The organism is Micromonospora sp. NPDC049171, assembly GCF_040648275.1.
Taxonomy (GTDB): Bacteria; Actinomycetota; Actinomycetes; order Mycobacteriales; family Micromonosporaceae; genus Micromonospora.
The window spans coordinates 55,200-110,347 of record NZ_JBEZDJ010000011.1 but is presented as its reverse complement, the minus strand read 5'-3'; the positions used below and the strand labels follow the sequence as shown (position 1 = coordinate 110,347).

Sequence of the window (55,148 nt, the reverse complement as noted above, 5' to 3'; positions counted from 1 at the left end):
CAAGGAGGCGACCGCCACCATCACCATCGCCGAGGACCCGATGCAGTCGTCGGTCTCCGCCACCATCCAGGCGGCCAGCATCGACACCACCCAGACCGACCGGGACGCGCACCTGCGCAGCCCCGAGTTCCTGGACGTGGAGAAGTTTCCGACGCTCGAGTTCCGCAGCACCGGGGTCAAGTCCCGTCGTGGCAGCGAGTTCGTGCTCACCGGTGAGCTGAGCATCAGGGGCGTCACCCGTCCGGTCGAGCTGGAGGTGGAGTTCGAGGGTGTCGGCCGCAGCCCGTTCGGTCAGGACATCTTCGGTTTCTCCGCGAGCACCGAGATCGACCGGGAGGAGTTCGGCCTGACCTGGAACGTCACCCTGGAGACCGGTGGCGTGCTGGTCAGCCGCAAGATCAAGATCGAGATCGAGGGCGAGGCCGTCCGTCAGGCCTGATCTACCCCGGATCACCGGTACGCCGGGCCCGCGCCGCACGTCGGCGCGGGCCCGGCGTCGTCTCCACCGCCAATGTCGTGGTCGTGGTAATTGTCACGACTTGTTGGCACCGCCCCCGGGTCCAGGCGTCGACGACGGGGTACAGATGGCGCCACGAGTGCCTCCGCTCCGGCCTCTGGCCCCGGTCAGGTGGGCGCTCTTACCGTGAAGGGTTCACAATGCGCTTGCCGGGACGGCAGAATCCCGACCGCGCCGGTTGTCGGGAGGACACATGGGCAGGGACGTCGCGCAGGGCGCCTTCACCCGGGATGATCGCATCCGCTACCGGCAGAAGGTGCGACGGTGCCTGGATGTCTTCGCCCTCATGTTGGACGACTTCGGGTTCGACGCCGACCGGCCGATGACCGGCCTGGAGATCGAGCTCAACCTGGTCGACTCGGCGGCCGAGCCGGCGATGCGCAACGAGGAGATCCTCGCCGACATCGCCGACCCGCTGTTCCAGACCGAGCTGGGGCAGTTCAACCTGGAACTCAACGCCGAACCCCGACTGATCGAGGGCACCGGCTTCGCCGACTACGAGCACGACCTGCGCGGCAGCCTCTCCAGAGCCGACGAGCGCGCGGCCAGGTCCGACGCGAAGATCGTCCTGGTCGGCATCCTGCCTACCCTCACCGAGGGGCACCTGGTGGAGGACAACCTCTCCACCAACGAGCGCTATCGGGTGCTCAACGACCAGATCGTGGGCGCCCGCGGCGAGGACATCGAGCTGGACATCCGCGGCGTCGAGCAGCTCCGGACGCACACCGACTCGATCGCCCCCGAGGCGGCCTGCACCAGCCTCCAGTTCCACCTCCAGGTGGCACCGGACAGCTTCGCCGACTACTGGAACGCCTCCCAGGCCATCGCCGGCGTGCAGGTGGCGATCGGGGCGAACAGCCCCTTCCTGTACGGGCGTCAACTGTGGGCCGAGACGCGGATCGCCCTGTTCCAGCAGGCCACCGACACCCGCCCGGACGAGCTCAAGGCCCAGGGCGTACGGCCCCGGGTGTGGTTCGGTGAGCGGTGGATCACCTCGATCTTCGATCTCTTCGAGGAAAATGTTCGGTACTTTCCGCCGCTGCTGCCGATCTGCGGGGACGAGGACCCGGTGGAGGTGCTGCACGCCGGCGGTGTGCCGCAGCTCGGGGAGTTGAGGCTGCACAACGGCACTGTCTACCGGTGGAACCGCCCGGTCTACGACATCATGAACGGCCGACCGCACCTGCGGGTGGAGAACCGGGTGCTGCCGGCCGGCCCGACGGTGGTGGACATGCTCGCCAACGCGGCCTTCTACTTCGGGCTGGCGCGGGGTCTGGCCGAGGCGGACCGTCCGATCTGGAGCCAACTCACCTTCAGCTCCGCCGAGGAGAACTTCCAGGCCGCCGCCCGACGGGGCCTCGATGCCGTGCTGCACTGGCCCGGGCTCGGCGACGTGCCCGTCACCAAGCTGGTGCTGGAGCGGTTGCTGCCCACCGCCGCGGCCGGCCTGGACGGGTTCGGCGTCGCGCCGGCCCAGCGGGACCGGCTGCTCGGCATCATCGAGCAACGCTGCCGTACCGGCCGCAACGGCGCCGTCTGGCAGACCGAGGCGGTGTGGGCGGCCCAGCGTCGCCTCGACATGAACCGGTCGGCCGCACTGCACCACATGGTCCAGCGCTACGCGGAACTCCAGCGCGCCAACGAACCCGTCCACACCTGGCCAGTCCCCTAACCCACCCCACCCCACCCCACCCCACCCCCACCCCCCTCAGATCGCGTTGATCATGAGGTTATTGCCGCGACACGCCGTGCCGGATGGCAATAACCCCATGATCAACGAGGCGGGCCGGGGTGGGGTGGGGGTGGGGGTGGGGGGTGGGGGGTGGGGTGGGGGGTGGGGGTTAGTCGGGGGTGGGGCGGGTGGATTGGCGGGTTGCGCGGGTGCGGCGGGCGCTTGGTGTCGGATCCTCTGCGGGGGCGGAGATGGAGGGTTCGGTGCGCGGCGCGGGCACCCTTGGTGCGGGCACCCGCGGCGCTGCATCCGGACCTGGCGTGGCACCCGCACCTGGCGTGGCACCCGCACCTGGCGTGGCACCCGCACCTGGCGTGGCATCCGCACCTGGTGCGGCGCCTGCCATGGTTGTCCCGGGTGGGGCGTCGGTCCTGCCGCGTCGACCCGTGGTGGCGATGGGCGAGCGGGAAGTCGACGGCTCGGCGTTCGGAGCCGGATCGGTCCGAGGGGTCGGCCCGTCGACGGTGGCCCGGGTCGAGTCGACCTGAGCAGCCGGGCGCGCGTCCGCCCTCGGGACCGAGGCAGCCGCACCCCGACTCCGCTCGGCGCGATCGACGAGGACAGCCGCCAGCACGGAGCCGCCGATGCCGGCGAGCACCGCGTACGGGGCGATCAGCTGGGTGGACAGCTGCGCGGGGCCCAGCGTCGACCAGTGCGGCAGGGTGGTCAGGTAGGCGAGCGCGACAAGCACCGGACCGGCAGCGCCGGAGGCCGCGGCCCCGATCCGGTGCCCGGCCGACCGGGCGCTGTGCCGGGCGGCCAGCACGCCGATCAGCAGCGCGGGCACGAGTGCCAACAGCGCACCGGGCCAGTAGAGCTGGCCGGCGATCCAGTACCGCGGCTGGTCCGGATCGAGCTGCCAGGTGCCGAGCTGAGCACCGGTCAGCCCTCGTCCGACGCGTACCCCGTCGATCACCGAGACCACCGCGAGCAGCCACAGCCAGGCGGCGGTCGCGGTCACGTTGACCGCGGCGGCCCGGGACCGGAGCGCCCAGACCGCGACGAGCACACCGATCAGGATGCCCAGCGTCGCCTGCACGGCGGCGGTCCGTTGCGGTTCGCCGGTGTCGGCACCGGTCGCGACCCGCGCGGGAACGGCGATCAGCAGTACGGTGACCAGCCCGCCGACCCCGGCGCCGAGCGCCAGGACCACCCGCCGCAGCAGGCCGCCTCGGTCGTCGGACGGCTGCGGCGGTCGCCTTGCGGTCGTCTCCGGGTCAGCTCGGTCGTCGGACGGCACCTCGGCTGGCTGCGGCGATCGCCTCTCGGGCGTCTCTGGGCCGGTGGTGTCGGTGGCGGGGCCGGAAACCTCGGTCACCGGCTGCTCGGGCGTCGTGGATGCGCCGCGCTGGTGTAGCCGCTGCGCGCAGACCGCGCCGAGGACCGTCGAGCTGGCGGCGAGCCAGGTGGCCCAGGCGAGGCCGTCGGCCCAGGCCGTGTCCGTGGCCCCGAGATCGGTGGGCGTCCAGGTGATGACGCCGAGCCCGTAGCCGAAGCCCAGTTGTGCGGCGCCCGCGCCGGCAGCGATTCCGATCGCGGTCGCGATCGACACTCCCCAGCCCTGTCTGGCCATGCCGGGCAGCGTAACGTCCCGTCGTCGGCGCGGCGAGTCGCAACGACCCGCCGGTATGGACTGACCGTCGGTGCGGCGGATTGGGCGGCGGGCGGTACGGTCGCCGGTGATGAGGCGGTGGGCGGTATGACGGACACGAACACGGGCTCGCAGGATGCCGCGGGCGGCGGCACGAGCCGGGCCAGCGTGCTGCTGGGTGGTGGGTTGGCCGTTGTGCTGCTCGCCGCGATCGGCGCGACCGGCGGTTGGCTGCTGGCCGGCGACGGTGACCCACCTCCCGGGGATCCGCTGGCCGCCGCGACCACGACCGCTCCGCCGACCAGCCGGGCCACCGCGCCCCGGCCGAGCACCGGCCGGGCCACGCCGTCGGCCGTCCGCACCTCCGCCACGGCGACCAGGGGGCCCGGGCTGACCGTGCCACCGGTGGTCGGCACCGACTTCGAGCAGGCCCGGGACGTGCTGCGCGAGCAGCGGCTGGGCTGGCGGCTGGTGTTCGGCGGTGGGTCCGGTCGTACGGTCGAGAGCACCTCACCGACCGTGGGCGCCGAGGTCGCCCGGGGTACGACCGTGCAACTCCAGGTGGCTGGGCCGGCGCCAGCGGCCGAGGTGCCGGACGTGGTCGGGAAGGACTGCGCCAAAGCCGTCGACGATTTGGTCGACGAGGGCCTCTACCCGCGTTACATCAGCGGCCGCAACGGAAAGGTCGCCCGGCAGGAGCCGGTGGAGGATGGCCCGGCCCGGTGGAACGACGAGGTCAGCATCTGGTGCGGGTCGGGCGCCCCCGAACAACCGACGGCGAAGCCCACTTCCTGATCTCGGGCCGGCAAGCCGATCGGCTGCCCGGCGGGATCGGTGCGCCCCGCTTGTGTGCGGGCGGCGCGGCTCGGCACGCTGATCCCCACCGATGGCCGGTTGGGAGACTAGGTTGACGGTCGAGGGGCCATGACGCCCGTCCGGTTCGGGAAAGGACGTGCGATGAGCGACGACCGCCAGGAGCCGCCCGCCGGCGACCACGACGACGACCGGACCCGTCCCCTGCCACCGGCCACCGACCGGGCGGAGTCACCGCAACCGACCCGACCCGCCAGCGCACCGGACGAGACGGCGCCGATCGACCGGGCCGTCCCGGCTCATCCCGCCGCCTCGCCCGACCAGACCATGCCGATCGACCGTCCCACCGGTACCCAACCGGGCACGCCGGCCGCGCCGGTTACTCCGGGCACGCCTGCGGACCAGACGACCCGGATACCGGTGGAGCAGTCGACTTCGCCGTCGTGGTCCGGGCGGGCCGAGGTGCGGCCGTCCCGGCCGGAATCCGGCGGTGAGTGGTACGTCGAGGAGCAGGGCGGCCGGCGCTGGTGGCTACCGATCCTGTGGGGTGTGCTCGCGCTGCTGCTCGTCGGGCTGCTCGGGGGAGCGCTCTGGTTGGTGCTCGCCCAGCGCGATGACGACCGGGACGACCCGGGTAGCACCCCGTCCGCCCCGTCAGCCAGTGCCACAAGTGCCACAAGTGCCGCACCGACCAGCGCATCCCCCAGCTCGGCGGCACCGACAAGCGAGACACCGAGCAGCCCGCCGACCACCAGCGCGCCGGACGAGGTGCCGGTGCCGCCGCTCGCCGGGCTGCCGCAGGCCACCGCCGAGGGGTTGCTGGGCCGGCTCGGCATCTCCTACCAGGTTGAGTACCGCCCGTCGGAGCTGCCACCGGGGACCGTGGTGGGCACCGAGCCGGGAACGGGCACGTCGGTGTCGACCGACGACGAGGTGTTGTTGATCGTCTCCCAGGCCCGGCCCTCGACCGGGGTGAGCCCGACCGCCCCGAGTCCGACGGTCACGAGCACACCCTGACCGATGGTCAGCACCTCCGCCGGCGGTGCCGACCAGGCCGAGGACGGCCTGATTGGTGGTCACCACCTCCGTCGGCGGGTGCCGACCAGGCCGAGGCCGGCCATGGAGATGGCGAGACCGAAGATCCCGGACCAGAACAGGGAGCGGCGGACGTTCGGCGTGGTGTCCCGGGCCGGAGCTGCCTCGGTGAGTTCCTGACGGCCGTCGGACTGGCCGCCGGCGCCACCGCCGACCACCGGCCCGGTCGGGCCGGTGCCCGCGGCATGTTCGCCCGGGCCACCGGCGCCGATCCAGTCGGGTTCCTCGTGCGCCGCGGGACCGTCGTCCGTCGGCGGGTCGGCGTCGACCACGGTGATCTCAGGTGCGGGCACCGGTGTGGTCAGCCGGGTGGACGACATCGCCGGGTCGCGGACGAGGACCAGGATCGTGGCCACCGCCCCGAGGAGAGCGAGCAGGCCGAATGCGTAGGCGATGAGGGAGCGGTGGTGCCGCCGCAGGGCGGGCTGATTGACCATGACCATCCCAGGGTCAGGGTCCTGGACGCGCGGGCGGAACAGTGCCGGGGTGGGCGTACCAATTCTATGGTGACGGCACGCCCACCGGCGGCGGATCGGGTCGGTCAGCCAACCCGGATCGGGGTACGGGTGACCGGTCGCCGGGCGCGCACGGTGTGCGGGCGCGGCTCGGGGGCTGCCTGTAGCTGTTGCAGCCCTGCCCGCTGGACGAAGATCGACCGTCGGATGACCGCGTCGCCCGCGGCGTTCAACTCATAGCCGTCGAGCCAGAGCCAGCCGTCATAGGTGGGCCAGTCCAACACTCGGATCACCCGGAACTTGATGGGCCGGAGGAACTGGACACTCGCCGCGCGAGTCACGAGCAGTACGTCACCGGTGCGGGGAAGCACATGGGCTCCTGGGGAGGATGGCCGGCGGCTGTGCCGGCGGTGCCTGAACGGGGGACGTCTCGGCCGGTGACGGGGTCGTGCCTCGTGAACCGGTGGTGCGGATGGCGGTGGCCGGGCCGTACCTCGCTGGTGGCGTGCCGCCACCCGACCACCACCCGGATGCTTCCGGGGACCGCGCCCGCCGCCGCAGCTTGCCGGCTTGCAGCAGCGGGGTCTTTACCCCCGGAGCAGGTCTCGGTGTCGTCGGCCGGACCCGCGTCGCGCCCGGTGCCCCCGGCTCGGTGGGGTCACCACTGCGAGGGAGTGGACGGAGACGCTGAGTAACCCGTGCCATACGGACAGAGTGCATGAGGGACGTGCCACATGCAAGTTGCACGTCGACTTTTGCCGATACGTGAGCGAGTCCCGCGAAAGGCCTATTGAAGCCTTCCGCGTACGGACGGCACACTGGGAGCCGGTTTCGCCCGTCGCGACCGGCCGAGGACCGCACCACCCCTCGTCGCGAACGCTCGCCGGACGACGGTCGCGCCACCGGCGGGTGTCATCCGTGGCGCGTCGACCGGAGGTAGCCCGAGTGGGGTCGAGCAGCCAGCGGCGGGGATCAACGATTCGCGGTTCGCGCGATGAGTGAGCGGCGCAGTCCCACCATCAGGCGGCGAAGGCTCGGTGCCGAGCTGCGCCGCCAGCGTGAGTCCGCCGGGATCACCATCGAGGTGGTCGCCGAGCAGTTGGAGTGCTCGGCGTCGAAGATCTCCCGGATCGAGACCGGGCACACCACCGCCACCCCGCGCGACGTCCGGGACATGCTGCGGATCTACGGGGTGGTCGGCGCCGAGAGCGACGAGCTGGTGCAGATCGCCCGGGAGGCCCGACAAAAAGGTTGGTGGCATCCGTACAGCACGGTGCTCGTCGGCGCGTACGTCGGGCTGGAGGCAGCGGCGAGTTCGATCCGGGCGTACGAACAGCAGGTCGTGCCGGGTCTCCTGGAGACCGAGGAGTACGCGTCGGCGATGATCCGCGCGGCCCGGCCGGACTTCACCGCCGATCAGGTGCACCAGAGGGTGCGTGTCCGTTTGGGCCGTCAGTCGTTGTTGACCCAGGACGATCCGGTCGATCTGTGGGTGGTACTCGATGAGGCGGTGGTACGTCGGCCGGTGGGCGGGGACGAGGTGATGCGTGGCCAACTCAAGCGGTTGGTCGAGGTTGCCGAGTTGCCGAACGTGACGCTGCAGATCCTGCCCTTCGAGGTGGGCGCGCACGCCGGCATGGACGGCACCTTCACGATCCTCAGCTTCCCTGAGCCCGGTGATCCGGATGTTGTGTACGCGGAGAACGCCACGGGTGGGCTTTTCCTCGAGAAGAGCGACGAACTGCAGAAGTACAGCTTCATCTTCGATCACATCCGCGCTGCGGCCATACGTCCAGAGGAGTCTGTCGCACACATCGCAAAACTGGCAGAGGAGCCGTTGTGGAAATGGCGACCAAAGGGTTCCCCGTGGACCTGACGCAGGCAGCATGGTTCAAGAGCTCGAAGAGCGGGCCGAACTGTGACAACTGCGTGGAGGTGGCGTACGTGACGGGGGCGGTCGGAGTGCGGGACTCGAAGGACAAGGCGGGCCCAGCCCTGGTCTTCGCACCGAGTGACTGGCACGCCTTCGTCGGCGGCACCCGAGGCGGTGCGTTCGGCGCGGTCTGACCGAGTGGTCAACTGAGGTCCCCGTCCGGATCCGGACGGGGACCTTGCCGTGTGCGGGGAGGGTCGGGCGGGGGTGGCTGGGTGAGGTTCCGCCGGGATTCCCGTCGCCACAGCCGGCCCGTCTCGTTGAACCGAGCGGTACGGCGCGGGTCGACGACCCGTCGCCCCGACCGGCAACCGAGCGAGGTAGGCGAGACGGATGACGACGATCGGGTCAGACAATCTCACCAACGGTCCGGGCAAACCGGAGCGGTTCGGTGGAAAGTACCGCGGAGCGCGTCGGGACAGCGTACTGACCGAAGTAATTTCGACAGACCAGGAGATGAGCGGGCGGGACGGGTCGGCCTCCGACTCGGCCGATATTCCGCTCTCGCTGCCCTCGCTGGACCCGAACCCGCTGGTGGAGCCGTCGTTTCCGCCCACCGGCTGGCCGATGGAGCCCAGCGGCTCGTTGGCCGACCACCCGCTGCTGCGCGGCCTGCTGTTGGAGTTGCCGCCGAGGGGCAGCGTGCCGCCGCCCGGCTGGCTGGACCGCTGGTTCGAGGCGACCAGGGCGATCCTGGAACTGCTATACGTGCAGGGGGCTGGCCGCCCGCGCTGATCGCGGAACGTTGGGCTGGGCCCGCTCGGCGAACCGGCTGTGCCGCAGGGCGTGCCGGACCCCGATGGCGATCACCGCGAGCGCGCCCACGGTGATCGCCGGCCCGGTGACACCCGGGTCGGCGCCGAGATCGGTGCCGATCGCCCCGATCACCGCCGGCACCGTGGCCAGGGCGGTCACCTGTAGCGGCAGGCCGATGAGCGGGTGGGCCGCGGCGGCGCGCAGCCCGTGTGGCGCCGGCGTGCCGGGGGCGCTGACGAACGCCCCCGCCCCGGCCCGCAGCCGCCGGATCCGCCGGAGGGAGCAGACCGTCGCCACGAGCGCCGGACCGGCGGCCAGCGTGAGCCCGGCGGCGGCACGGTCGACCGGCGCGGTGCCGGCACTGAGCAGGCCGGCGCCGAGCACGGCCGCGGTGAGCGCCACGCCGGTCAGAGCCAACACCAGCAACCATCCGGTACGCCGGCGCAGCAGGCAGGTGGTGCGCAGCCGGGGGAGCCCGTCGGCCACGACACCGGCGGCCAGCCAGACGGCGGCGACCGGAAGCAGGATGGTGAGTTGACTCTCCATGTTCGAGAGTCTTCCCCGAATCACGCAGGTGCGAATCCGGGCCGGTCCCCTGTTCGCCCCGGACCCCAGGCCCGTAGGGGTCATCGCACCGAGATATGGGCGTTTCGGCATGTCCAACTACCTGGTCGCTGACTTACCCTCAGCTAGATCGGCAATTGTCGATTGATGTTGGGACCGGTGGTCACGTTCCACCACCGGTCAGAGGGAGGTAGGAAATGGGTCTTCCACGAAGGTCCGTACTGGTCGGGGTGGCAACGGCGACCGTGCTGGCCGTCGGCACGCCGGCCCTGGCCGCCGAACCCGCGGGTGAGGTCAGGGCCGCCGGCGGAGTCACCGCCGTGCCGGACAGCTACATCGTCGTTCTCAAGGACAGCGCCGTGGCCCGCGACCGGGTCGGTGACACCGCGAAGCGGCTCTCCGGCCGCCACGGCGGCACGGTGGCCCGCACCTACGGCGCGGCGCTGCGCGGCTTCGAGGTCAAGGTCAGCGCGAGCGCGGCGGCGCGGATCGCGGCCGACCCGGCGGTGGCGTACGTCGAGCAGAACCACACCGTCTCCATCTCCGGCACGCAGGCCAACCCGCCCTCCTGGGGCCTGGACCGGATCGACCAGCGCAACCTGCCGCTGGACAGCTCCTACACCTACCCGAACACGGCAAGCAACGTGCACGCGTACATCATCGACACCGGCATCCGGTTCTCCCACAACGACTTCGGTGGCCGGGCAACCTCCGGCTACGACGCGGTGGACGGCGGGGCGGCCGACGACTGCAACGGGCACGGCACGCACGTCGCCGGCACCGTCGGCGGATCCTCGTACGGGGTCGCCAAGGCGGTCCAGCTCGTCGGTGTCCGGGTGCTGAACTGCTCCGGCAGCGGCACCAACGCCGGTGTGATCGCCGGCGTCGACTGGGTCACCGCGAACGCGATCAAGCCGGCGGTGGCGAACATGAGCCTCGGTGGCGGCGCGAACAGCTCGCTGGACAACGCCGTGCGCAACTCGATCGCCTCCGGTGTCACGTACGGCCTGGCGGCCGGCAACGACAACGGCGCGAACGCGTGCAACACCTCACCGGCGCGTACCACGGAGGCCATCACGGTGGGCTCGACGACCAGCTCGGACGCCCGCTCGTCGTTCTCCAACGTCGGCACCTGCCTGGACATCTTCGCGCCCGGCTCGTCGATCACCTCGGCCTGGTACAACAGCAACACCGCGACCAACACGATCAGCGGCACCTCGATGGCCACGCCGCACGTGGTCGGAGCGGCGGCCCTGGTGGCCAGCGCCAACCCGAGCTGGACCCCGGCTCAGGTCCGCAACCAGTTGGTGGCCAGCGCGACACCCAACGTGGTGAGCAACCCCGGCTCGGGCTCACCGAACCTGCTTCTCTACGTGGGCACCGGCACTACCCCGCCGCCGCCGACCGGCTGCACCGGCACCAACGGCACCGACGTGTCGATCCCGGACGCCGGGGCGGCGGTGACCAGCTCGATCACCATCTCCGGCTGCGGTCGCAACGCCTCGTCGGCCTCCACGGTGGCGGTCAACATCGTGCACACCTACCGTGGTGACCTGGTCATCGACCTGCTCGCCCCGGACGGCAGCGCGTACCGGCTGAAGAACAGCAGCACCTCGGACAGCGCGGACAACGTGAACGCCACCTACACGACCAACGTGTCCGGTGAGGCCGCCGACGGCATCTGGCGGCTCCAGGTACGGGACACCTACTCGGCCGACACCGGCTACATCAACACCTGGACCCTGACCGTCTGACCCTCCCTCCCCACGACCGAGGCCCCACCCGGAAAATCGGGTGGGGCCTCGTGTCGTACGCGATCAGGGGTCAGACCGAGAAGGTGGCCGGCCGCTCGGTCGCCGGCGCCGGCGGCCGGGCCTTCCACAGGCCGACCTTCTGGGCGGCGAGCCGGCTCAGGTAGGCCGGGTTGAGGATGACGTAGCGGCGCCAGAGCCGCTTCGGCTCCAGACCGAGACGCCAGAACCACTCCAGACCGGCGCGCTGCATCCAGCGCGGAGGCTGGCGCAGCAGCCCGGCGTGGTAGTCGAAGGCCGCACCGACCGCCATCAACGGCATGTCCAGCAGCGGCCGCATGGCGTACGCGAAGACCTCCTGGCGTGGGCAGCCCAACCCGACCAGGACCAACCGGGCGCCGCTGGACCGGATGCGGTCGGCGATCTCGGTGTCCTCACCCGGCTGGACGGCCCGAAACTTGGACGGCTCCACCCCGGCGATCTTCAGTGCGGGGAACATCCGCTCCAGCGCCGGGATCAACCGGGCGAGGGTCTCCTCGGTCGAGCCGTAAAGGTAGACCGGCAAGCCCTCGTCGGCGAAGCGCGACAACACGTGCAGGGTCAGCGTCGGCCCGTAGACCCGGTCGGCGAGCCCGGCGTGGTGCAGCAGGTTGAGCGCCCACCGCACCGGCTGCCCGTCCGGCGTGACCACGTCGAACGAGTTGAGCCGGGCGTTGTGCGCCGGATCCAGCACCCCGGTCATCACGCCGTGCACGGCCAGCGCGGTCAGCGCGAGCGGACGCCGCTCGTGCGCCGCGGTCACCACCGCGTCGGTCGCCGTCGCGTAGTCGGTGACGTCGACCAGGACGCCGAGCACATTGCGCTTGGTCCGCGCGGTCATGCCTTGAATACCCACTTGCCCACGTTGGCCTCGTAGATCTCCCGCAGGATCATCGGCACGTCGTACGTGATCTTCCAGTCCGGGTACTGCGCCTCGAACCGGGCCATGCTGCTGACATACCACTGGTGGTCGCCGGTGCGGTTCTGCTCGACGTAGTTGATCCGCGCCTCGCGGCCGGCGATCTCCTCGGCGATCCGGAACGCCTCGATGTGGGAGGTGTTGGAGTGCCGGCCGCCACCGAGGTTGTAGACCTCGGCGGAGCGGGGGGCCCGGAAGAACGCCTCGAACGCGGTGAGCACGTCGCGTGAGTGGATCGCGTCCCGGACCATCTTGCCCTTGTAGCCGAACAGGTTGTATGTCCGGCCCTCCATCACGCAGCGCATCAGGTACGCCAGGAACCCGTGCAGCTCGGCGGCCGAGTGCGCCGGACCGGTGAGCGTGCCGCCGCGGAAGCAGGCGGTCTTCATGTCGAAGTAGCGCCCGTACTCCTGGACCATGACGTCCGCCGCAACCTTGGAGGCGCCGAAGACCGAGTGCAGCGAGTGGTCGATCGACATCTCTTCGGTGATGCCCTCGTACCAGCGGTGGTCCTCGGGCAGCTCGTATCGTGTCTCCAGCTCGATCAGCGGCAGGCTGTTGGGCCGGTCGCCGTAGACCTTGTTGGTCGAGCAGTGGATGAACGGCGCGTCGATCGCGTGCCGGCGGGTGTTCTCCAGGATGTTGAGCGTGCCGCCGGCGTTCACGTCGAAGTCCGTGTACGGCTCCTTGGCCGCCCAGTCGTGGCTCGGCTGAGCGGCGCTGTGGATCACCACGGCGATGTCCGAGGCGTACTTCTTGAAGACCTGCTCCAAGCCGTCGCGGTCCCGGATGTCCACCGCGAAATGCGTGTACGCGCTGCCCAGGTCACGAGCGAGCCGCTCCAGGCTCCAGGATGTGGAGCCGTCTTCGCCGAAGAAGTACCGGCGCATGTCGTTGTCGATGCCGACGACGTCCAGACCGAGGCCGGCGAAGTGCCGGACCGCCTCGGAGCCGATCAGGCCACCCGACCCTGTCACCAACGCGACACTCACACGCCACTCCCGGTCCATCGGAGGCAGAATCCATCGCAGCATAGCGTGACGTCTGGCCCGTCCCGATATGACGGAAGGGCCCCGCGGTAAGCGGAGCCCTCGTCGGTGGTGGGGATGGGGGGAGTTGAACCCCCACGCCCTTTCGGGCACACGGACCTGAACCGTGCGCGTCTGCCATTCCGCCACATCCCCGTGGCACAACCCGGAACACTGTAGCCGCCCCGGCCCCGCTGTCTCCAGCGGCCCCGGGAATACTACGCTGTCCAAGGCGCTCGCCACGAGCGATTACCGTTCGTGGCGGACGAAAGATTAGCACGGCAATCCCGGCCCTTCCGAACGGGCCGAGAGCAGGTGGCCGAGCGGCGTGTGAGCTGCGCGCGCGCCGGCCGGATACCATCATGTCCTCGGGACCCGAGGAGGAGCCGGTGAGCGTGCTGCAACGCTTCGAGAAGCGTCTGGAAGGCCTGGTAGAAGGGGCCTTCGCCAAGGTCTTCAAAGGGGTGGTCCACCCCGTGGAGATCCTCAACGCCATGCAGCGGGAGGCCGAGGCGCACAAGGCGATCCTGGCCGGTGGGCGCACGTTGGTGCCCAACCGCTACGTGATCGATCTCTCGCCGTTCGACCACAGTCGGCTGGCGCCGTACGCCGCTGCGCTGGCCCAGGAGTTGGCCCAGTCGCAGGCGGAGTTCATCGGCGAGCAGGCCTGGACGGTCTATGGCGACGTGATCGTCGAGATCGAGCGAGGCGAGGGCCTGGACACGGGCATGTTCCGTGTCACAGCCGAGGTCTACACCGGCGGCGAGGTCGCCCCGGTGTCGGCACCCGGCTACGACGCCGGGCCGCCCGCCTACCCCGCGTACGACCAGGGTGGTGGCTACGGCCCTCCGCCCGGGCACGGTGGCGGTCGCAACGTGCGGCTGGTCTCCGGCGACGGTCGCACCTACCCCCTTCAGATGGGGTCGACGGTGATCGGTCGCGGCGACCAGGCCAACCTGCGTCTGCCCGACGTCGGCATCTCCCGGCGACACGCCCGGTTGGATTTCGACGGGGGCCAGGTCGTGCTGACCGATCTGGGGTCGACCAACGGCACCATGGTCAACGGGCAGCGGGTTTCCGCTGTCGCACTCAACCCCGGTGACATGGTCCAGCTCGGCACGACGACGCTGACCTTCCGCGTGGACGGCTGATCCGCCTTGCCGGAACTGGTCATCACAGTTGCCCGGTTCGGGTTCCTGATCCTGCTGTGGATCTTCGTGTTCACGGTGGTCGGCGTGATCCGCCGGGATCTCTTCGCGGGCGCCCGCTCCGGGCGTCTGGTCGCCGCGCCGCGCGCGGTGGGCGCCTCGACGGGGCAGGCGACGAAACCCGCGAAGGTCAAACGGGGTAGGGCGGCACACCAGCTCGTGGTGACAGCCGGTCAACTGGCCGGCACCCGGATCACTCTCGGTGAAGCGCAGATCACCATTGGTCGAGCTGAGGACTCCACCCTGGTCATCACCGACGACTACGCCTCGGCGCGACACGCCCGGCTCGTGCCGCGCGAAGGGCAGTGGTACGTCGAGGACCTCGGCTCGACTAACGGCACGTACCTCGATCGCGCTAAGGTCACCGGACCAACCCCCGTCCCCCTCGGCGTGCCGATCCGGATCGGCCGCACTTCCCTCGAATTACGGCCATGACTCTGACCCTGCGCTATGCGGCCCACAGCGACCGCGGTCTGATCCGAGACGGCAATCAAGACTCCGTCTACGCCGGGCCGCGGCTACTCGCCGTTGCCGACGGCATGGGCGGCATGGCCGCCGGTGACGTCGCCAGCAACATCGTCATCGGTGCCATGGCGCCGCTCGACGAGGACGTCCCCGGGGACGCTCTCGTCGACGCGTTGCGTTCGGCCGTGGGCACCGCCAACCAACAACTCCGCGACACGGTGGATGCCAACCCGCAGTTGGAGGGGATGGGCACCACGCTGACGGCGACCCTCTTCACCGGCAGCAAGCTGGGGATGGTCCACATCGGCGACTCGCGGGCCTACCTGCTGCGCAACGGTGACTTCGCGCAGATCACCAAGGACGACACCTACGTCCAGATGCTCGTCGACGAAGGCCGGATCAGCGCCGAGGAGGCGAGCAGTCACCCACAGCGGTCGCTGCTCACCCGAGCTCTCGACGGCCGGGACATCGACCCGGAATACTCGGTGCGCCAGGTGCTGCCCGGCGACAGGTACCTGATCTGCAGCGACGGCCTCTCGGGTGTGGTCAGCGCCGAGACCATCGGCGACACCCTCCGGGAATACACCGACCCGCAGCAGTGCGTCGAGCGGCTGGTGCAGCTCGCGCTGCGCGGCGGTGGCCCGGACAACATCACGGTGATCATCGCCGACGCCACGGATCAGGACATCGTCGAGGCGAGCCCGATCGTCGGTGGTGCCGCCGCTCGGGACCGGGGCATGGCGACCTCCGCGGACGACTCGACTCCGGCTGCCCGGGCCTCGGCGCTGGCCGCGCCGCGCCCGGCCGTGCCCGAGGAGCCAGCGGCCTCGGACGACGAACCGGACCGTCCGAAGCGCCGCCCGGTACGCACCGCCGCCATGGCGCTGGCCCTGCTGGTGATCGTGGGCGGAGGGGCCTTCGGAGGCTGGACGTACACCCAGCGGCAGTACTACGTGGGAGCCACCGAGGAGGGCCAGGTCGCCGTCTTCCGTGGCGTCCAGGGTCAGATCGCCGGGATGGACCTCTCCACCGTGCACCGCCGCAGCGGCACCCGCCTGGACGACCTCACGGTCGCCGCGCAGGACACCGTCCGGGTGGGCATCCGGGCCAAGAGCGAGCCGGACGCCGAGCGTCAGCTCGCCGAGCTGACCAGCGACACCCCGAGCAACCCCAACCTGAAGCCGCTCTGCCCGCTGGATCCGTCCGCCGCGGCGGGTGGCACGCCGACGCCGGCCGGTCCGGCGTCGAGCCCGAACGGCAGCCCAAGCCCGAATGGCAGCCCGAGCCCGAACGGCAGCCCGAGCCCGAACGGCAGCCCGAGCACCATCGCGTCCCCGACATCCAACGGGGTTGTCAGCGCGAGCCCGACCGTCGGCGCCACCGCCATCGGCTCGTCCACCACACCCGACGTCACGCCCTCCGACTCGGCCACGCCGGCGCTCGACCCGGCCGCCTGCCGATCTCCTGAGTGAGCGTCGGCTGAGATCCCGAGGATTCCACCTGTGACCGTAGCGGCCACACCGGCAACCTCGCCCGCCACCGCGGGCGAGCAGTCCGGCGTACGCCTGGCGCGGTCGCGCCGCAACGCCGAGCTGTCCCTCCTGCTGCTCGCCATGGCGTTGGTGGCCGCGTACGGGGCGACGGTCGAGGCGAACCTGCTGGACACCGTGACCCCGGACTTCTGGATGCCCGCCGCCGCGCTCGGCGCGGTCTTCCTCGGTCTGCATCTGGTCATCCGATTCCTCGCCCCGTTCGCCGACCCGGCGCTGTTGCCGGCGGTGGCCCTGCTCAACGGGCTCGGGGTGGGCTTCCTCCGCCGGATCGACCTGGGCGACGCGCCCGTGGCCGACCGGGAGAGCCTGGCCATCTTCGCCGGCATCGGCGGGCGGCAGTTGGCCTGGACGCTCGCCGCGGTGATCCTCGCCGCCGCCCTGCTCGCCATCATGCGCGACCACCGTTCGGTCTCCCGGTACGCGTACACCCTGGGGTTGGCCGGCATCGTGCTGGTGATGCTCCCGGCGGTGTTGCCCCGGAGCATCTCCGAGATCAACGGTGCGAAGCTGTGGATCCGGGTGGGTGGTTTCTCCATCCAGCCGGGTGAGTTCGCCAAGCTGGCGCTGCTTGTCTTCTTCGCCTACTACCTGGTCCGCAAGCGCGAGGTGCTCTCGCTGGCGAGTCGACGGTTCCTCGGCATCGACTTCCCGCGCGGGCGCGACCTCGGCCCGGTGGTCGGAGTCTGGCTGGTCAGCCTCATGGTCCTCGTCTTCGAGAAGGACCTGGGCACGTCGCTGCTCTACTTCGGCATGTTCGTGGTGACTCTCTACATCGCCACCGAACGAGTCAGTTGGCTGCTGATCGGTCTCGTCCTCTTCTTCGGCGGGGCCTACCTCGCCTACGTCCTCGGTTCGACGGTCGGCGGCCCGTTCGCCAACTTCTACGTCCGGGCGGAGATCTGGCTGGACCCGTTCGCCGACCCGACCAACAAGGGCTACCAACTCGTGCAGGGGCTGCTCGCCCTGGGCACGGGTGGGCTCTTCGGCGCCGGGCCGGGCGGCGGCCAACCGGACAGCCTGCCCGAGGTGCAGAACGACTTCATCTTCGCCGGCCTCGGTGAGGAGCTCGGCCTCTTCGGTCTCTCCGCCCTGCTCGTCGTCTACCTGTTGATCGTGGAGCGTGGGCTGCGGGCCGCGCTCGCGGTCCGGGACTCGTTCGGCAAGCTCCTCGCTGGCGGTCTCGCGTTCACCCTCGGCCTCCAGGTCTTCGTGATCGTCGGTGGGATCAGCAAGCTCATTCCGCTGACCGGTCAGACCACCCCGTTCCTGTCCGCCGGTGGCTCGTCGTTGATGGCCAACTGGTTGCTCGTCGCGGTGCTGCTGCGGGTCTCCGACGGAGCCCGTCGGCCGGTCGGCGGGAGCGCCAGCAAGGCCGCCCGGCCCACCGGTGGCGCACCGGAGCAGCTGCACGGTGCTCCCACGGAGGTGATCAAGCCGTGAACGCACCACTGCGCCGGGTCGGCGTCGTCGTCATGGTCCTGTTCGGCCTGCTCTTCGCCAACCTCAACTGGGTGCAGTTCCAGAAGGCCGACGAGTACCGCACCAGCGACTACAACGGTCGGGTCCAGGTCGCCGACTACAAGCGCAAGCGCGGCAACATCGAGGCCGGCGGCACCGCGGTGGCGACCAGCAAGGAGACCACCGGCAGGCTGAAGTTCCAGCGCGCCTACCCGGGCGGCGCGGAGTACGCTCACGTGCTCGGCTACAAGCCGGTCAGCCTGGCCGACACGGGCATCGAGCGGGCGGAGAACGACTTCCTGGCCGGCACCAGCGACCAGCTGATCGGCGACCGGATCAAGGACATGTTCACCGGCGACGAGAGCGGTGGCGGCAACGTGCTGCTCAGCCTCTCCAAGCAGGCCCAGGACGTGGCGTACAACCAGCTGCGCACCAACCAGGTGGGGGCGAAGCGGGGCGCGGCCATCGCCATCGACCCGCGTACCGGGGCGGTGCAGGCGCTTGTCTCCATGCCCAGCTTCGACCCGAACCCGCTGGCCAGTCACACCGACAAGGATGCGGCCGCGGCGTACAACAAGCTGGAACAGGACCCGGCGGGCCCCCTGAAGAACCGGGCGCTCTCCGAGACACTGCCGCCGGGCTCCACGTTCAAGATTGTGGTTGCCGCGGCGGCACTGGAGAACGGCGTCGGCAAGACCACCCAGATCCCGGCCGGTCCCAGTTGGACGCCGCCCACCTCCGGCACCCCGATCCGCAACGCCGACCCGTCGATCTGCCCGGAGTCGAAGGTCACCCTGCTGGAGGCGGTCACCGAGTCGTGCAACACCGGCTTCGCGCAACTCGGCGTGCGGCTGGGCGCCGACACTCTCAAGGAGAAGGCCCGGCAGTTCGGCTTCGAGCAGGAGGATCTGACCGTCGGTCACCTCGGCGAGGACGGTCTGCCCACGGCGGCCAGCCGGACCGGGGACATGCTGAACCCGGACGGCAGCGTCGACCAGGCCGCACTGGCCCAGTCCTCGATCGGCCAGAACAACGTCCGGATGACCCCGCTCGAAGGTGCCATGATCGCCGGTGCGATCGCCAACAACGGCAGCCAGATGCGGCCCTACCTGGTCCAGCAGTTGCTCGCCCCGGACCGGATCACCAGCTACTTCACCGCCAAGCCACGGGAGCTGCGTCAGCCGGTCGAGCCGCAGGTCGCCGCCGACCTGCGCGAGATGATGGTCAGCGTCGTCCAGAACGGCACCGGCAAGAAGGCCGCGGTCAGCGGCTACACGGTCGGCGGCAAGACGGGCACCGCCCAGTCCGCACCGGACCGGCCCGACCACGGCTGGTTCATCGGCTTCGCACTGGACAAGAACGGCACCCCGATCTCCGCGGTCTGCGTGATGCTCGAACAGGCCGGGCCCGGTGGCAGCGGCGAGGCAGCCCGGATCGCCGGCCAGATCATGCGCGCCGCCATCCGCGACCCCGGGGGGCGCTGACATGCTCAGCCCCGGCGTCCAGCTCGGCAACCGCTACCGTCTCGACGAGCGGATCGCCAGCGGCGGCATGGGCGACGTCTGGCGCGGCACCGACCAGGTGCTCGGCCGGACGGTCGCGGTCAAGAGCCTGCTTCCCGCGCTGCTCGACGACCCGGACTTCGCCGAGCGGTTCCGCGGTGAGGCCCGCACCATGGCCACCATCAACCATCCCGGCGTGGTGGACGTCTACGACTTCGGCAACGACCAGCAGATCGCGTTCCTGGTCATGGAGTACGTCGAGGGCGACGCCCTGTCGTCCACGCTGAGTCGGGTCGGGCGGCTCACCCCGGCCCGGACGATGGCCCTCGTCGCGCAGGCCGCCGACGCGTTGCACGCCGCGCACGAGAAGGGCATCGTGCACCGCGACGTGAAGCCGGGCAACCTGCTGGTCCGGCCGAACGGCACGCTGGTGCTCACCGACTTCGGCATCGCCCGCTCGGACCTGGTCGGCCAGCTCACCGCCGCCGGTTCGGTGCTCGGCACCGCCTCGTACATCTCCCCGGAGCAGGCCACCGGTGGTGTGGCCACCCCGGCGTCCGACGTGTACGCGCTCGGCGTGGTCGCCTACCAGTGCCTGGCCGGGCGGCGTCCGTTCGAGGGCGACAACCCGCTCGACATCGCGATGCGGCACGTCCGGGAGACGCCTCGGCCACTGCCGTCCGACATTCCCCCGCAGGTGCGCGCGGTGGTCGAACGGGCGTTGGCGAAGGACCCGGCCGCCCGCTGGCCGAGCGCCGCCGCCCTCGCCGGGGTCGCCCGTCAGCTCAAGGCCGCGCTCTCCCAGCAGGCCAGGGCCGGCGGCAACGCCGGGCCGGTCTCCGCGGCACCGTCCTCACCGGCCGCGCCTGGTCGGGCCCAGGTGCCGCAGGCGCACCAGATGCGGCCGCCGGGTGCCCGCCCGCCGGCCGCCGCCGGGCCGAGGCCGACAGCTGTCGCGCCGGCTCAGCAGCCACGGCCCACCGCCGTCGCGCCGGCTCAGCAGCCGCGACCCACCGCTGTCGCGCCGGTCGCCCGGCCGCCGGCCGCACAAAACGGTTACCCGCGCGGTGCCGCGGCGGTGCCGACCGCACCCCGGCAGCAACAACAGCCGGCGTACGCCCGGCAGCCTGGCCCATCGGCGCCGTCACCCGAGCCTCGGCGGTCCCGGCCGGGGATGGTGCTTCTTGCCATCTTGCTTGCCGTGCTGGTCCTGCTCTGCTCCGGCGTGATTTCCTACAAGCTGAACAAGCAGTCGCAGGCCGGTGAACCAGCCGGGACGAGTGCGCGCACCGTGACGTCCGGCGTGCTGCGACTCGACGGGCGCGACGATGTGACCCAGACGTCGTACCGTCGGGAGATACGACTCCAGCCGGGCGACGGCGGGACGACGACGAGCGAAGGACGACAGACGCGATGACAGCGCAGGCCCGCCTGCTCGGTGGCAGGTACCAGGTCGGCGAGCTGCTCGGCTACGGCGGCATGGCCGAGGTGCACCGCGGTCGCGATCTCCGGCTCGGTCGGGACGTCGCGATCAAGATGCTCCGCACCGACCTGGCTCGGGACGCGACGTTCCAGATGCGGTTCCGTCGGGAGGCGCAGAACGCCGCCTCGCTCAACCACCCGGCGATCGTGGCGGTCTACGACACCGGTGAGGAGACCGCGCCGACCGGCGAGACGCTGCCGTTCATCGTGATGGAGTTCGTCAACGGACGGACCTTGAAGGAGGTCCTCGGCGCTGAGGGTCGGCTACAGCCGCGCCGGGCGTTGGAGATCTGCGCCGACATGTGTGCCGCGCTGGAGTTCAGCCACCGGCACGGCATCATCCACCGGGACATCAAGCCCGGCAACGTGATGCTCACCCAGACCGGCCAGGTCAAGGTGATGGACTTCGGCATCGCCCGTGCGCTGGCCAGCGGCGCGACCACCATGACGCAGACCAGCGCGGTGATCGGCACGGCACAGTACCTGTCCCCGGAGCAGGCGCGCGGCGAGGCCGTCGACGCCCGCTCCGATGTGTACGCGGCCGGCTGTGTGCTCTTCGAGCTGGTCTGCGGGCACCCGCCGTTCGTCGGGGACAGCCCGGTCAGCGTGGCGTACCAGCACGTCCGGGAGACGCCGCCGACGCCGAGTGACATCAACCCGGATGTCACCCCGGCCGTCGACGCGATCGTGTTGAAGGCGTTGTCGAAGAACCCGCTCAACCGCTACCAGAGCGCCGGCGAGATGCGCGCCGACCTGCTCCGCGCCGCCGCCGGCCGGCCCGTGTTGGCTACCCCGGTGTTGCGCGAGGCGGAGACTGTGGCGATGGCACCGGCCGGCGGCCGGGGCGGCTACCCGGTTGCCGGCGGTGGGCCCCAGACCGGGCAGATCCCGGCCCGGGTGGGTGATCCGCGCCAGCGCAAGGCGTCCTCCTGGGTGATCGCGACGTTCAGCGCGGTCGGCGTGCTGGCGGTGATCGCCCTGGTCGCAGCCCTGCTCTGGAACATGCAACAGGACAAGGCCAACAAGCTGGTGCCCAACCTCAGCGGCAAGAGCCAGACCGTCGCCTTCACCGAGATCCAGGGCGCCAACCTCCAGCCGAAGCTGGGTGACCCGATCCTGGCCAACGACTGCACGAAGGGCACCGTCGCCAAGCAGGATCCGCCGCCGAACACTCGGCTGGAACAGGGCAGCCCGGTGACCATTCAGCTCTGCGACGGCAAGCCGGCCGTGAAGATCCCCCCCGGCCTGGTCAACTCCCAGTACGAGCTCGTCAAGTCTCAGCTTGAGGGCCAGGGGTTGAAGGTCCAGGACAAGCAGGTGGACAACCCCGCGGCGAAGGGCACCGTGCTCAAGCTGACCCCGCCGTCGGGGACCACCGTCGCGCAGGACAGCACGGTGACCGTCGAGGTCTCCAAGGGCAACGTCGGCAAGGTCCCCAACGTGGTCAACTCCACCCGCGACGAGGCCGCCCAGGAGCTGCGCGAGGCGGGTTACAAGGTCGAGTTCCGCGACGGTGACGAGGTGGCGGCGGACCAGGCCGGTCGGGTCCAGAGGCAGAATCCGACCGCGGGCACCGCACTAGCCAAGGACAAGACCGTGACCATCGAGATCGGCGTCCCGGTGAAGGTGGTCGACCCATCACCCAGCGGCACGCCCAGCGGCACGCCGTCGGGCACACCGACCACGCCCGGCAGCGGGGGCGGCGTCGGTCTGCCGTTCCCGCCCCCGCCGAGCCGGCTTCCCGAGGACTAGTGCGCGTTTTGGTATGAGTGACGCCGACGCATCAGGTGTCGGCCCGGTACGTCGACGTCCTCGACGCCTCAGACGCGTGGCCATCCTGGCGACCGCCGTGCTGCTGCTCGCCAGCCTTCCGTGGCTGTGGACGACGATTGCCGCCCGCGGCCACCTGTACGCCGAGGCCGACGCCCCGGCCGCCGAGGTGGTGATCGTCCTCGGTACCGCGGTGGCGGCCGATCGGCAACGGCCGGGCGACCGGCTCACCGGCCGGCTGGAGACCGCCGCCGAGTTGGTGACCAGCGGGCGGGCCAAGGTCGTGCTCGTGTCCGGCGACGGGGGCGGCGCGTCGGGTGACGAGCCCGCGGTGATGACGTCGTACCTCACCGAACTCGGCGTCGACGCGCGTCGCGTGGTGGCCGACCCGTTCGGCCTGGACACGTACGACAGTTGTGCCCGAGCGCGCGAGGTGTACGGGGTCCAGCGGGCTCTGATCGTGACCCAGTCCTACCACCTGTCCCGGGCGGTGACGCTGTGCCGGCATCTCGGCCTCGACGTCGACGGGGTCACCGCACGGTGCGGCTGCGGTCCGGTCCTGCTCGCCGAGAAGTCGATCCGGGACTATTTCGCCAGCGGTAAGGCGGCGTGGGACGCGGCCAGTGATCGTGCCCCGGCGGTCCGCTCACCCGCGGATCCGGCGGTTCAGGACGCGCTGCGCGGCTGACCCGGCCAGCGGGACGTCCTCACCGGGTCAGCCGCCTCAGGTGGTGGCGAAGGCCGCCCGGCGGCGGGCGTCGACCTCGGCGGCCAGCGCGGGGGCGCGCTCCAACGCCTCCTGGTGACCGCAACCTGCCAGCCAGTTGGCCAGCATCAGGTGGCCGCCCTCGGTGAGCACCGACTCCGGGTGGAACTGGACGCCCTCGATGGGAAGCGTCCGGTGCCGCATCGCCATCACCACACCGGAGCCGGTCCAGCCGGTGACCTCCAGCTCCTCGGGGAGCGTGTCGGGCAGCACGGCGAGTGAGTGGTAGCGGGTGGCGGTGAACGGGTCGGGCAGGCCGGCGAGTACGCCGACCGAGTCGTGGCGTACCTCGGAGGTCTTGCCGTGCAGCAACTCGGGTGCGCGCGTCACTGTCGCACCGAACGCCTCGCCGATCGCCTGGTGGCCGAGGCAGACACCGAAGATCGGCAGCTCGCCCGCGTACCGTCGGATGACGTCCAGGCAGATGCCGGCGCGGTCGGGGCTGCCCGGCCCCGGGGAGAGCAGGATGCCGGCCGCGCCCACCCTGCCGACCGCCTCGACGTCGATCTCGTCGTTGCGGCGGACCTCGCAGTCCACGCCGAGCTGGCCGAGATATTGCACGAGGTTGAAGACGAACGAGTCGTAGTTGTCGATCACCAGGATGCGCATTGTCACCTGCTCGGGGAGGGCGGCGCGGGGTTGTTCTGATTGGTGTCGTACGGCAGATCGTGCTCGTCGCCGGCCGGGGTGTCGCCGGTCACCGGGCCGCCGTCGCCCGATTCGGCGGGAACACCCGACTCGACCTGCACGTCGTCGAAGGGCAGCAAGGGCTCGGCCCACGGGAAGGCGACATACCAGAGTAGGGCCACCGTGGCGGCCACCAGCAGCACCGAGCCGACCAGCTTTCCGGCCACCCCGAACGGCAGCTTGCGCCAGATGAACGCGTACATCGGGTCAGTCTCCCAGCTCAGCGGGGCGGCCCGCCGACTTGGGTTGGGTGCGGTCCAGCTCGGCGTGGATGATCAGCCGCTGGTAGTTGTCCCACTTGGGGTTGCAGGTGGTCAGGGTGAGCATCCGCTTGGTCGGCTTCTTGTTCGGCTCGCCGGGCACCGGCGCCACCACCTCGACCTGGGTGGGCCGGACGATCCGCGACTGCGACACCCGGTAGACGTACCAGTCGGTCTTGCTCTCGACCACGACGGCGTCGCCCTCGACCAGCTCGTCGAGCCGCCAGAAGGTGGCCCGGTTGCGGTGCCCGGCGACGGAGAAGTTGCCCACCTGGCCGGGCATCGCGCTGGTGGGGTAGTGGCCCGGGGCGTAGCGGATGTCCTCCTGGGTGACGCCCTCGACCACCACCAGATTCTTGTCGATCTTGGGGAGGTAGAGGCCGGCGAGCGGCTTGCCGCGTACCGGTGGCGACGGTTTGACGCTCGGGCCGGTCGACGGGACGACAGTCGGGTCGTCGGCCGGGCCTCCCCACTGCTGCTCCAGCTCATTGGTGAGGTCGTTCTGGTGGGCGTCGACGATCGCCGACTTGCCCCACACCTCGTAACCGGCGAAGAGCAGCACCACCAGACCGAAGGTGATCAGGATTTCGCCGGTGACGCGGACTCCGGTGCGGATTCGTGAGCCGAGCGACGGGCGGGTCAGCTCGGAGTAGACGCTCTTGTAGCCCTCGCCGGTCTGGTGCGGCCGGAGCTGGACCACCCGCTCGCCGCGCCGGGGTCGGGGCGGCTCGGCGGGGTTGTCGCCGCCGGTCGGCTCCTGCGGGCCTGACGTACGTGGGACGGCACCCATCAGCGTGGTCGAGTCCATGGTTGGCGGCCGGGTGGTGGGTGTGGCGGGCACGACGGGAATCAACGCGGTGGCGGCGGGGTCGGCGACGCGGTCCGGCCCGGTGGGCGGGACCTGGCCCGGCCCGGCCGCGGAGAAGGCCTCCTGGCCGGCCGGGGAGCCGGTCGCTCGGGCGGGCCGGGCGGCGATCTGGGGGATGAACGCGGTCGGCGCGTCGGCAACCGGTGGCGTCGGGGGGCCGGACGGGGCAGGTTGACTCGGCGTGCCGGAGGTCGTCGACCGGGTCGGCGTGGCACTCGGCGCGCCCGGGAGGGTCGGCGTGGCACCCGGCGCGCCAGCGGTGGCCGACGGTCGGGCGGGTACCGCCGGTCGGGTGGGTGCGACCGGTCGGGCGGGTGCTGCGGGTCGGGTGGGTGCTGCTGGTCGGGTGGGTGCGGCCCCGGGCGCCGCCGCGCTGGGCGGGCCGGTGGGCGTGGGGGGTCGGGTCGGAGCGTCGCTCGGGACAGCGGGTCGCGTCGGGCCCGGGTTGGTCGCGGCCGGTCGGCCGGGGGCGGGCGGAACGTCGGACCCGGGGTGCCGGGTCACGGTGCCCGGCCACGGCGGGGGCGCGTCGACACTCGGTCGGCCGGTGCCGGGGGTCGGGTCGGCCGGGCGGGGAGGCTCAGGTGGGGTCGACGGGCGCGCCGCACCGGGTCGGACGGGCAACACCGGCTCAGGCCAGTTGCCGGTCGGGGTCGGTCGGCCAGGCGTCGGTTCGGGCCGGTCGACCTTGGGCAGGAAGGCGGTCGGATCGTCGGTCTGGTCCCGGTGTCGCCCGTCGCGATGCTCGTCCGGCCCGCTCATTTAGGCACCGTAGCCGAGCGCAGGGAGGTCGAGTCCTCGAATGCGGGGACCCGCACCGTGGAGACCGTCTCCTTGTAGCCGAGCTGGTAGTCGTCGACCGCGTCCTTGAACCACTGGACTCCCTGGGAGCTGGCGAGGGCCTGCTGGAGGGCAGCGGGGTCGCCGATCGCTACGATCTTGAACGGTGGGGAGTACACCCGGCCGTGCAACAGCAGGGTGTTACCGACGCAGCGTACCGCGCTGGTCGCGAGCACGCGGACGTTCATGATTGACATGGCCTCCGCCCCGCCGGCCCAGAGCGCGTTGACCACCGCCTGCACGTCCGCCTGGTGCACCACCAGGTCGTCGTTGCTGGCGTCCGACTTGGTCTGGTCGAGCTGTGGCGCGTCGTTCAGCTCGACCGTGACCCCGGGCCCGCCGAGGGCGGTGAACCCGGCGCCCTGGAGGCTGCCCTGGGCCCGATTCTGCTGCTCCTTGATCGGGGCGTCCGAGCCGGCCAGGGTGTTGGTCCGTTGCTCGACCTCGCCACGCAGCGTGGCGGCCCGGCGTTCGCTCGCCGCCACCTGCTCGCGCCGGTCCTCGATGAACTGGTTGAGTTGGGGTCGCCGATCCTCCCGCAGCGCGGTGCCGCCGGCGGTGGTCGCGGTGGTGGTGAAGAGCAGGCCCGCCGCGGCGGCGATCAGGGGCACCCCGATCGACCAGCCCGGACGCCGTTGACGCGGGCGCCGGGGCAGCAGCCCGGCGGCGGCCCGTCGGAGGACCTTCTGCCAGGAGGTTGCGCCGGATGTGTACTCCACCGAGCGTTCCTTCCGCGTGTCGGGGATCGGTCCGCCCGGCCGCCCGGCTGGCCGGTGACGCGAACAGGTCCGCCTTTTTCGGTCACTCCGTGCACCGGCCTGACCCCATTCATGGTCCGGACGGGCAATCGGGACTACGCTAGCTGTCGAACATTATTGGCCATGGACCGTCGCCCCCGCGCCCGGTTGTCAGGCCGGACGAGGTCGTCACCCCTCTGGAGAGCGTCGTGCCCAAGTCTCAGGTCCGCAAGAAGAAGGTGTACACCGCGCCGACGGACGTTCGTCCGACGACGTCGGCGTCGACGCGCAAGCCTAGCCCGGTGTGGTTGCCGGTCACCGCGGTCGCCCTGATCGTCGTGGGCATCGGCTGGCTGGTGCTCTATTACCTGTCCGAGCAGGAGTACCCGGTCGCCGCGTGGGGTTACTGGAACCTCGCGGTTGGTTTCGGCGCGATGGTCGCCTCGCTGGGGCTGCTCTCCCGCTGGCGCTGAGCCGGCTCGGGGCCGTCGCGTCGGCGGTCCCACGTCAACCCGGCGCGCCCCTGCCCGGCAGGATCGGGTGGGGCCCCCTATGGTGTCCGCAGGCAGCGTGGCCTACTGCGAGATGACTCACGTTACTGCTGGGTAACCTTCGCGTAGGCTGCACTGCATGACCGAGCAGAGCGAGGTCATCAGGCAGCAGACCGGGGAGGCCAACTCGATGGGCAGCGTCCAGATCGTCACCACGATCCTCGCGGCCGCCATCACCGCCGTGGCGGTGTGGCTTGCGGTGCGTGCGGTCCTGAAGATGGTGGCAGTCATCCGGCTCGGGCAGCCGGCACCGGAACGGTTCACCGACAAGATCACCCGCGCCCGGACGATGCTCGTCGAGACGGCCGGCCACACGCGGATGCTCAAGTGGGGCGTGGTGGGTGCCGCGCACTGGTTCGTGATGGTCGGCTTCGTCGTGCTGTCGCTGCTGGTGCTCGAGGCGTACTTCGAGGTGGTCACCACCGACGGTGGCCTGCCGATCATCGGGCACTGGACGATCTTCGGCCTGGTCACCGAGATCATCGGGGTGCTGGGCCTGGTCGGCATCCTGGTGCTGATGGCGATCCGGCTCCGCAACCGGCCGACCAGGCCGGGCGGGCGGTCCCGGTTCACCGGCTCGACCATGTGGCAGGGCTACTTCGTCGAGTGGATCGTGCTGCTGGTCCTGATCTTCGGGTTCGTGATCCGGGGCTTCAAGGTCGCCACCGACCACTTCGAGTTCCCGGTCTGGGCCACCCCGGTCAGCCACGCGGTCGGCGCGGTGCTGCCGGCCTGGGCGGACGGGGTGAGCGTCGCCGCCGCCATCAAGATCATCATTTCGATGACCTGGCTGATCGTCATCTCCCTGAACGTCACCATGGGTGTCGCCTGGCACCGCTTCCTGGCGTTCCCCAACATCTTCTTCAAGCGTGAGCCGGCCCGGCCGGCCGGCTCCGGCCTCGGCGCGCTGCGCCCGATGACCAGCCAGGGCAAGCCGCTCGACTTTGAGGAGGCGGACCCGGAGAAGGACCAGTTCGGCGTCGCCCACGTCGAGCAGTTCACCTGGAAGGGCCTGCTGGACTTCAGCACCTGCACCGAGTGCGGTCGCTGCCAGTCGCAGTGCCCGGCCTGGAACACCGGCAAGCCGCTGTCGCCCAAGCTGCTCGTGCTGAGCCTGCGTGACCACGCGTACGCCAAGGCGCCCTACCTGCTGGCCGGCGGCGGCAAGGACCTGACCGGTGAGGAGAAGGCCACCCAGGCGCAGCTCGCCCACCTGGACGTGCTGGCCCTGGCCGAGGCCGACAAGCCGCTGATCGGCACCGCCGAGGAGGGCGGCGTCATCGACCCGGACGTGCTCTGGTCCTGCACCACCTGCGGCGCCTGCGTCGAGCAGTGCCCGGTCGACATCGAGCACGTGGACCACATCGTCGACATGCGCCGCTACCAGGTGCTGATCGAGTCGAGTTTCCCCTCCGAGGCCGGCGTGATGCTGCGCAACCTGGAGAACAAGGGCAACCCGTGGGGTGCGCCGCAGAACACCCGCGAGGACTGGACCAAGGGCCTGGACTTCGAGGTGCCCCGGGTCGGCGAGGTGGACGACTTCGAGTACCTGTTCTGGGTCGGCTGTGCGGGTGCCTTCGAGGACCGGGCCAAGAAGACCACCCGCGCGGTGGCCACGCTGCTCAACGAGGCGGGTGTGTCGTTCGCGATCCTGGGCGAGGGCGAGACCTGCTCGGGCGACCCGGCACGGCGGATCGGCAACGAGTTCGTCTTCCAGATGCTCGCCCAGCAGAACGTGGAGACGCTCAACGAGGCGTTCGAGGGCCGGGAGAAGGCCAAGCGCAAGATCGTCGCGACCTGCCCGCACTGCTTCAACACCCTGGGCAACGAGTACGGCCAGCTCGGCGGCGAGTTCGAGGTGGTCCACCACACCCAACTGCTGGCCCACCTGGTCGCCACCGGCAAGCTCACGCCGGTGCAGCCGGTCGACGGCGGCGTCACCTACCACGACCCCTGCTACCTGGGCCGGCACAACCGGGTCTTCGCGGCGCCCCGGGAGGTCCTCGGCGACGCCATCGAGGGCGACCTGACCGAGATGCCGCGCAACAGCGAACGCTCCTTCTGCTGCGGTGCCGGCGGCGCCCGGATGTGGATGGAAGAGAAGATCGGCAAGCGGATCAACGTGGACCGGGTCGAGGAGGCCATGGCCACCGGGGCCAGGACTGTCGCCGTCGGCTGCCCGTTCTGCTCGACGATGCTCAACGACGGGGTCAACGGCAAGGGCGCCGGCGAGCAGGTCGAGGTGATCGACGTGGCGAGCGTGCTGCTCCGTTCGGTCAAGCCGCAGCAGCCGCAGGGCGGCAAGGAGACGACGCCGGTCGGCGGCTGAGGCGCGTACACCTGGGATCTGTTCATCGGCGGCGACGGCGGCCCCATGCGGGCCGCCGTCGCCGTGCAAGAATCTCGCCGAGGTGAGGCGACATCGACGGCCTGCTCTTGATGACGCTGTTGCCCCTGGTCGGCTTCGTTGCGCTGACCGCGGGCAACGCGTTCTTCGTCGCGGCCGAGTTCGCCCTGGTCACGGTCGACCGCGCGGAGATCGACAGGCGGGCCGCCGCCGGCGACCAGGCCGCCCTGACGGTACGCACCGCGCTGCGCGAACTCTCCTTCCAGCTCTCCGGCGCACAGCTCGGCATCACCATCACCGCGCTGCTCACCGGCTACCTGGCCGAGCCGGCCCTGGCCCGGCTGTTCACCCCGCTGCTGCGCCCGCTGGCCGGGGAGAGCACCGAGCGCTACACCCCGTTCCTGGCGTTGGCCCTGGCCACGCTGCTCTCCATGCTCTTCGGTGAGCTGGTGCCGAAGAACGCGGCGCTGGCCCGGCCCATGCCGGCGGCGCTGGCCACGGCCGGTCCGATGCACACCTTCTCCCGGACGTTCGGCTGGCTGATCCGGGGCTTGAACGGCTCGGCGAACCGGCTGGTCCGGGCGCTGGGCGTCGAACCGCAGGAGGAGCTGGCCAGCGCCCGCTCACCGGAGGAGTTGGGCCTGCTGGCGGCCATCTCGGCCCGGGCCGGCGCGCTGCCGACGGACACCGCGATGCTGCTGCGCCGCACCATCCGGTTCGGCGACAAGCGGGCCGCCGAGGCGATGACCCCCCGGGTGGACGTGGTCGCGCTGCGCGCCACGGCCACCGTGGCCGAGCTGCTCGAACAGTCCCGGCAGACCGGGCGGACCCGCTTCCCGGTGTACGAGGAGACCCTGGACCTGGTGACCGGCGTGGCCGGGGTGCCTGACGCGCTCGGTGTGCCCCTGGCCGACCGGGCCTCGACAAGTGTCGGGTCGGTGGCCCGTGAGCCCGTCTACGTGCCGGAGAGCCTCAACCTGGACGGCGTGCTGGCGGCCCTGAAGGCGGCCGGAGCCGACCTGGCCATCGTGGTCGACGAGTACGGCGGCACGGACGGCGTGGTGACGATCGAGGATCTCGTCGAGGAGTTGGTCGGGGAGATCGCCGACGAGTTCGATCCGGCGAGTGTGGACGATGCCGACCCGGTCGAGTTGAGAGTGCCCGGCGGCGAGCGCACTGTCCTGGTCGACGGGGTGCTCCGCTCCGACGAGCTGGCCGAGCAGACCGGCTTCCGGCTGCCGGAGGGGCCCTACGAGACGTTGGCCGGGTTCCTGATGGCCCAGCTCGGGCACATCCCGCTGGCCGGTGAGACGGTCGAGGCGGACGGCTGGGAGTTCACCGTGGTGGAGGTGGAACGGCACCGGATCGAGCAGGTCCGGGTGTTGCGCCCGGCGGAGCCGGACGACGATGACTGAGCTGCTGGTGACCGTGCTGCTGCTGCTCGGCAACGGGTTCTTCGTGGGCAGTGAGTTCGCGCTCATCGCGTCCCGCCGGACGGTGATCGAGCCGCTGGCCGCCGGGTCGAAGCGCGCCCGGTGGGCGCTGTCGGCGATGAACCAGATCCCGCTGATGATCGCCGGCGCGCAGCTCGGCATCACGGTCTGCTCGCTGGGCCTGGGGGCGATCGCCGAGCCGGCGTTGGCACACCTGCTGGAGCCGCCGTTCCACGAGGCCGGCCTGCCCGAGCGGGCGGTGCACCCGGTGGCCTTCGTGCTGGCCCTGGGCGTGGTGGTCTTCCTGCACACGGTCGTCGGTGAGATGGTGCCGAAGAACATCACGCTGGCCGGCCCGGAGGTGTCCGCACTCTGGCTCGGCCCGGCGATGCTGGCGTTCTGTGTGGCCACCAAGCCGCTGCTGCTCGCGATGAAGTGGGCGGCCCGCCGGGTGCTCGCGATCTGGCGGATCGAGGCGTCCGAGGCGGTGAAGACGGTGTTCACCGCCGAGGAGTTGGCCGGGCTCGTCTCGCAGGCACGGACCGAGGGGCTGCTCGACGCGGAGCAGCACGCCCGGATCACCGGCGCGCTGGCCCTGCACAGCCGCACGGCGGCGGATGCCCTACAGCCGTGGTCGACGGTGGTGACGGTGGCCGAGGACGTCTCGCCGGCGTCGCTGGAGGTGTTGGCGACCCGGACCGGCCGGTCCCGGTTCCCGGTGGTGCAGCGCTCGACCCGTCGGGTGCTCGGCTTCGTGCACGTCAAGGACGTGCTCGGGTACGCGGGACAGGGGCGCCGGTCGCCGGTGCCGGCCCAGGTCTATCGGCCGCTGGCGGTGGTGCCGCCGGAGCGTACGCTGGCGGACCTGCTGCTGGCCATGCGCCGCGAACGGCGGCACATGGTGCTGGTCAGCGACGGCCGGCGCCCTCTCGGTGTGGTCACACTCGACGATGTATTGACTGCAATCGTTGGATGATTCACCAATACCCTTGGTGTGCAGTTGGTTGCCCGACAGTGACGGTTATTCCGCTCGCCTTGATTACCGCCCCGCGCTTCCCTAATGTGGGGCACCGACCGCTGTGGGTCGTCTGCCTCGGCCCTTCCCTCACGCGAGGCGCCCGGCGGTCGGTGGCAAAGGAGTCGGTGCCGGTGGCAACCATGCCCCCTCATCGTCACGACCTGTTTGCGTCTGCTCGGCCGGGTGTTCTGCGCCGTGCCACTCGCCGTCTGCTCGTCCTGACGGCCGCCGCGGTGGTCGGCGCGGGCCTGCTCGCCGCGCCGGTGCACGCCGCGCCGACGGTCGACGAGATCGAAGCGCAGATCGACAAGAAGTGGGAGCAGTTGGAGCCCACCATCGAGCAGTACAACAAGGTCAGGGCGCAGCTGAAGGTCAACCGGCAGAAGTCGGTCGACCTGCAGAAGAAGATCGAGCCGCTGGCGTTGCAGAGCGAGCTGGCGCTCAACCGGGTCGGCGATCTCGCCTCCCGCTACTACATCTCGGGCCCGTCGCACGACATTGGCACGCTGCTGGTCAGCGCCAAGCCGGACACGCTCACCGAGCAGCTCACCATCCTCGATCGGCTGGCCGCGCAGGAGCGCAAGGAGGTCGAGGGTGTCCTTGCCGTACGGGCCAAGTACGACGGCGAGAAGCAGAAGCTGGACACGCTGATCGCGACCCAGACCAAGCAGCAGAACGAGCTGGCGGCCAAGAAGAAGCAGATCGACGCCGAGATCAAGCAACTCGAGGCGTCGATGCCCAAGACCACGGTCAAGACCGCCGGCTGCCCGACCATCAACGGTGTGGTTTCCGTGGCCGCCCAGAAGGCGATCAAGACCGCCTGCCAGCAGGTCGGCGATCCGTACGTCTGGGGGGCCGTCGGCCCGAACTCGTTCGACTGCTCGGGGCTGACCCAGTACGCCTACAAGTCGGCCGGGATCTACCTCACCCACCACACCGGAGACCAGTGGAACGAGGGCAAGGCCGTCTCGCGATCCGAGGCCCGTGCCGGTGACCTGGTCTTCTTCTACTCCGGCCTGAGTCATGTCGGGCTGTATCTGGGTAACAACCAGATGGTGCACGCGCCACGAGCCGGTAAACCGGTGTCGGTGTCCAGCATCAACACCATGCCCGTCGCCGGGTTCCGCAGACCTGGCTGATCCACCCAGGCCCCAGCGCCAACACGACGGCCCCCGGTCACCGACCGGGGGCCGTCGTGGTTTCTCAGCGGGGCGCACCCACCGGGGACGGCAGGAGCTGCACGTCGGCCAGGTCGACGTACATGATGCGGTGGCCGAACTGGATCTGCGCGTACCGGTTCTTGCCGCGGATCACCGTCCAGTCGCCGGGCGAGGAACCGTCGAACGTGCTGGCCCGGTAGTACTCGCCCGGCAGCACCGCGCCGACGGCGTACCGCTGCCCGGCGGCCAGGGTGTACTGCAGCGGCGAGATCGCCTGGTAGGGCACCCCTGCCGGGTAGGCGGCCTGCTCCGGGTAGGCGCGTCCGTAGACCGGGATGGTGGCCCGACCGGGCTTCGGGGTGGCCACCACGCCGACGGTCCAACTGGCGGTGGGCGCGGACGCCGGGTTGTGGAACCACGCCCGCTGCCCGAGGTACCAGATCGCCGTCCAGTCGCCCTGCCGGCCGGCAAGCGCGTACGTCTGACCGGCGGAGGCACGGGCACCGTGGTCCGACACCTCCATCGTGTTGGGGGTGCCGTCGGGGCGCAGCGCGATGTCGTTGACGAGCGGCGCGTCCGCGGCCGGCGCGGAGCGCAGCACCACCGCCGAGGAGCCGCGTGGCGCGCACGGCACACCGGCGGTGACGCAGCCGACGAACGCCGGCTGGTTGGTGGCGAAGTCCGGGTCGATCCGGACCAGACCGGTGGCCGGGGTGCCGGTGTCCAGCCGGGGCGCGTGCAACAGCGTGAAGTAGTGCGTCCAGTCCCAGTACGGGCCGGTGTCCCAGTGCATCCCCCGGACGTTCGCGGCGACGGTGCCGGGCACGTTGTCGTGGCCGATGATGTGCTGGCGGTCCAGCGGGACGCCCAGCCGCAGCGCGAGGTGCCGGACCAGCTTCGCCGAGGCCCGGTACATGGCCTCGGTGTACCAGGTGCCCTGCGCCGCGAAGCCCTCGTGCTCCAGCCCGATCGCCTTGGCGTTGACGTACCAGTTGCCGGCGTGCCAGGCGACATCCTTGGTCCGCACGTGCTGGGCGACGTGCCCGTCCACCGAGCGCAGCGTGTAGTGCCAGCTCACGTAGGTCGGATCCTGCACGAGTTGCAGGGTGGTCGCCCAGCTTCCCTCGGTGTCGTGGATGACGATGTACTCGACCTTCTGCCGGGCGGGCCGGTCGGACAGGTCGTGGTTGCCGTAGTCCCCGTCGCCGAACGCCGCGTAGGGCGCCGGGATCCACTCGCAGGAGATGGTGCGGGGGCACTCCAGCCCGTCCGGGCGGGCGAGCCGGCGCAGACCCAGTCGGTCCAGCCAGGAGCGCTCCGGACGGATCGCCCGGGCCGGCAGCGTGATCCGCGCTCCGTCGTCGGTCGTCCGCGACTCGCCGGTGCCGATGGTGGTGAAGACCTCGTCGGCGAAGGCCGCCGCGGCGTCGGCGGTGTCCGCGCCGGCGTAGCGGGCCACCGCGCCGTACCAGGTGGCCGGGTCGGTGCCGGCACCGACCGGCGCGCCCAACTCCCGCTGGTACGAGGCCAGCAGCGCCGCGCCGCCCCGGATGTTCACACCGACGTCGGTACGCAGCGAGTCGGTGGCCGCGCCGGTCAGTGCGGCGGCGGCGTCCACGGTCTGCAACGCGGCGGCCGATGGTGCCGGGTCCGCCGACCGAGGCGCGGGTGCCAGCGCGGTACGGGAGTCGTCGCCGCGCGGATCCTCGGTGCCGGTGCCGGTGCCGGTGCCGGTGCCGGCGTCGTGGTGGCCGGCCGTGGGCAGGGCGGCCACGTGTCTGGCGTCGGTCAGGTGCATCGGGCCGTAACCGCCGCTGGTGCTGGGTGTGCCGGCGTTGCTGTCCCAGCGGGACTCCAGGTAGGAGACGCCGAGCAGCACGTCGGTCGGTACGCCGAACTCGGCCGCCGCGGCGGCGTACTGCTGCTGGCGGTCGCCGGTGGGTGCGGCGGCGGCGTGGGCGGGTAGCGGTACCGCGGTCGCGGCGGCGACCACGGCGGCGGCGAGCAGTGCGCGCCGGCCGGGGGACAGGGTTGGATGGTGCATCGAACCCCCTAGATTCCACGGGTGCAGGTCAGGTCACCTTCGCGCCGCCCGGGAGCCCACGTCAATACCTTTCTATGTGTCGACCTGCCTGGAAAGAAATCTTCGCGTGTGGTCGGGGCTCCTCTCCGATCGGTACGGAGTGTCACGGCCGCGCGGGTTGCGGAGTGGTAACGGGCGTCTCTACTCTGGTCTTTTGTCGGCCCGATAGCAGCTCCGCCCAGCCCGGGCGGTAACGGACCGACACCGCCGAGTCGTTTCCGAACGAACCGGGGACCCATGTCCCCCGGGGTGAATCCGCAGCCACTGCGGTAGGGCGCCGACTTCCCGCCCGAACCCGTCAGCTAACCCGGTAGGCGGTCAGGAAGAAGGAGTACGGAACCCCGGTGGCACTCCATGCCCCGCGGCCGTCGTCCGAGCGGTCGGCAGCAGCCGGCCCCATGTCGATCGCGCCGCGCCCACGCTGGTCCCGCTTCACCACCGCGCTCGCCGCACTGGCCGGCGTCGCCGTCGTCCTGACCGGCAGCGCCACGCCGGCCCACGCCGACCCGTCCGTCGCCGAGATCGAGCGCCAGATCGACGCCGACTGGAACAAACTCGAACCGATCATCGAACAGCACAACGCCACCCGGATCGACCTCGCCGCCAAACGCAGGCAGGCCGGCGCGCTGGCCGCCCGGATCGCCCCGCTGGAGCGCCAGGTCGACGCCGCGATGGACAAGGTCAGTGCCCTGGCGGTGCGCGCGTACAAGGGCGAGAACGTGCTGACCGTCAACGCCGTACTGGGCAGCCGGTCGCCCAGCGAGGTGGTCGGGCAGCTCGAGATGCTCGACCGCTTCGCGCACAACCAGCAGCAGGACGTCCGCGAGGTGGCCGACCTGCGCGACCAGTTGGCCGGGCAGAAGGCGCCGCTCGACGCGATGGTGGCCCAACTGACCCGCACCGAGGCTCAGCTGGCGGCGAAGAAGAAGCAGATCAACGAGGAGATCGACAAGCTGCAGAAGCTGCGCCTCAAGGTGTACGGCAGCGGTGGCGGCGGTCCGCTGCGCCCGGCGCCCTGCCCTGCCAGCTATCCCGGTGGCGCCGCCGGCACGGCGGTCAAGTTCGCCTGCGCGCAGATCGGCAAGCCCTACGTCTGGGGTGCCGAGGGCCCGAACTCGTACGACTGCTCCGGGCTGATGCTGGCCGCCTGGGCGAAGGCCGGGGTGTCCCTGCCGCACAACGCCGCCGCGCAGAGCCGCGCCACCAAGAAGGTCAGCAAGGGCGACCTGCGCCCCGGCGACCTGGTCTTCTACTACAGCGACATCCACCACGTCGGCATGTACGTCGGTGACGGCTGGGTGGTGCACGCCTCGCAGGCCGGTGAACCGGTCAAGATGAAGAGGGCCGACGACGGTCAGGTCCACAGCTACGGCCGTCCAGGCTGATCAGTGCGCGGACCGGGGGCCCGTCGCGATCCGTCGCGGCGGGCCCCCGTCGTCACGGGTTCAGCGGGTGGGCCAGGTGCGCCAGTGCTGCCAGGCGCGACTCGGCGTCGGCCCCCGCTGCCCCTGGTAGCGCGAGCCGTAGACCGCCGAGCCGTACGGGTGCTCGGCCGGCGAGGAGAGTCGGAAGATGCAGAGCTGCCCGATCTTCATGCCCGGCCAGAGCGTGATCGGCAGGTTCGCCACGTTCGACAGCTCCAGCGTGACGTGACCGGAGAAGCCGGGGTCGATGAAACCGGCGGTGGAGTGCGTGAGCAGCCCCAGCCGCCCCAGCGAACTCTTGCCCTCCAGTCGGCCGGCGAGCTGGTCACCCAGCGAGATGACCTCCAACGTCGAGGCGAGCACGAACTCGCCGGGGTGCAGCACGAACGGCTCCCCGTCGGGCACCTCGATCGCCGACGTCAGGTCGTCCTGCTGCATCGCCGGGTCAATGTGGGTGTAGAGATGGTTGTTGAAGACCCGGAACAGCCGGTCCAGCCGCACGTCGATGCTGGAAGGTTGGACCAGGGTGGGCTCGAACGGCTCCAGGCCCAGCGTGCCGGCCTTGATCTCGGAGACCAGGTCGCGGTCGGAGAGCAGCATCGGACCACCATAGCGGCGGCCCGAAAACCCACCAGATTCGGTGCCGGTGACCAGCGCGTCGAGGTCGCTGCTCGTACATTTGTTCGATAGAATGCTCGCATGGCTTCCTGGTCCGAATTCGCCGCCGACGAGCCCCGACTCGCCGACGGGATCCGCGTTCTCCTCCAGCAGTACGGGCCGGGCTTCGGCTACCTGGCCACGGTCCGCGCCGACGGCGGGCCCCGGGTCCATCCGGTCTCCCCGGTCATCACCGACGAGGGTCTGTTCTGCTTCGTCATCGACTCTCCGAAGCGCCGTGACCTCGAACGCGACGGCCGCTACGCGCTGCACTCGTTCCCCCCGGAGGAGAGCGACGACGAGGCGTACGTGGCGGGGCGTGCCCGTCCGGTGACCGATCCGGTCCGGGTGGCGCACCTGGCGCAGAGCGCCCGCGCCGAGCCGCAGGTCGACTGGAGGCTCTTCGAGTTCACCGTCGACGTGGCGATGCTCACCCGCCGCGAGCAGCACCTCGCGGGCGTCCCCGGCCTCCCGGCGGGCCGTCCGGCCGTTCGGGTCTGGCTCGACCCGCACGCTCCGGCGGCGACTGCCGCGCCACTCACCGCGCCGCAGACGCGCCCGGTCCGCCGCAGCCGTGACGTCCAGTGCACAGCCGCCTGACCACCACGGCCCAGAGACAGCCGGTGCCGGCTCCGTGCTGACGGAGCCGGCATTCGGCTGTACGCCCGGCACTGCCCCCCTGCGCCGCGCCGCCGCGCGCTGCCCTGCCCTGCCCTGCCCTGCCCCCCCCCGCCCCCCCCCCCCCCCCCCCGCCCCGCCCCGCCCCGCCCCGCCCCGCCTCGCCCGGCCCCGCCCGGCCCCGCCCGGCACCGCCTCGCCCCGTCCGGCCCTGCCCGGCACCGGCCTGCGGGCGCCATCCCGCATGATCGACTCGGTTTTCATGAAATCGCGGTGTCCCGGCCGCTCGGACACCCCGACTTTCAGGAACCCGAGTGGATCAAGTCGGACGGAACCCTGGCTGAACCAGGCAGAGCGGGCAGAGCGGCACGCGGGCAAGCCGCGGGTCGGGGTGCGTGCATGCACGGGCACGGCGACTCGGGTACAGTGGTGCCGCTTGCGGGTGTAGTTCAATGGCAGAACATCAGCTTCCCAAGCTGACAGTGCGGGTTCGATTCCCGTCACCCGCTCCACGCACGGAAGCCCTGGTCAGGACCGATGGTCCCGCCAGGGCTTCCGTCGTTCTAGATGACTGAAGCAGGGCGCTGTGCCATTAGCTCGCCTCGGCGTGCGGTCCGTCGCCCTCGGCAACCCGCTTGACCTTGCGCTTGCTCGGCTTGTGTCGGGCCGCCTTGACGGCCTTGTCGATCGCGTCGGCGATGACCTGGTCGGCCTCCCGATTGGCGTGCTGATAGATCAGCGCTGCGCGGGGACTGTCGTGGCCCATCCGGGCCATGATGTCTCGCAGGCTGGCGCCGGGCGCCCGCGACGCGAGCGTGTTGCCGGGTCCGGTGCGCGGGCTACCCGGCGGCGCAGCTGACGTTGTTGAGCGTGAACGCGATCGGCGCCGCGTCGCTGGCCTGCCAGGTGCCCAGGACGCCAAAGACCACCGAGGCGCCCGGCGCCACCAGGGGGTTGTAGCTGGCGTTCCGGGCCGTGACGGTGGCACCGCTCTGCTGGGCGGTGGCGGACCAGGACTGGACGATGTGCTGGTCACCGGGGAAGGTGAAGCTGAGCGTCCAACCGTTGACCGGCACGGTGCTGGTGTTCTTGATGGTGATTTGGGCGGTGAAGCCTCCCGGCCACTCGCTCCCGGTGCGGTAGCTCACGGTGCAGGGCGCCGCCGGCGGCGGGTCGATCGGCACCGTGGCGGTCCGGGTGAGCAGGGTGCCGGTGGCGTCGTCCTCTACCCGGACCGTGACCTCCAGGCCGGTGGCCGTACAGCCGGAGGGCACAAAGTAACCGTCGTGCCAGCTGAAGGTCGCGCCCGGATCGACGGTGACCGCCCAGCCAGGCAGCGGGGGAAGGGCCGGGCAGCCGGTGGGGATGCCGGGGGTGGAGCCGACGAATCGGGCGTAGATCGCCGTGGAGACCTGTTGCTGTTGCGCGGTGCAGTTCTGCCCGACGGCCGTGGCGGTGACGGCCTGGCCCGGAACCACCCGCGGCGGGTTGAAGGTGAGCGACTGGATCTGGACGGTACCGGCGCAGGCGTCGGCCGGGACGGTCGCGCCGGCCGGGGCGGTGCCGGCTGGATCGGCCTGCGCCGCCGCTGCGGGGACGGCCAGTGCACCGGCGGCGCAGACGGCGGCCGCGGCGAGGGTCAGGAGCGTACGCAAGAGGGTCCTCCTGGGCGAGCCGGGGGATACAGGCGTCGCCAGTTGACCGCATCAATCAATGCCTGTCAATTGAGGGGATCGGAGGTTTCCAAGCTGACAGTGCGGGTTCGATTCCCGTCACCCGCCCCACGATCGAGGCCCTGGCCGCGACGAGGAGATCGGCCAGCCCGTAGACCAGGTGAAGGCTTTGCGTCGCCATCTACCGTGGGTGCGGACAACCGAACAGGAGCGACGTCTACGGGGAGGCGGCGTGGCCAAGCGGTACCGCCGACGCGTACGACGGACGCGACAGTGGACGCCCGAATCGTCGGTTGACCCGATCCAGCAGGAACCTCGCAGCCGATGGCGTCCCGGCTACTGGCTCCGGCACCCGGCCATTGGCGTTGCCTTTGGCGGACTGCTGGTCATGGCCACCCTGTACTGCGGCCTCGGGAACCTGCACCACCGGAACGACATGGTGGAACGGGGGGAGCGGACGGTCGGGACGGTGCGCGAGGTGCACGGCCGAAAGTGGTGGGTGTCGGTCAGCTTCACCACCCGAAGCGGGGAGAAGGCCACCACTTGGATCAACTATTCTCCGTGGAACGAGCCGAGTGTCGGTGAAGAGGTCGACGTGATCTACGACCGGGTCGACCCGATCGGCAGCGCCTACCTGTCGGGCGACGAACCGGGCCTGCTCTCCGGAATCCTTCTCCTCGGCGGCGGCGGCGGGTTAGCGCTGGTCTACGCGTGGTGGCTGCGGCGGAACTGGAACCGGCTGCGAGGCGAGGCGGAGGCGTGGCGCAGCCGCTACCCGGTGCCTCGACTCGGCGCACGTCGATAGCGGGGCCGGAAGGCGATCGACTGCGCGGGCGGGTCCAGTGCGCGGGCTCTACCGATAGTCGGCGAACACCCGGCGATCCACGCCGTCAACGGTGACCGGGCCGCCGTGGGGAAGGATCCACTGTGGTCGGGTGTGGCCGAAGGGGATGCCGACGCAGACGACTGCCTCCGGGTTGTAGCGGGTCACCACGTCGACGACTGTGTCGCGCTGCTGCTCGCGTAGCCGTGCCCGCTCCGCGGCGGGGGGTCGGCGCGTCTGGTCGGAGACCGGGGGGCGGGCGACCAGCACCGCGTCGACGGCGCTGAGGAGGCCGCGTTCACCGAGCGATCGGACGATCCAGCCGACCTCGCGGGCCGGGAGAAGCTCCTCCGACGTCTCGATGACCAGCACCCCGCCCCGCAGGGCCTCCGGAGTGGACGGGAAGCGCCCCGCCGTCAGGATCCACTGGATGACCTCCAGGCAGCCACCCCAGGTGGGGCCGGTAACTGCTCGACGCGGCCCGTACCAGCTCCATGGTTCCGTCGGTTCGCGCTCTCCGAAGGACGTCAACGCCTGCGGGTCGGCCCAGTCGATCCCGATGTCCTCGGACTCGCCCGGGTCGGTGATCTCCAACCGCTCGCCGGTGAGTAACGCCGCTCGCAGCGACCGGGCGTGGATGTCGTCCACGGCCGGCCCGGGGCCGAGGTGCACCTGGGAGGACCCACCGTAGAAGCTGGCGATGCCGAGGCCCCAGAGCCACTGGTGCAGGTTGGTGTTGTCGCTGGTGCCGAGGAACGGCTTCGGATCGGCTCGGGCGAGGTCGGCGTCCAGATGCGGGATGACGGTGATCTGGTCGTCGCCTCCGACAACGGCGAGAAGGCCGCGTACCTGGGGATCTGCGAAGGCGGCGTTGATGTCCGCCGCCCGCGCCGCCGCGGGCGCACCCACCGTGCGGGTGGTCGGGTATTCGACCGGCACGAGGCCGGTCAGGTCGGCGAGCCGTCGCATGGCCTGTTCGTGGATCTCGGGAAAGGCGCCGGCCGCGGCGAAGGACGGCGAGAGAACCGCGATCTTGTCCCCGGGTCGAGCCTTCCGAGGGCGAACAAGCTCATGTGTCATGACGAGATCCAACAGGTACGCCAGGCCGTCCGCATCTCATTTCGTTACAGGTTCCAGGAGCACCACGGGGATCTCCCGCGTGATGCGTTGTTGGTAGGCGGCGTACTCCGACCTGGCCGACACCATCAAGCGCCACAGATGCGGACGCTCCCCGGCCGTGGCGGGGCGCGCGTACGCGCCGAAGGTCTCCGTACCGACCTGCACCGTGACGTACGGGTCGGCGAGCAGGTTGAGGTACCACGCGGGGTGGCGGTCTGCGCCGCGGTTGGAGGCGGCCAGCACGTAGTGGTCGCCGTCGCGTTCGTAGACGAGCGCGGTGCGGCGCAGTTTGCCGGTCTGTCGGCCTCGGGTCGTCAGGAGCAGGTCGTTCACGCCGGGCCGGGGCCGGCCGCCAGTCTCCTCGAACCGGCGGATGTGCTCCGCGACCCAGGCGTTCGGGCTGTCGTGGACCTCGGGCATCAGACCTCCCGGACACTCGCGGCGGCGCGGTGGTGGCGGGGGGCCTCGATCTCGTCGACAAGTGCGATCGCGAAGTCCGCATAGCTGATCCGACTGGCTGGGTCGCCATGTTCGGCGATCCGGTAGTGGCCGGTGCGTGTGCCGCCGTGGTCGAAGTCACCGGCGGGGGCCAGGTAGGCCCAGTCGAGGTCGGAGGTCCGAATCTCGTCGAGGCCCGCTGCGTGACCGAGGTAGAAGGGCCGGTACTCGTTCGGGTAGCCGGGCTGGTCCATCAGAGCGGCACCGGATGCCCCGGGCATGATCGAGGCGAGACCGACCACCACCAGGCGACGTACCCCCGTCTTGGTCAGGCCGGCGGCCAGGGCGCGCGACGATGCGGTGAAGAAGTCGTGCGGCGGTACGGACAGGTCGACGGCGGCGCTGATGGCGGCGTCGTGCCCGGCGGCTGCCTGCGCGATGCTCCCGGCGTCGGTCACGTCGCCTGCCACCACCCGTACGTCGGGCAGGTCGCCGTGGTCAGCGGGGTTGCGCACCAGGGCGGTGACCTGGTGGCCGCGTCGTCGCGCCTCGGCGACGGCCTGCCGTCCGGCCCGACCGCCCGCGCCAAAGACCACGATCCTCATGAGTCACGCCTCTCGCCAGAGGCCGGAGCCCGTGCACCCGGCCGATGTGCCGACGCTATCGAGGGTCGTGGTTACCGCCGGGATACCAGTTACCGTTTGGTGATGAGGCAACCCCTGCCCGCCGACATGTTCGACGAGCTGTGCCCGTCCTCGCTCAACCCGATCCGATTCGGCGACAAGTGGGCGGCGCTCATCATCCGCTGCCTGGAGCAGGGGCCTCGCCGGTTCTCGGAGCTGCGCGTGCCGCTGCGCCGCGTCACTGCCAAGGTGCTCACCCAGTCGCTGCGCTCCCTCGAACGGGACGGGCTGGTCAAGCGCACCGTCTTCACCGAGGTCACCCCGCACGTGGAGTACGAGCTGACGCCGGTGGGCCGCAGCATGCTCGAACCGATCGCGGTTGCCTGCGCCTGGACCGAGCAGCATTGGGACCAGTTGCTCGACGCCCGCGAGTCGTACGACAACGCCACCCGGCGCAACCGCGCTGGGTGACCCCGCGTGCCACCGGCGCGGCGCAGGGCCAGGAAAGCGTGGTCGACCTCGTCCGGAGAGCCGTTGGCGGTGCACCACGGTGACACGGATGCTTCTCACGATCGTGGCAGGATCTGCCAGGTGCAGGTCAGGATGCTTGGTCCAGTCGAGGTTCGCACGGACGTCGGCACCGTCATCGATGTGCCGGGCGCGCGGCTGCGCGGGCTGCTGACCGCCCTCGCGCTCAACCCGGGTCGAGTGGTCCCGAAGGGGACCCTCGTCGACTGGATCTGGGGTGAACATCCGCCCTCCGATGCGGCAAACGCCCTGCACCGCCTGGTTTCCCGGCTGCGGAAGGCGCTGCCGGAGGGATCGATCGAGGGACAGCCGGACGGCTACCGGTTGATTGTCGAACCCGACGACGTGGACGCCGTACGGTTCGAACGTCTCGTCGGCCTGGCCCGCGATGACGAGGGCCAGCAGCGGGGACAGCGGCTGCGTGAGGCCCTCGACCTGTGGCGTGGTGCGGCGATGCAGGACGTCGGTCTGGTCGACAGCGCGGCGCTCGACGCGGCGGTCACCCGGTTCGACAGGCTGCGTCTGACCGCCCAGGAGGATCGCTTCGACGTGGAGGTCGGCCTCGGCCCTGGTCCGGAGCTGGTCGCGGAGCTGACCGACCTGGTGGCCGCGTACCCGGTACGGGAACGGCTGGCTCTCGCGTTGATGCGGGCCCTCGGCGCGAGCGGCCGGGACAACGAGGCGCTGCTCGTGTATCAGCGCACGAGTGCGGCCCTGGCCGACGCGCTGGGTGTCGACCCCTCGCCGGAACTCTCGGCGTTGCACGTCGCGCTCCTGCGGGGTGAGGTGCAACGGCGCGAGGAGAACCGGAAGACCAACCTTCGTGCCGAACTGAGCAGCTTCATCGGCAAGGACGAGGCCGTCGCCGAGGTCGGCGCGCTCGTCGCCGAACACCGACTCACGACCCTGATCGGCCCGGGTGGCTCCGGGAAGACCCGGCTGGCCACGGAAACCGCGCGCAGAATGCTCGACAACCTGCCGGACGGCGCCTGGCTCGTCGAGTTCGCCGCCATCGGCGCGGACGGTGACGTGGTGCAGGCGACGCTCGCAGGGCTCGGACTCCGGGACGCGCTGCTCGGCGAGCCACCGAGCATGGAGTTGATCGACCGGCTCGTCGCCGCGATCCGCGAGCGGGAGGCGTTGCTGATCCTGGACAACTGTGAGCACGTGATCGAGTCGGCGGCGGTGCTCGCGGACCGGCTGCTCGGGGAGTGTCGGCGACTGCGGATCATCGCGACGAGCAGGGAACCGCTCGGCATCACCGGCGAGGCGCTCTGGCCGGTCGCGCCGCTGGCCCTGCCGGACGTCGATGCCGATCCCAACGAGATCGAGACCTCTCCCGCTGTCCGGTTGCTGCGCGACCGAGCGGGCGCGGTGCGCAGGGATCTGGCGGTCGACGCCTCCACGTTGTCGACGATGGCGCGGATCTGTCGGGCGCTGGACGGAATGCCGCTGGCGATCGAGCTGGCCGCCGCCAGGTTGCGCACGATGTCCATCGACCAGCTCGCCAGGCGGCTCGACGATCGGTTCCGCCTCCTGACCGGCGGCAGCCGTACCGCGTTGCCCCGGCACCGAACGTTGCGCGCGGTGGTCGACTGGAGTTGGGAGCTGCTGAGCGACGCGGAACGGGCGGTCCTGCGCCGGCTCTCGGTGTTCTCGGGCGGGGCGAGCCTCGAAGCGGCCGAACGGGTCTGTGCCGGCGACGAGGTCGAGCCGGAGGATGTGCTCGAGTTGGTCACCGCGCTGGCCGAGAAGTCGCTGGTGGTCGCCGAGGGCGATGAGGCCCCGCGCTACCGGATGCTCGGCACGATCAAGGAGTACGCCGCGCATCGCCTCCTTAAGGCGGGAGAATCGGACCTGGCGCGCCACGCGCATCTGACGTACTTCATCGAACTGACCGCGACCGCGGAGCCGCAGCTTCGCCGCGCGGACCAGGTGAAATGGCTCGCCACTCTCGAAGTTGAACATGACAACATCGGGTCCGCGATGCGCGGTGCCCTCGCCGCAGGCGAAGCGCACGCGGCCATGCGGCTGGCCGCAGGTGCCGGGTGGTACTGGTGGCTCGGTGGCCACCGGACCGAAGGCATGGAGTTGATCACGGCGGCCACTGAGACGCCTGGTGAGGTCAGCGACGAGATCCGGGCCACGGTGTACGCGCTCGTCGTGCTCTTCGTGAACTCGGGACCGGGCGACGAGCACCAGGCGGCGGAGTGGATCCACAAGGCGTACGAGTTCAGCCAACGCAGTCACGCCAGCCACCCGGGGATGGCGCTCGTCGTCCCGCTGGAACGCATGCTGCGAGATCCGGACGCGATCCTGCAGGCGTGGGAACCGCTGCTGGACGACGAGGATCCCTGGGTACGCGCACTGGCCCGGTTGCAACTGGGCAAGATGCGGATCATTTTCGGCCAGGACGGTCGGGACGTGGAAGCACATCTCGTGGCGGCGCTCGCCGAGTTCCGGGCACTCGGCGAACGGTTCGGGATCTCGTTCGCCCTTACCGAGCTGGCGGAGCTGATCGCCGTACGCGGTGAGTTCGCCCGTGCGTGCGAGCACTACGAGGAGGCGGCTGCGGTCGTCACCGAGGTCGGCACCGTCGAGGACGTCATCCGGATGCGGTCCCGGCAGGCTCAGCTGTACTGGTTGCTTGGCGACGAGGAGTCCAGCGCGGCGGCCATGGCCGAGGCGCGGCGGTGCGCGGCGCGGGTCACGTGGCCGGGTGCGTTGGCCGTGTTGGCCCTGTCCCAGGCGGAACTCGCTCGCTGGCGCGGTCACGCCGAAGAGGTGGCCCACCAGGTTGGTGTCGCGACGACCCTGTTGCGCGACGAGGCGACGCAGCCGTACATCCGCGTCGTGACCCACGACCTGCTCGGTTATGTCGCGGAAGATCTCGGTGCGGCGGGCAGACACCATTCCCTGGCCTGCGAGGCGGCGGCGACGACGGGGCACGCCCCGTCGATCGCGCGGGTGCTCGTCGGAGTCGCGGATCTGGCGCTGCGCCGGGACCAGCATGAGCTGGCCGCGCGGCTGCTCGCCGCGAGCACCGGTGTGCGCGGACGGCAGGATCTTTCCCAGCCGGACGTGGCTCGGATCGAGCAGGAAGTACGGCGCCGCCTCGGCGAAGTGAGATTCGCAGAGGCGGCGCGAGAAGGCAGTCGGACGGACTGGAGCCGGTTGGTCGCGGTCACGCTCGCTTCGTGAACGTGGAACGTGCCCACAGGTATCCGACGAGAGCGATTCCGACGCACCAGGCGAGGGCGGGGATCACGTCACCGGCGGACGGCGTTCCGTTGAGGAACCCGCGCAGAGTTTCGATGATCGGTGTGAAGGGCTGGTATTCCGCGAACTCCCGCAGCCCAGGGCCCATCTTGTCCGCCGGCACGATCGCGCTGCTGAAGAACGGCAGCATGACCAGCGGTACGGAAGCCAGCCCCGCCGTTTCCGGAGACTTCGCCGAGAGCCCCAGGGCGACCGTGAGCCAGCCGGCGGCGAAGCCGAGCAGCACGATGATGCCGATCACGCCGAGCCAGCCGAGGAGGCTCGCCGACGGACTGAATCCGAGTAGGAAGGCCACCCCGACCAGGGCCGCGATGGCGACCAGGTTGGTCAGTACGCTGGCGACGACGTGACCGGTCAGCACCGCGCCTCGGGAGACGTGCATGACTTTGAACCGGTTGATGATGCCCTTCGTCATGTCGGAGTTCACCGCCGTCGCGGTGGCCCCGAGGCCGTAGCAGACCGCCAACAGCATCAGTCCCGGAGTGGCGTAGTCGATGTAGTCGACGCCGACGTTGAAGGCGTCGCCGAACATGTACACGAACATCAACATGATCACGATCGGCATCAGGACCGCGTTGAACACCGAGGTCGGGTTCCGGGTGAGGTGCGTGAAGTTGCGACGCAGCATGACGATCGAATGGGACTTGGCGCTCATTTCGCGGAAACCTCCGGGGTGCGGGTGCCCGTCAGGGCGAGGAAGACGTCATCGAGGTCCGGCGTCTGTACGGAGAACCCCTCGGCGGTGATCGCGTACTCGTCGAGTCGGTCCAGCAGGGCCCGCAACGAGGCGGTTCCGCCGTCACCGGGAACCCGCAGCGCCAGTGCCTCGTCGTCCCGGGTGGAGCCGTCGAGCACCCGGGCGGCGGCGTCGAGTTCGGCGACGGTGGTGAAGCGGAGCCGGACGTGGGTGCCGGGGATCTGGCGCTTGAGCTCGTCGGGCGTGCCCTGGGCGACGACACGCCCCTGGTCGAGGACGGCGATCCGGTCGGCGAGCTGGTCGGCTTCCTCGAGGTACTGGGTGGTGAGGAAGATCGTCACGCCGTCGGCCACCAGGTCCCGGATGATCGACCACATCGTGCGGCGGCTGCGCGGATCCAGGCCCGTCGTCGGCTCGTCGAGGAAGATGATCCGCGGCTCGCCGACGAGCGTCATCGCCAGGTCCAGCTTGCGGCGCATGCCACCGGAATAGGTCGACACCGGCTTCTGCGCGGACTCCGTCAGCTCGAACCGCTCCAGCAGCTCCGCGACGACCCTTCGGCCGTCCTTGGCGGGCACCTGGCTCAGGTCCACCATCAGCTGCAGGTTCTCGCGTCCGGTCAGCAGCTCGTCCACGGCCGCGAACTGACCGGTGACCCCGATCGCCGCGCGTACCGCCTTGGCCTGGGTGACGGCGTCGTGTCCGGCGATGCGTACGGTCCCGCCGTCGGCCTTCACCAGTGTGGTCAGCACGTTCACTGTCGTCGTCTTGCCCGCCCCGTTCGGGCCGAGCAGGGAGAAGATCGTGCCCGCGGGGACATCCAGATCGATGCCGTCGAGCACGACCCTGTCCTTGTAGGCCTTTCGCAGCCCGGAGACTGCAATCGCTGAACTCGTCATGCAGCTACCATCGGCGGCCGGCCTGTCACCGCCCTGACGCGACGGTGACACGGCCACTGACACGGTGTCCCACCTCGTTCCCGCCCCGACTTCGGGCAGGACTGCAACAGATTCGCCCCGACCGGCAATAGTCAGGTGTGACGAGCCAGATACAACCGTCTGACCAAGACCTGTGGTCGACAATCGCAGCCGGTGACGAGGTCGCCTTCGCCCGGCTTTTCGACAGGTACGCCAAGGCGGTCTACAACCACGTGTTCCGGCTCACCGGCTCCTGGGCGCTCGCCGAGGACGTGACGCAGGCGACCTTCCTGGTCGCGTGGCGTAGGCGCGGCGAAGCGGCGGTCCTGGTGGACGGGTTGGTGTTGCCGTGGCTGCTGGTGGTCGCCACCAATACGACACGCACCGAGTGGCGTTCGGCCCGGCGGTGGTGGACAGCCCTGCGGAGGTTGCCACCGGAGCGGGAGGCGGACGCGGACCCGGCCGGCGACATCGTCGCGCGGCTCGATGACGAGCGGCAGATGAAGAAGATCTTGGCGGTGGTCCGCCGACTACCTCGCGCGGAGCGGGAGGCGGTGGCCCTGTGTCTGTGGTCCGGCGTGCCGTACGGCGAGGCGGCGACGGTGCTCGGCATCAGCGAAGGCGCGCTCCGTTCGCGCGTGAGCCGCGCACGGGCTCGGCTGGCACGGATGGTTACCGATGGCAACAAGCAGGAGGAAGAGCGATGAGGGACATTCTCGACACGCCTGCCGAGCGTGAACTGCCGCCCGGTGAGGCGGCGCGAATGCGAGCGGACCTGATGACGTCGATCCGCCGGCCTCGGCTCCGGCGCCGCACGGCCGTACGACTCGGAATGGCCACCGTGGCGACGGCTGCGGCGGTGGTGGCCGGCGTGGCGATGGTGCCGAACGACGGGGAGGTGCGGCACCTGGCGATGGGTTCGAGTGAACTGTCACCGACGCTGCACCAGGCGGTGGAGCGGTGCCTGAAGTGGAACACGCAGATGGAGCGGCTTCCACTGTCGGTTGACGATGTGGCCGTGGCCGCCGAGCAGGACCACCGCGGCCTGGTGCTGTTCATCACGGACACCGGATATTTCACCTGCGAGGTCACGATGCGGCCGGGTGAGGAGATCAGTGGGGGTGCCACAGGTGAACGCGTCTGGCCGCAACGGGCTTGGTTGCCTGGCCCGGTCCAGCGGCTCCTGCTCATGTCGACCGAAGCCGACGGAGGCGACGTCGGGGTGACCGGCCGGGTCAGCGCTCGCGTGCACCGGCTGGTGCTCGAACACGGAGACGGCCACACGACCACGGCGCGGTTGGTGAACGGGGTGTTCGGCCTGCTCACCGATGATGCCAATGTCACCAGGGACGCCGAGTTGGTCAGCTTTGACTCCGCCGGCGTGGAGATTGGCCGCCGACTGCTGTTCGGTTCGTCGCACGAGTTCGATCACTGTTACGTGGACTCGGCCGGCACCGTCGTCTACGGCGAGCCGGGAGCTGACTGCCGACCCGCCGAGCCCTGGGGGCGATAGGCGAGCCCGGTGAACGCCCGCGTCCTGTCGGGCGTTCACCGGGATCAGCAGGTCGATCTCAGCGCGCCGGCGGAGCGCCGCCCAACTCCTGGTGGCGGCGGAGCAGTTCCCGTAGGGCGTTGATCTCGGCAGCCAGTGCGGCCTGCCCCTGCTCGGTGATCCTGATCCAGGTCTTGGGTCTGCGGCCGTGGTAGCCCCGGTCGATCTGGATCAGCTCGGCCTCCTCCAGCACGGCGAGGTGTCGGGAGAGGTTGCCGGCGGTGAGTTCGAGTGCGTCGCGGAGGTAGGCGACCTCCACCCGCTCGGCCTCGGCGGCGATGGTGAGGATGCCGAGCCGGTTGCGCTGGTGGACGGTGTCGCTGAGCCCGTTCGTCGGGTGCCCGCCGGGGCCGGTGCCGGTGCTCATGTCGACCTCTTACCGGTGGTGAAAAGAGCGATGATGCCACCGACGAGCAGGATCGGCGCAGGCAGTAGGGCCGCCAGCAGGAAACTGTGTCGGCTCAGGTCGCCCGGCTCGAAGTTCGCGGTCTGGAAGTAGACGTTCACGAGGACGACCGCTGCGGCGTAGCCCACGGCGACGGCCGCCAGGCCGCGACTGCGTTCCAGTCGGGCCAGGACCAGCAGACCCACCGCGATGACCAGGTGCGGAAACATGCCGCGATCAGAGACGCCCAACAGCGGTGTGGTCAGCCAGCTTGTCGCGCTCGACACCGCGGTCGCCGAGTTGAGCAGGAGGAACCGCAGCACGATCGGCAGGACGAGGCCGACCAGCGTGCCGACGATGCCGGCGATGACGTACGTCCGGGTCGGTGTCTGCACGCCCACCCGCGCGCCACGCCACCGGTACCAGCCGAGGGTCAGCAGGTAGCCGCCGATGAGCGCCACCAGCCAGTACCACCCGAGGGCCGCCGAGCGTTCGAGGAAGTCCCCACCGAGGCCGGTCAGCGCGGAATTGCCCTGTGTGGCGCGCATGGCGAGGGGGTCGGCCGACTCCACGTACAGGGGTCCCGCCGCCACCACCAGGAGACCGAACAGCAGGAGTGGCAACCAGTAGGCGTGCCGGGCGACCCGGGTACGCCGCCGAAGCGCGGCCACCGACGCGAGGAGTTCTCCGGGGGTGTCTCTGTCGTCTGGCGCGGTGCTCCGTTGTTCCGACACGGTGGCCTCCAGCCTGCTCGGGATCTCCTGCACTGCCAATAGGTTTGCATTGCAAATCATTTTGCGCAAGAGGGTCGGGCGAACAGTGGGGCGCGCCGTATCGACGGTGGTAGTTCCACCGGAGCCGTGGCGCGGCTAGGGTCCGGCGTGGAGGTGGTCCGTGTTCACCGAAGCCTTTCCGATCGTGACGACACCTGACCTGCCACGACTGATCGGGTTCTACCGGGACGTGGTCGGCTTCGAGTTGACCTACCGGTTCCCGCAGGAGGGTGAGCCGGAGTTCGTCGCACTCCGGTTGGGCAACGGCGAACTCGGGCTGGCCGCCAACCCGGAAGCCGGCGAGCCGACCGCCGCGCACCGCTGGGAGCTGTGCGTCTACGCCGACGACTGCGACGCCGCCGTGCACGCTCTGCGCTCGGCCGGTGCGACGGTCACCGAGGAGCCGGTCGACCAACCGTGGGGTGAGCGGTCCGCCCGGGTCACCGACCCCGACGGCAACCGCATGCTGGTGCTGTCCCGCCTGCCCTAGTGGTCGGCGTCCCGTCAGCGTCGCCAGAACAGCAGGTGGGTGACTCCGCTGGGGCTGGGCACCGACTCACTGTGGAAACGGTCGAGCAGTTCGTCCGGGCTGTCCCACAACCGCTCGCCCCGGTCGAGGTCGACGGGCGCGACGGCGATGTGCATCGTGTCGACCAGGTCGGCCTCGATGAACTCGCGGATGGTGGCGACCCCACCACCGAGGCGTACGTCCCGACCGTCGGCTGCCTGCTTCGCCTCGGCCAGGGCGTCGGCCGGGCTGACATCGCGGAAGTGAAACGTGGTGTCGGACAGGCTGAACGACGGGCGCACGTGGTGGGTGAGCACGAAGACCGGCGTGTGGAACGGCGGATTGTCGCCCCACCAACCCTGCCAGTCGTGGTTTTCCCAGGGGCCACGCTGGGGGCCGAACTTGTTGCGACCCATGATCTCCGCGCCGATGTTGCACTCGGCGTCGCGGGTCAGGTAGTCGTCCAGGCCGCGAGTGCCGCCCGGCTCGGTGCGATACACGAAGCTGGCGGTGGCGGCCCGCCAGGAGAACAGCGGGGTGGGGTCCGCGTGACCGAAGGGCCGTTCCAGGCTCTGCCCCACGCCGGTGCCGAACCCGTCCCGCGACACGTTGAAGCACTGCACCCGCAGTAGTTGTGGCATGGCTTTCTCCTCTCAGGTTTACCGGGTGGATTCAGTTCGTGGTCACCGTCGGGCCACCGCCGCTGCCCCGGTCGTCGAGCACGAGCGGGGCCCGACCGCGCACCGCGTACCGGATGTGGGTGACCTGCGGTGTGTGGATGAACCGGGTCGGCGTCAGCTCGATCGCCTCCCTCTCGCCGAGGTCGAGGTCCGCGTCGAACAGCCGGAGACCGGTGCCGAGCACGACGGGTACGACGTGCAGCTCCAACTCGTCGAGCAGGCCGGCCTTGAGCACCTGCCGCACCAGGCTGCCTCCCCCGGCGACAGCGACGTCCTTGCCGCCGGCTGCGGCGCGCGCCTGCTCGACGGCGCTGGCCACGCCATCGGTGACGAAGGTGAAGCTGGTGCCTCCTCCCCGCAGCAACGGCTGGCGGGGGCGGTGGGTGACGACGAAGACCGGCGCGCGAAACGGCGGCTCGTCGCCCCACGGCACCTCACCGCCGTCGGCCATCCGGCGTCCCATCACGTACGCGCCGGCGGCCCCGAACGACTCGGCGATGACCTCGGAGTTGGCGTCCTGCTCACCACCGGCGAAGCCCTGTCGTTCGCGCCACGCCGACGCCTCGGTCGCCCAGCGGGTGACCCGGAAGAACGCGGCGCTCTCCGCCGAGTCCATCCAGTTGCCGTGCCCGTCGAACCGTGGGCCGGCGTAGAAGCCGTCCACCGACACCGACAGCTGTGCGGTCACCTTCGTCATCTCGTGTGGATCCTCTCCTTGGTCACACCCCGGAGGGGGCGTTGCTCGCCAAGGGGTCGGAGCCGATCGGGGTCGCCCTACCGGACCATGGTGTGACGCGCGTCACTTCCGCATCGATATCTGGATTCAGCCCCTGGGCTGCCTGTTCTGGCGAGGTGCCGAGGGCCACTCGGACGCGACTAGGCTGGCGATCATGCGGATTGGCATCGTGATTTTGCCGGACCAGCGTTGGGCGGAGTCGCAGCAGCGCTGGCGGCAGGTCGACGAGTGGGGCTTCGACCACGCCTGGACGTACGACCACCTGGGCTGGCGGGACCTCGTCGACGGCCCGTGGTTCGACTCGATGGGCACGCTGACCGCCGCCGCCACGGTGACCTCCCGCATCCGGCTGGGCACCCTCGTCGCGTCGCCGAACTTCCGGCACCCGGCCGCGTTCACCCGGCAGATCACCACGGTGGACGACGTCTCCGCCGGTCGGCTGCTGCTCGGCCTGGGCGCGGGCGGCATCGGTTTCGACTCGGCGGTGCTGGGCGGCGAGACGCTGCCGCCGCGCCAGCGGGTGGACCGGTTCGCCGAGTTCGTCGAACTGCTGGATCTGATCCTGCGCGAGGACGGCACCACCTGGCGTGGTGACTGGTTCGCCGCGGTGGACGCCCGCAACAACCCCGGCTGCGTGCAGCAACCCCGGGTGCCGTTCGTGGTAGCCGCCAACGGGCCACGGTCGATGCGGCTGGTGGCCCGCTTCGGCCAGGGCTGGGTGACCACCGGCACCGGTGACGACAACGACCTGGCCGGCTGGTGGGACAGCGTGACCGCGCTGTCCGCGCGGATGGACCGGACGTTGGACGAGGCCGGCCGCGACCCGGCCACTCTGGACCGCTATCTCTCCCTGGACGCCGCACCTGTCTTCTCGCTCAGCAGCGCGCAGTTCTTCGCCGATCAGGTCGGCCGGGCCGCCGACCTGGGCTTCACCGACGTGGTGACGCACTGGCCGCGGGCCAGCAGCTGGTACGCCGGCGACGAGGCCGTCCTGGTGGACGTGGCGACCCGACTGCTCCCGGAACTGCGCGGCTGAGCTGCCGGCGTCAGGTGCCCAGGTCGCCGCTGGCCACGCCGCCCTCGCCGCCGGAGACCAACCGTAGGCGGAGGCAGACGATCGGGGTGTCGCCGTCGACCGGGGTGCCGAGCCGCGCCCAGTAGGACGAGTGACCAGCCCGCCACTCCTCGATCGAGCGGTCCCCCTCGCCCTCGGCGCGGGCGAAGTCCCACGGCACGTCCGCGAAGCGGACCACCTCGACTCCGGTGATCTCCACGACACCGGCCAGCGCGTCGTCGTCGTCGACCAGGGCCAGCCGTTCCCCGACCTGCTCCAACTCCTCGCCCTCCTCCGCGTAGTAGGCGAGCCGCCCGGCCGTCGCGGTCTTCACTCCGGCGAGTACGAGGGTGTTGAGGGTCGCCCGCAGCTCACCTGGGGTGCCGAGGGCGAGGGTGCGCAGTCCACCGATCCGAGGCCACATCCTGCCGAGGCTAGGCCAGCGCGACCCACACCGCCGCCGCAATACGCCGTCACGCTGGCAGATCCGCCGCGTTGAGCAGGCCGGTGATCCGCAGATCGGCCGCGACCTCCGGTGGGCAGTCGACCGCCACCACGGCGGTGCCCAGCACCTCTGCGCCGCGCGCCGCGCAGATGTCGTACAGAGCGTGGAGTTGAGCGCCGGTACGCACCCAGTCGTCCACCACCAGGACCCGGTCGCCGGGGCCGAGGTGCCGGTCGCGTACCGCCAGGTCGACCCGCCGCCCCCGATAGTCCGGTGGACTCTGCGCCCAGGTGAGCGGGCCGGCCGGCAACCGCCCGTCGCCGGGTTTGTGGGCGGCCACGAAGCCGACCCCGAGGGCGGTCGCGGCCAACGGACCGAGCAGCAACCCGGTGACCGCCGGGGCGAGCACCACCGTCGGTCGGGCGGCCCGGTACGGCGCGACCAGGGCCGGTCCCAGCTCGGCCAGCACCGCCGGGTCCCGCCACCAGCCGGAGATGTCGCTGACCAGGTGACTGGTGTCCGGTCCGGGGTCGATCCACCGAAACAGGGTGGCCAGGCGTTCGGTCAGCTCAGCGGGCATCCGCTCATCCTGCGGCACCCGTGGTCGGCGTGTCGGCACCCGAGCCGGCCGGCCCACCCTGGGTCGGATGATCGGCTACACGTACCAGTGCAAATACGGGCATACCACAATGATCACGTTGACGTCGGAAGTGCTTCTCTCGTTACGGTCCGACCCGGTTTGTTCAGACGACGAAAGGACCGGGCCGGTGGCAGCCAAGCACTCCCGTACCCGCATCTTCTCCTCTCCGGCGGGCATCGTGGCCACCGCGGCGGTCGG

56 protein-coding genes, 2 tRNA genes and 1 riboswitch (2 of these 59 cut by a window edge) are annotated in these 55,148 nt (G+C 70.7%); of the genes, 32 read left to right on the top strand and 26 right to left on the bottom strand.

All coding sequences use genetic code 11. The features are described from left to right. Positions 1-439, top strand: partial view of a YceI family protein gene (locus AB0B14_RS16020; RefSeq protein WP_357066270.1) — the 3' portion only. Its footprint begins 143 nt before the window's first position; the window shows 439 of its 582 coding nt (coding positions 144-582); its start codon lies off the left edge, out of view; it ends in the stop codon at positions 437-439. A gap of 271 nt (positions 440-710) precedes the next feature. Then, positions 711-2,189, top strand: coding sequence for a glutamate--cysteine ligase (locus AB0B14_RS16015; protein ID WP_357066273.1), 1,479 nt, complete (start codon positions 711-713; stop codon positions 2,187-2,189). Between the two features lie 169 nt (positions 2,190-2,358). Here the strand turns inward: AB0B14_RS16015 and AB0B14_RS16010 are convergent, their stop codons facing one another. Further along, the gene (locus tag AB0B14_RS16010) at positions 2,359-3,822 is read right to left on the bottom strand and encodes a hypothetical protein (protein ID WP_357522854.1); all 1,464 of its coding nucleotides are present in this window, start codon (positions 3,820-3,822) and stop codon (positions 2,359-2,361) included. A gap of 126 nt (positions 3,823-3,948) precedes the next feature. Between AB0B14_RS16010 and AB0B14_RS16005 the strand changes: the two genes are divergently transcribed. Further along, positions 3,949-4,635 carry a PASTA domain-containing protein gene (locus AB0B14_RS16005; RefSeq protein ID WP_357066279.1) on the top strand — a complete coding sequence of 229 codons (687 nt, stop codon included), beginning with the start codon at positions 3,949-3,951 and terminating at the stop codon, positions 4,633-4,635. Between the two features lie 162 nt (positions 4,636-4,797). Continuing rightward, positions 4,798-5,670, top strand: coding sequence for a PASTA domain-containing protein (locus AB0B14_RS16000; RefSeq protein WP_357522853.1), 873 nt, complete (start codon positions 4,798-4,800; stop codon positions 5,668-5,670). A gap of 59 nt (positions 5,671-5,729) precedes the next feature. On the opposite strand, the gene AB0B14_RS15995 is transcribed toward AB0B14_RS16000, so the two are convergent. Continuing rightward, positions 5,730-6,185 (bottom strand): hypothetical protein, encoded by a 456-nt coding sequence (locus AB0B14_RS15995; RefSeq protein WP_357066285.1) that lies wholly within the window; start codon positions 6,183-6,185, stop codon positions 5,730-5,732. Positions 6,186-6,289: 104 nt separating this feature from the next. Further along, complete coding sequence (locus AB0B14_RS15990; RefSeq protein ID WP_357066288.1) at positions 6,290-6,574, bottom strand: hypothetical protein; 285 nt, start codon at positions 6,572-6,574, stop codon at positions 6,290-6,292. A 623-nt stretch (positions 6,575-7,197) separates the two neighbouring features. On the opposite strand from AB0B14_RS15990, the gene AB0B14_RS15985 reads away from it, so the two are divergent. The 3 genes from AB0B14_RS15985 (at position 7,198) to AB0B14_RS15975 (ending at position 8,871) form a co-directional block, all read left to right on the top strand. Continuing rightward, positions 7,198-8,079, top strand: coding sequence for a helix-turn-helix transcriptional regulator (locus AB0B14_RS15985; protein ID WP_357066291.1), 882 nt, complete (start codon positions 7,198-7,200; stop codon positions 8,077-8,079). Further along, complete coding sequence (locus AB0B14_RS15980) at positions 8,049-8,270, top strand: DUF397 domain-containing protein (RefSeq protein ID WP_357066294.1); 222 nt, start codon at positions 8,049-8,051, stop codon at positions 8,268-8,270. Before AB0B14_RS15985 ends, AB0B14_RS15980 begins: the two co-directional genes overlap by 31 nt. Positions 8,271-8,469: 199 nt before the next feature. Continuing rightward, a complete protein-coding gene (locus AB0B14_RS15975) occupies positions 8,470-8,871 on the top strand; it encodes a hypothetical protein (protein WP_357066298.1) in 402 nt (133 codons plus the stop codon). Here the strand turns inward: AB0B14_RS15975 and AB0B14_RS15970 are convergent. Next, positions 8,839-9,438 carry a hypothetical protein gene (locus AB0B14_RS15970; protein ID WP_357522852.1) on the bottom strand — a complete coding sequence of 200 codons (600 nt, stop codon included), beginning with the start codon at positions 9,436-9,438 and terminating at the stop codon, positions 8,839-8,841. The two genes, AB0B14_RS15975 and AB0B14_RS15970, sit on opposite strands and share 33 nt — an antisense overlap. Positions 9,439-9,653: 215 nt before the next feature. Between AB0B14_RS15970 and AB0B14_RS15965 the strand changes: the two genes are divergently transcribed. Beyond that, positions 9,654-11,210, top strand: a complete 1,557-nt coding sequence (locus tag AB0B14_RS15965) for a S8 family serine peptidase (protein WP_357066304.1) — start codon at positions 9,654-9,656, stop codon at positions 11,208-11,210. Positions 11,211-11,280: 70 nt separating this feature from the next. Here the strand turns inward: AB0B14_RS15965 and AB0B14_RS15960 are convergent, their stop codons facing one another. The 3 genes from AB0B14_RS15960 to AB0B14_RS15950 all read right to left on the bottom strand — a co-directional run bounded on the left by AB0B14_RS15960 (position 11,281) and on the right by AB0B14_RS15950 (position 13,349). Beyond that, positions 11,281-12,087, bottom strand: coding sequence for a WecB/TagA/CpsF family glycosyltransferase (locus AB0B14_RS15960; protein ID WP_357066307.1), 807 nt, complete (start codon positions 12,085-12,087; stop codon positions 11,281-11,283). Next, positions 12,084-13,199 carry an NAD-dependent epimerase/dehydratase family protein gene (locus AB0B14_RS15955; protein WP_357066310.1) on the bottom strand — a complete coding sequence of 372 codons (1,116 nt, stop codon included), beginning with the start codon at positions 13,197-13,199 and terminating at the stop codon, positions 12,084-12,086. Before AB0B14_RS15955 ends, AB0B14_RS15960 begins: the two co-directional genes overlap by 4 nt. A 64-nt stretch (positions 13,200-13,263) precedes the next feature. After that, positions 13,264-13,349, bottom strand: a tRNA-Leu gene (locus AB0B14_RS15950). A 206-nt stretch (positions 13,350-13,555) separates the two neighbouring features. Here AB0B14_RS15950 and AB0B14_RS15945 point away from each other — a divergent pair. The 8 genes from AB0B14_RS15945 (at position 13,556) to AB0B14_RS15910 (ending at position 23,319) form a co-directional block, all read left to right on the top strand. Then, positions 13,556-14,344: a DUF3662 and FHA domain-containing protein gene (locus AB0B14_RS15945; protein WP_007454122.1), complete on the top strand. Its 789-nt coding sequence runs from the start codon at positions 13,556-13,558 to the stop codon at positions 14,342-14,344. 6 nt (positions 14,345-14,350) lie between these two features. Beyond that, positions 14,351-14,836, top strand: coding sequence for an FHA domain-containing protein (locus tag AB0B14_RS15940; protein WP_357066314.1), 486 nt, complete (start codon positions 14,351-14,353; stop codon positions 14,834-14,836). Next, the gene (locus tag AB0B14_RS15935; protein WP_357066317.1) at positions 14,833-16,338 is read left to right on the top strand and encodes a PP2C family serine/threonine-protein phosphatase; all 1,506 of its coding nucleotides are present in this window, start codon (positions 14,833-14,835) and stop codon (positions 16,336-16,338) included. Before AB0B14_RS15940 ends, AB0B14_RS15935 begins: the two co-directional genes overlap by 4 nt. Before the next feature lie 30 nt (positions 16,339-16,368). Continuing rightward, the gene (locus tag AB0B14_RS15930) at positions 16,369-17,859 is read left to right on the top strand and encodes an FtsW/RodA/SpoVE family cell cycle protein (RefSeq protein ID WP_357066321.1); all 1,491 of its coding nucleotides are present in this window, start codon (positions 16,369-16,371) and stop codon (positions 17,857-17,859) included. Next, a complete protein-coding gene (locus AB0B14_RS15925) occupies positions 17,856-19,361 on the top strand; it encodes a penicillin-binding protein 2 (RefSeq protein ID WP_357522851.1) in 1,506 nt (501 codons plus the stop codon). The genes AB0B14_RS15930 and AB0B14_RS15925 overlap by 4 nt, the downstream gene beginning before the upstream one ends. Position 19,362: 1 nt before the next feature. Beyond that, a complete protein-coding gene (locus AB0B14_RS15920; protein WP_357066327.1) occupies positions 19,363-20,796 on the top strand; it encodes a protein kinase in 1,434 nt (477 codons plus the stop codon). Further along, positions 20,793-22,613: a Stk1 family PASTA domain-containing Ser/Thr kinase gene (gene pknB / locus AB0B14_RS15915; protein ID WP_357066330.1), complete on the top strand. Its 1,821-nt coding sequence runs from the start codon at positions 20,793-20,795 to the stop codon at positions 22,611-22,613. The genes AB0B14_RS15920 and pknB overlap by 4 nt, the downstream gene beginning before the upstream one ends. A gap of 76 nt (positions 22,614-22,689) precedes the next feature. Then, the gene (locus AB0B14_RS15910) at positions 22,690-23,319 is read left to right on the top strand and encodes an ElyC/SanA/YdcF family protein (RefSeq protein ID WP_357522850.1); all 630 of its coding nucleotides are present in this window, start codon (positions 22,690-22,692) and stop codon (positions 23,317-23,319) included. Between the two features lie 36 nt (positions 23,320-23,355). On the opposite strand, the gene AB0B14_RS15905 is transcribed toward AB0B14_RS15910, so the two are convergent. The 4 genes from AB0B14_RS15905 to AB0B14_RS15890 are packed head-to-tail and all read right to left on the bottom strand — an operon-like array spanning position 23,356 to position 26,771. Further along, positions 23,356-24,006 carry an aminodeoxychorismate/anthranilate synthase component II gene (locus AB0B14_RS15905; RefSeq protein WP_357522849.1) on the bottom strand — a complete coding sequence of 217 codons (651 nt, stop codon included), beginning with the start codon at positions 24,004-24,006 and terminating at the stop codon, positions 23,356-23,358. A gap of 2 nt (positions 24,007-24,008) precedes the next feature. Continuing rightward, positions 24,009-24,287 carry a hypothetical protein gene (locus tag AB0B14_RS15900; protein ID WP_357066338.1) on the bottom strand — a complete coding sequence of 93 codons (279 nt, stop codon included), beginning with the start codon at positions 24,285-24,287 and terminating at the stop codon, positions 24,009-24,011. Positions 24,288-24,291: 4 nt separating this feature from the next. Next, complete coding sequence (locus AB0B14_RS15895) at positions 24,292-25,974, bottom strand: class E sortase (protein WP_357522848.1); 1,683 nt, start codon at positions 25,972-25,974, stop codon at positions 24,292-24,294. After that, entirely contained in the window at positions 25,971-26,771 is an 801-nt protein-coding gene (locus AB0B14_RS15890) for a DUF881 domain-containing protein (RefSeq protein ID WP_357066346.1), read from the bottom strand. The genes AB0B14_RS15895 and AB0B14_RS15890 overlap by 4 nt, the downstream gene beginning before the upstream one ends. A gap of 227 nt (positions 26,772-26,998) precedes the next feature. Here AB0B14_RS15890 and AB0B14_RS15885 point away from each other — a divergent pair, with 227 nt between their 5' ends. From AB0B14_RS15885 to AB0B14_RS15865, 5 genes are all read left to right on the top strand, one after another. Continuing rightward, a complete protein-coding gene (locus AB0B14_RS15885) occupies positions 26,999-27,262 on the top strand; it encodes a cell division protein CrgA (protein ID WP_357066348.1) in 264 nt (87 codons plus the stop codon). Between the two features lie 208 nt (positions 27,263-27,470). After that, entirely contained in the window at positions 27,471-29,669 is a 2,199-nt protein-coding gene (locus AB0B14_RS15880; protein WP_357522902.1) for a (Fe-S)-binding protein, read from the top strand. A 110-nt stretch (positions 29,670-29,779) separates the two neighbouring features. After that, positions 29,780-31,102, top strand: coding sequence for a hemolysin family protein (locus tag AB0B14_RS15875; protein WP_357066351.1), 1,323 nt, complete (start codon positions 29,780-29,782; stop codon positions 31,100-31,102). Next, the gene (locus AB0B14_RS15870) at positions 31,095-32,096 is read left to right on the top strand and encodes a hemolysin family protein (protein ID WP_357066354.1); all 1,002 of its coding nucleotides are present in this window, start codon (positions 31,095-31,097) and stop codon (positions 32,094-32,096) included. Before AB0B14_RS15875 ends, AB0B14_RS15870 begins: the two co-directional genes overlap by 8 nt. A 167-nt stretch (positions 32,097-32,263) precedes the next feature. Next, the gene (locus AB0B14_RS15865; protein WP_357522901.1) at positions 32,264-33,277 is read left to right on the top strand and encodes an NlpC/P60 family protein; all 1,014 of its coding nucleotides are present in this window, start codon (positions 32,264-32,266) and stop codon (positions 33,275-33,277) included. Positions 33,278-33,341: 64 nt separating this feature from the next. On the opposite strand, the gene AB0B14_RS15860 is transcribed toward AB0B14_RS15865, so the two are convergent. Then, positions 33,342-35,342, bottom strand: coding sequence for an N-acetylmuramoyl-L-alanine amidase (locus tag AB0B14_RS15860; protein WP_357522847.1), 2,001 nt, complete (start codon positions 35,340-35,342; stop codon positions 33,342-33,344). 234 nt (positions 35,343-35,576) lie between these two features. Then, a riboswitch (cyclic di-AMP (ydaO/yuaA leader) is annotated at positions 35,577-35,712 on the top strand. 67 nt (positions 35,713-35,779) lie between these two features. Between AB0B14_RS15860 and AB0B14_RS15855 the strand changes: the two genes are divergently transcribed. Continuing rightward, complete coding sequence (locus AB0B14_RS15855; RefSeq protein ID WP_357066360.1) at positions 35,780-36,766, top strand: NlpC/P60 family protein; 987 nt, start codon at positions 35,780-35,782, stop codon at positions 36,764-36,766. Positions 36,767-36,826: 60 nt separating this feature from the next. Here AB0B14_RS15855 and dcd read toward each other — a convergent pair whose 3' ends face one another. Beyond that, the gene (dcd, locus tag AB0B14_RS15850) at positions 36,827-37,405 is read right to left on the bottom strand and encodes a dCTP deaminase (RefSeq protein WP_357066363.1); all 579 of its coding nucleotides are present in this window, start codon (positions 37,403-37,405) and stop codon (positions 36,827-36,829) included. 99 nt (positions 37,406-37,504) lie between these two features. Here dcd and AB0B14_RS15845 point away from each other — a divergent pair, with 99 nt between their 5' ends. After that, positions 37,505-38,062, top strand: coding sequence for a pyridoxamine 5'-phosphate oxidase family protein (locus AB0B14_RS15845; protein ID WP_357522846.1), 558 nt, complete (start codon positions 37,505-37,507; stop codon positions 38,060-38,062). 456 nt (positions 38,063-38,518) lie between these two features. After that, positions 38,519-38,592, top strand: a tRNA-Gly gene (locus AB0B14_RS15840). 80 nt (positions 38,593-38,672) lie between these two features. On the opposite strand, the gene AB0B14_RS15835 is transcribed toward AB0B14_RS15840, so the two are convergent. Then, positions 38,673-38,846, bottom strand: a complete 174-nt coding sequence (locus AB0B14_RS15835) for a hypothetical protein (protein WP_357522845.1) — start codon at positions 38,844-38,846, stop codon at positions 38,673-38,675. A 73-nt stretch (positions 38,847-38,919) separates the two neighbouring features. Beyond that, the gene (locus AB0B14_RS15830; RefSeq protein WP_357522844.1) at positions 38,920-39,735 is read right to left on the bottom strand and encodes a cellulose-binding domain-containing protein; all 816 of its coding nucleotides are present in this window, start codon (positions 39,733-39,735) and stop codon (positions 38,920-38,922) included. Between the two features lie 178 nt (positions 39,736-39,913). On the opposite strand from AB0B14_RS15830, the gene AB0B14_RS15825 reads away from it, so the two are divergent. Next, a complete protein-coding gene (locus AB0B14_RS15825) occupies positions 39,914-40,558 on the top strand; it encodes a DUF3592 domain-containing protein (RefSeq protein ID WP_357522843.1) in 645 nt (214 codons plus the stop codon). Between the two features lie 48 nt (positions 40,559-40,606). On the opposite strand, the gene AB0B14_RS15820 is transcribed toward AB0B14_RS15825, so the two are convergent. The 3 genes from AB0B14_RS15820 to AB0B14_RS15810 are packed head-to-tail and all read right to left on the bottom strand — an operon-like array spanning position 40,607 to position 42,738. After that, the gene (locus AB0B14_RS15820) at positions 40,607-41,656 is read right to left on the bottom strand and encodes an LD-carboxypeptidase (RefSeq protein WP_357522842.1); all 1,050 of its coding nucleotides are present in this window, start codon (positions 41,654-41,656) and stop codon (positions 40,607-40,609) included. A 36-nt stretch (positions 41,657-41,692) separates the two neighbouring features. Further along, positions 41,693-42,115: a nitroreductase family deazaflavin-dependent oxidoreductase gene (locus tag AB0B14_RS15815; protein WP_357066386.1), complete on the bottom strand. Its 423-nt coding sequence runs from the start codon at positions 42,113-42,115 to the stop codon at positions 41,693-41,695. Then, positions 42,115-42,738, bottom strand: a complete 624-nt coding sequence (locus AB0B14_RS15810) for an NAD(P)H-binding protein (RefSeq protein ID WP_357066389.1) — start codon at positions 42,736-42,738, stop codon at positions 42,115-42,117. Before AB0B14_RS15810 ends, AB0B14_RS15815 begins: the two co-directional genes overlap by 1 nt. A 102-nt stretch (positions 42,739-42,840) precedes the next feature. Between AB0B14_RS15810 and AB0B14_RS15805 the strand changes: the two genes are divergently transcribed. After that, entirely contained in the window at positions 42,841-43,227 is a 387-nt protein-coding gene (locus AB0B14_RS15805) for a helix-turn-helix domain-containing protein (protein WP_357066392.1), read from the top strand. Positions 43,228-43,347: 120 nt separating this feature from the next. Further along, entirely contained in the window at positions 43,348-46,485 is a 3,138-nt protein-coding gene (locus AB0B14_RS15800) for a BTAD domain-containing putative transcriptional regulator (RefSeq protein ID WP_357522841.1), read from the top strand. Here the strand turns inward: AB0B14_RS15800 and AB0B14_RS15795 are convergent. Together AB0B14_RS15795 and AB0B14_RS15790 are read right to left on the bottom strand one after the other, a co-directional pair. Then, positions 46,469-47,218, bottom strand: coding sequence for an ABC transporter permease (locus tag AB0B14_RS15795; protein WP_357066398.1), 750 nt, complete (start codon positions 47,216-47,218; stop codon positions 46,469-46,471). The genes AB0B14_RS15800 and AB0B14_RS15795 overlap by 17 nt on opposite strands. Next, positions 47,215-48,159, bottom strand: a complete 945-nt coding sequence (locus AB0B14_RS15790) for an ATP-binding cassette domain-containing protein (RefSeq protein WP_357066400.1) — start codon at positions 48,157-48,159, stop codon at positions 47,215-47,217. The genes AB0B14_RS15795 and AB0B14_RS15790 overlap by 4 nt, the downstream gene beginning before the upstream one ends. A 137-nt stretch (positions 48,160-48,296) precedes the next feature. Here AB0B14_RS15790 and AB0B14_RS15785 point away from each other — a divergent pair, with 137 nt between their 5' ends. Continuing rightward, complete coding sequence (locus AB0B14_RS15785) at positions 48,297-48,884, top strand: RNA polymerase sigma factor (protein WP_357522840.1); 588 nt, start codon at positions 48,297-48,299, stop codon at positions 48,882-48,884. Then, positions 48,881-49,690, top strand: a complete 810-nt coding sequence (locus tag AB0B14_RS15780) for a hypothetical protein (protein WP_357522839.1) — start codon at positions 48,881-48,883, stop codon at positions 49,688-49,690. Before AB0B14_RS15785 ends, AB0B14_RS15780 begins: the two co-directional genes overlap by 4 nt. Before the next feature lie 58 nt (positions 49,691-49,748). Here AB0B14_RS15780 and AB0B14_RS15775 read toward each other — a convergent pair whose 3' ends face one another. Further along, entirely contained in the window at positions 49,749-50,096 is a 348-nt protein-coding gene (locus tag AB0B14_RS15775; protein ID WP_357066410.1) for a transcriptional regulator, read from the bottom strand. Beyond that, positions 50,093-50,881 carry a hypothetical protein gene (locus AB0B14_RS15770; RefSeq protein WP_357522838.1) on the bottom strand — a complete coding sequence of 263 codons (789 nt, stop codon included), beginning with the start codon at positions 50,879-50,881 and terminating at the stop codon, positions 50,093-50,095. Before AB0B14_RS15770 ends, AB0B14_RS15775 begins: the two co-directional genes overlap by 4 nt. A gap of 151 nt (positions 50,882-51,032) precedes the next feature. Between AB0B14_RS15770 and AB0B14_RS15765 the strand changes: the two genes are divergently transcribed. Next, the gene (locus AB0B14_RS15765; protein WP_357066416.1) at positions 51,033-51,377 is read left to right on the top strand and encodes a VOC family protein; all 345 of its coding nucleotides are present in this window, start codon (positions 51,033-51,035) and stop codon (positions 51,375-51,377) included. 14 nt (positions 51,378-51,391) lie between these two features. On the opposite strand, the gene AB0B14_RS15760 is transcribed toward AB0B14_RS15765, so the two are convergent. Continuing rightward, on the bottom strand, positions 51,392-52,036 hold the full coding sequence (locus AB0B14_RS15760) for a dihydrofolate reductase family protein (RefSeq protein WP_357522837.1): 645 nt from the start codon (positions 52,034-52,036) through the stop codon (positions 51,392-51,394). A 31-nt stretch (positions 52,037-52,067) separates the two neighbouring features. Continuing rightward, entirely contained in the window at positions 52,068-52,772 is a 705-nt protein-coding gene (locus tag AB0B14_RS15755; RefSeq protein ID WP_357066421.1) for a dihydrofolate reductase family protein, read from the bottom strand. A gap of 193 nt (positions 52,773-52,965) precedes the next feature. On the opposite strand from AB0B14_RS15755, the gene AB0B14_RS15750 reads away from it, so the two are divergent. Next, positions 52,966-53,847, top strand: a complete 882-nt coding sequence (locus AB0B14_RS15750; RefSeq protein ID WP_357066423.1) for an LLM class flavin-dependent oxidoreductase — start codon at positions 52,966-52,968, stop codon at positions 53,845-53,847. Positions 53,848-53,857: 10 nt separating this feature from the next. Here the strand turns inward: AB0B14_RS15750 and AB0B14_RS15745 are convergent, their stop codons facing one another. After that, on the bottom strand, positions 53,858-54,289 hold the full coding sequence (locus tag AB0B14_RS15745; RefSeq protein ID WP_357066425.1) for an ASCH domain-containing protein: 432 nt from the start codon (positions 54,287-54,289) through the stop codon (positions 53,858-53,860). A gap of 49 nt (positions 54,290-54,338) precedes the next feature. Then, entirely contained in the window at positions 54,339-54,890 is a 552-nt protein-coding gene (locus AB0B14_RS15740; protein ID WP_357066427.1) for a phosphoribosyltransferase family protein, read from the bottom strand. Between the two features lie 187 nt (positions 54,891-55,077). Here AB0B14_RS15740 and AB0B14_RS15735 point away from each other — a divergent pair, with 187 nt between their 5' ends. Then, positions 55,078-55,148, top strand: partial view of a septal ring lytic transglycosylase RlpA family protein gene (locus tag AB0B14_RS15735; protein WP_357522836.1) — the beginning only. The gene runs 568 nt beyond the window's last position; 71 of the gene's 639 nt are visible here — the first part of the coding sequence; its start codon is at positions 55,078-55,080; its stop codon lies off the right edge, out of view.

Coding starts and splice junctions, on each gene's coding strand:
- AB0B14_RS15740 (WP_357066427.1), bottom strand. CDS start 54,890: ATGCCCGCTGAGCTGACCGAACGCCTGGCCACCCTGTTTCGGTGGATC.
- AB0B14_RS15955 (WP_357066310.1), bottom strand. CDS start 13,199: ATGCTGCGATGGATTCTGCCTCCGATGGACCGGGAGTGGCGTGTGAGT.
- AB0B14_RS15905 (WP_357522849.1), bottom strand. CDS start 24,006: ATGCGCATCCTGGTGATCGACAACTACGACTCGTTCGTCTTCAACCTC.
- AB0B14_RS15975 (WP_357066298.1), top strand. CDS start 8,470: ATGACGACGATCGGGTCAGACAATCTCACCAACGGTCCGGGCAAACCG.
- AB0B14_RS16015 (WP_357066273.1), top strand. CDS start 711: ATGGGCAGGGACGTCGCGCAGGGCGCCTTCACCCGGGATGATCGCATC.
- AB0B14_RS15870 (WP_357066354.1), top strand. CDS start 31,095: ATGACTGAGCTGCTGGTGACCGTGCTGCTGCTGCTCGGCAACGGGTTC.
- AB0B14_RS15900 (WP_357066338.1), bottom strand. CDS start 24,287: ATGTACGCGTTCATCTGGCGCAAGCTGCCGTTCGGGGTGGCCGGAAAG.
- AB0B14_RS15795 (WP_357066398.1), bottom strand. CDS start 47,218: ATGAGCGCCAAGTCCCATTCGATCGTCATGCTGCGTCGCAACTTCACG.
- AB0B14_RS15835 (WP_357522845.1), bottom strand. CDS start 38,846: ATGGGCCACGACAGTCCCCGCGCAGCGCTGATCTATCAGCACGCCAAT.
- AB0B14_RS15860 (WP_357522847.1), bottom strand. CDS start 35,342: ATGCACCATCCAACCCTGTCCCCCGGCCGGCGCGCACTGCTCGCCGCC.
- AB0B14_RS15945 (WP_007454122.1), top strand. CDS start 13,556: ATGTCCTCGGGACCCGAGGAGGAGCCGGTGAGCGTGCTGCAACGCTTC.
- AB0B14_RS15965 (WP_357066304.1), top strand. CDS start 9,654: ATGGGTCTTCCACGAAGGTCCGTACTGGTCGGGGTGGCAACGGCGACC.
- AB0B14_RS15980 (WP_357066294.1), top strand. CDS start 8,049: ATGGCGACCAAAGGGTTCCCCGTGGACCTGACGCAGGCAGCATGGTTC.
- dcd (WP_357066363.1), bottom strand. CDS start 37,405: ATGCTGCTCTCCGACCGCGACCTGGTCTCCGAGATCAAGGCCGGCACG.
- AB0B14_RS15780 (WP_357522839.1), top strand. CDS start 48,881: ATGAGGGACATTCTCGACACGCCTGCCGAGCGTGAACTGCCGCCCGGT.
- AB0B14_RS15750 (WP_357066423.1), top strand. CDS start 52,966: ATGCGGATTGGCATCGTGATTTTGCCGGACCAGCGTTGGGCGGAGTCG.
- AB0B14_RS15995 (WP_357066285.1), bottom strand. CDS start 6,185: ATGGTCAATCAGCCCGCCCTGCGGCGGCACCACCGCTCCCTCATCGCC.
- AB0B14_RS16000 (WP_357522853.1), top strand. CDS start 4,798: ATGAGCGACGACCGCCAGGAGCCGCCCGCCGGCGACCACGACGACGAC.
- AB0B14_RS15875 (WP_357066351.1), top strand. CDS start 29,780: ATGACGCTGTTGCCCCTGGTCGGCTTCGTTGCGCTGACCGCGGGCAAC.
- AB0B14_RS15810 (WP_357066389.1), bottom strand. CDS start 42,738: ATGAGGATCGTGGTCTTTGGCGCGGGCGGTCGGGCCGGACGGCAGGCC.
- AB0B14_RS15745 (WP_357066425.1), bottom strand. CDS start 54,289: ATGTGGCCTCGGATCGGTGGACTGCGCACCCTCGCCCTCGGCACCCCA.
- AB0B14_RS15815 (WP_357066386.1), bottom strand. CDS start 42,115: ATGCCCGAGGTCCACGACAGCCCGAACGCCTGGGTCGCGGAGCACATC.
- AB0B14_RS15775 (WP_357066410.1), bottom strand. CDS start 50,096: ATGAGCACCGGCACCGGCCCCGGCGGGCACCCGACGAACGGGCTCAGC.
- AB0B14_RS15880 (WP_357522902.1), top strand. CDS start 27,471: ATGGGCAGCGTCCAGATCGTCACCACGATCCTCGCGGCCGCCATCACC.
- AB0B14_RS15920 (WP_357066327.1), top strand. CDS start 19,363: ATGCTCAGCCCCGGCGTCCAGCTCGGCAACCGCTACCGTCTCGACGAG.
- AB0B14_RS15985 (WP_357066291.1), top strand. CDS start 7,198: ATGAGTGAGCGGCGCAGTCCCACCATCAGGCGGCGAAGGCTCGGTGCC.
- AB0B14_RS15820 (WP_357522842.1), bottom strand. CDS start 41,656: ATGACACATGAGCTTGTTCGCCCTCGGAAGGCTCGACCCGGGGACAAG.
- AB0B14_RS15855 (WP_357066360.1), top strand. CDS start 35,780: ATGTCGATCGCGCCGCGCCCACGCTGGTCCCGCTTCACCACCGCGCTC.
- AB0B14_RS15935 (WP_357066317.1), top strand. CDS start 14,833: ATGACTCTGACCCTGCGCTATGCGGCCCACAGCGACCGCGGTCTGATC.
- AB0B14_RS15790 (WP_357066400.1), bottom strand. CDS start 48,159: ATGACGAGTTCAGCGATTGCAGTCTCCGGGCTGCGAAAGGCCTACAAG.
- AB0B14_RS15755 (WP_357066421.1), bottom strand. CDS start 52,772: ATGACGAAGGTGACCGCACAGCTGTCGGTGTCGGTGGACGGCTTCTAC.
- AB0B14_RS15845 (WP_357522846.1), top strand. CDS start 37,505: ATGGCTTCCTGGTCCGAATTCGCCGCCGACGAGCCCCGACTCGCCGAC.
- pknB (WP_357066330.1), top strand. CDS start 20,793: ATGACAGCGCAGGCCCGCCTGCTCGGTGGCAGGTACCAGGTCGGCGAG.
- AB0B14_RS16005 (WP_357066279.1), top strand. CDS start 3,949: ATGACGGACACGAACACGGGCTCGCAGGATGCCGCGGGCGGCGGCACG.
- AB0B14_RS16010 (WP_357522854.1), bottom strand. CDS start 3,822: ATGGCCAGACAGGGCTGGGGAGTGTCGATCGCGACCGCGATCGGAATC.
- AB0B14_RS15960 (WP_357066307.1), bottom strand. CDS start 12,087: ATGACCGCGCGGACCAAGCGCAATGTGCTCGGCGTCCTGGTCGACGTC.
- AB0B14_RS15970 (WP_357522852.1), bottom strand. CDS start 9,438: ATGGAGAGTCAACTCACCATCCTGCTTCCGGTCGCCGCCGTCTGGCTG.
- AB0B14_RS15895 (WP_357522848.1), bottom strand. CDS start 25,974: ATGAGCGGGCCGGACGAGCATCGCGACGGGCGACACCGGGACCAGACC.
- AB0B14_RS15760 (WP_357522837.1), bottom strand. CDS start 52,036: ATGCCACAACTACTGCGGGTGCAGTGCTTCAACGTGTCGCGGGACGGG.
- AB0B14_RS15805 (WP_357066392.1), top strand. CDS start 42,841: ATGAGGCAACCCCTGCCCGCCGACATGTTCGACGAGCTGTGCCCGTCC.